The sequence below is a fragment of the Flavobacterium geliluteum genome, assembly GCF_017948595.1.
Classification (GTDB): Bacteria; Bacteroidota; Bacteroidia; order Flavobacteriales; family Flavobacteriaceae; genus Flavobacterium; species Flavobacterium flavipigmentatum.
Map to the genome: position 1 here is coordinate 1 of NZ_JAGFBV010000019.1, position 57,671 is coordinate 57,671.

Genomic DNA, 57,671 nt, shown 5'->3' on the forward strand with positions numbered 1-57,671 from the left:
GATATTAAAAAATTATTCCCCAGAACAATACATGCTGTTACATTGGAAGGATTTCTAATAAAGCTTACATTGTTTGTATTCGGATTACAATTAAATAAAACAATTAACTAGCAACTTGAATTAATTAACAAAATACACGAGATTATCATTTAAATTTTAGCTACAAATTCACGAATTTTCATCCTGTAAAAAGTGCGGAAAATTCGTGAACTTGAAATATTTTTATAATGAATTATTCAAACTATTAATCACTTCTTTGGTCAGTTGAATACTTTTAAGTTTCAAATGATGATCAAAAATCGGACTGGTAACCATAAGTTCATCGATTTTTGCATATTCAATAAATTTTTTGAGATCTTTTGCCAATTGCTCTGGACTTCCGGTAAAAGTGCAAGCGGTCATCTGATCGACGTGAAAACGCTCTTCTTCGCTCATAATATCGTCTAAAGATGGTAAAGGCGGCTGTAAACCTTTGCGATCGTTTCGAATTAAATTCAAAAACATTTGATACAAACTCGTCGATAAAAACTGTGCTTCTTCATTAGTATCTGCTGCAACAATGTTAACGCAAGCCATTATTTTTGGTTTTTCTAAAGTGTCAGAAGCCTGAAAATTTTCACGATAAAACTCAAAAGCCTGAATCATTTGGCGTGGAGCAAAATGCCCTGCAAAAGCATACGGCAATCCATAAGCGGCTGCAAGTGCGGCACTTTCCATACTGGAACCTAAAATCCAAATCGGAACGTTTCTACCTTCAGCAGGAAAAGCGCGCACTTTTGCAGTGGCATTTTCAACAGAAAAATAATCCTGAAGTTTGGTCACATTTTGGGGAAATCGCTGTGCTTGCTCAAAAAAGTCCTTTCGTATCGCTTCTGCTGTGGGCTGATCGGTTCCCGGCGCTCTTCCCAAACCTAAATCAATACGGTCAGGATAGAGCGTTTCTAGTGTTCCGAATTGCTCGGCAACAATCAACGGTGAGTGATTAGGCAACATAATGCCCCCAGAACCCACCCTAATTTTTTGTGTTTGACTAGCAATATAACCAATCAAAACTACTGTCGCCGTACTCGCAACATGCGCCATATTATGATGCTCTGCCAACCAAAAACGCTTGTAACCTAGTTCATCAGCGAGCTGAGCTAATTCTTTTGTTTTTTGAAAAGTTGCTGCTGCATTGCTATCCTGAGCGATAATAGCCAGTTCTAATATAGAGATTGAAATTGGGTCTTTCATGTTCTGTTTTTGCTTTGATACAAAATTAATTCATTTAAATCGAAGCGTTTTCTTTTGGTCTGTTAATAGAATTATAATGTTTTGAAGTCATTTTGTCTGAAAACTATAATAATAGTATTCTAAAAATCAAATTTTCGGAAGAATTTCCAATCAATCAGAAAGTGAAATGATTTTAACCCTAAATTTGTACTTCGAAAGATACATTCGATTTTAGCCTTTCCCTCAAATGATACATAAAATTTTAATAATAGACGACGAAGAAAAACTCAGAAGTCTGCTGGCACGCATTATAAAATCGGAAGGTTTTGAAGTGATAGAAGCCAAAGATTTGAAATCGGGTTTTAAAAAACTTGAACAAACAGATATTGATGTCGTCTTGTGCGATGTAAAATTACCAGACGGAAATGGCGTTGATTTTCTTCAAAATATAAAAAACAGTTTTCCTCTTATCGAAGTTATTTTGCTAACGGCTTTTGGAAATATTGCTGATGGTGTTCAGGCGATGAAAAATGGTGCTTTTGATTATATTGTAAAAGGAGATGACAACGATAAAATCATTCCGCTTTTGTACAAAGCAGTCGAAAAGGCACATTTGCAAAAAAAGGTACAGCAACTCGAAAAACGCATTGGTGATAAATATTCTTTTACGACCATTATCGGAAAATCAAAAGGAATTGAACAAGTGATCGATCTTGCCAAAAAAGTCGCCAAAACCGACTCGACCGTTTTGCTCACTGGCGAAACTGGAACCGGAAAAGAGGTTTTTGCCCAGGCTATTCATGAAAATAGTACGCGTTCCGGTAAATCTTTTGTCGCACTCAATTGCAGTACATTTAGCAAAGAAATTCTGGAAAGCGAGCTTTTCGGACACAAACAAGGCGCTTTTACCGGAGCTTTAAAAGACAAAAAAGGTTTTATTGAAGAAGCAAATGGTGGTACTTTATTTCTGGACGAAATTGGCGAAATGCCGATAGAATTACAAGCCAAATTATTACGTGTTTTAGAAACCAGCGAATACATTCCGATTGGTGATACGACTCCAAAAAAATCAAATTTTAGGTTGATTGCCGCAACAAATCGGGATTTAAAAACAGAAAGTGATGAACATCGTTTTCGTTCAGACTTATATTTCCGATTGAATATTTTCGAAATCAAACTTCCTCCGTTACGCGAAAGAATCAAAGATATTGCTCCTATAACACACTATTTTGTAAAACAATTTTCTGAAAAAACGAATAAAAAAACTTTAACTGTTGAGAGTGATTTTCTTCAAAAACTAGAAAATTATTCGTGGCCGGGTAATATTCGAGAACTCAAAAATGTGATAGAACGCTCGGTTATTCTATGCAATGGCGATGTTTTGACAGCTGATGTTTTGCCCTACGAAATGCAATTTCAGCCTGAAAAAGCAACCAAATCGATGTCTGCATTTTCTATGCAAAGTATCGAAAAGCTCCATATACAGAAGGTTCTCAATTATACCAAAGGTAATAAAGCGGAAACTGCTCGATTACTTGAAATTGGAATTGCTACATTGTATCGAAAGTTAGAAGAGTATAATTTATAATTTCATCAGATCCTGCAAGGTTTTCAAAACCTTGTACGTATTCTAATCCACTCCAATCTTTAAGAATTCAGCTGATTTAAAATTTAAACCTACAAGGTTTTGAAAACCTTGCAGGAATCGGAACTGATCCGGACAAATCCTATCATTTCAATAAAAGCTTATCATTTTGATAGGCTTTTTTTATGCCTGATTTTTGGCACGAAACAGCAACACCTTTATTGGCAACACTTTACCTCTTATTCCCTTTTTTAGGTCTGACTTTTGGCATAAGTGGGAAGAACATAAAAATTCATTCTCATGAAAAATCAAGTTACCTCTATCTACAAACAAGCGGAACGTTTTGCTGACATTACAAAAAAATCTATAATCTCTGGTAATATCGTTCGCGCAAAAAAATGTCTGGCTCTTGCTGAACGTCTATTTATTACAGGAAGTATCGAAACTAAAAATGCCATTTCGAATGTGTATGTTTTTTCAGTTTCTTCTTTTATGGAAATGCGTCACTGCAATATTTCACATCTTTTTCCTCAAACGCTTAAAGCGGAATATATCAAACAAGTTAATACTTCGGGCGTCTAATTAGTAAGATGTTTTCTGTGATATGTTAAATGTTGTTTCCTTTTACAAATTACATTTCGCCTCTCACATGTCACATTTCACATTTTATTAAAATAAAAATCTATGTTAATTACTATTCTTTTACTCGCATTGGCTATAGTGCTTTTTGCCATTTGTTTTAAATCAGTTGAATTTTTTGAAAAAATCTAAACCATGATCGCACTATTTATTGTTTCTATCGCTGTTTTCGCTTATTTGGTTTACGTATTAATCAAACCCGAAAAATTTTAAATCTTGTAAAAAGTTATAAGTGAGATGTTGAATGTTACATATCGGTCTCATTTTACCTCTCACATTTTACAATTAACAAATCTCATAACATGAACACAGAATTATTTGGCATCATTAGTATTTTTATCGTTACGATAGTTTTAGCTATTCCTTTAGGAAAATATATTGCTAAAGTTTATTTGGGTGATAAAACATTTTTTGACCCGATTTTCAATCCAATTGAAAAATTTATTTTTAAAATTAGTGGAATCAATTCTACTGAAGAAATGAACTGGAAACAACACTTAAAAACACTTTTGAGTGTCAATATGGTTTGGTTCTTTCTTTGTTTCTTTATTTTATTGTTTCAGGGCTCTTTGTTTTTAAATCCTGATAACAACCCATCAATGAGTCCAGATTTGGCATTTAATACCGCTATTTCGTTTCTTGTCAATTGCAATTTACAGCACTATTCTGGCGAAACAGGTCTTTCTTATTTATCACAAATATTCTTGATGTTCCTGCAGTTCGTTTCTGCTGGTGTCGGAATGGCTGCCGCTGCAATGGTTTTTACAGCAATGAAAGAAAGAACAACCGACAAATTGGGTAATTTCTACAATTATTTCATCAAAAGTTGTACACGTATTTTATTGCCGCTTTCGGCTGTTGTGGCTGTAGTGCTATTGTTTAGCGGTACACCCATGACTTTTGAAGGAAAAGATGCTATAACAACCTTGCAAGGTGATCAGGTCGAAGTTTCCCGAGGCCCTGCTGCTGCCTTTATTGCTATTAAACATATTGGTACAAACGGTGGAGGTTTTTTTGGAGTTAACTCTGCACATCCATTAGAAAATCCTACTTATTTTACGAATGCTGTCGAATTGTGGGCGCAATTAATTATTCCGTTTGCTATGATTTTTGCTTTAGGTTTTTATCTAAAGAAAACAAAATTTGCTTACGTTGTTTTTGGTGTAATGACGGTTGGCTTTTTACTTCTGGTCATCCCAACGGTGATAAGCGAAATTAACGGTAATCCCGCCATAGAAAAAATGGGAATTGCTCAAACAACTGGATCTATGGAGGGCAAAGAAGTTCGGTTTGGCCCTGCCATTTCAGGCTTTTGGAGTATTGCCACCACGGTAATTTCTACTGGTTCTGTAAACAGTATGCACGACAGTTCGATGCCCGTTTCTGGCACTATGGAATTGCTTGCCATGATGGTCAATGCCTTTTATGGCGGTTGCGGTGTTGGTTTCTTAAACTTTTATATTTTTATTATTCTGGCAGTATTTATTTCTGGATTAATGGTGGGTCGAACACCTGAATTTTTAGGTAAAAAAATCGAAGCTCGAGAAGTAAAAATTGCTGCTTTTATTGCTATTCTTCATCCCTTATTAATATTATCAGGAACAGCTTTGGCTTCTTATTTTGCTGCAAATAACACGGCAATGGGGTATTGGTTTAGCGGAAACGCAACAGGTTGGTTGAATAATCCTGGACATCATGGATTTTCAGAAATGTTATATGAGTTTACTTCTAGTGCTGCCAATAATGGTTCTGGTTTTGAAGGTTTAGGCGATAACAATCCGTTTTGGAATATTACAACAGGAATTGTATTGTTATTGAGCCGTTTCATTCCAATTATTGGACCATTGGCGATAGCTGGATTACTCGCTAATAAAAAATATATCCCAGAAAGCGCAGGAACATTAAAAACAGATACTACCATTTTTGGAGTAATGGTTTTTGCTGTAATCGCCATTATTGCCGCCTTATCATTCTTTCCAGCACTGGCGCTTGGACCATTGGCTGAGTACTTTACTTTAAAATAATATAAAAGAAAATGACTAATAATAAATCTACTTCATTGTTTGAAAGTAAGCAAGTAAAAGAAGCCTTAGTGCAATCTTTTGTAAAGCTTAACCCTAAAATAATGTTCAAAAATCCGGTAATGTTTACCGTAGAAATAGGAACTGCAATTATGTTTGTTGTATGTGCCGCCATTTTATTTGGAGCACAAGATCAAGGTAGTTTTGCCTATAATTTTATTGTTTTTTTGATTTTACTCGCTACGCTTTTGTTTGCCAATTTTGCCGAAGCTATTGCCGAAGCCAGAGGAAAAGCACAAGCTGATAGTTTAAGAAAAACGCGCGAAGAAACGCCAGCCAGACAAATTTTACCTAACGGAGAAATCAAAAATATCAGTTCTTCAGAATTAAAAAAAGGAGATGTTTTTGTTTGCGAAGCCAGTGATTTAATTGCTACTGATGGCGAAATCATCGAAGGTTTAGCCACCATTGACGAAAGTGCCATTACCGGAGAAAGTGCTCCCGTAATTCGCGAAGCAGGTGGTGACAAATCATCTGTCACTGGCGGAACAAAAGTGTTGTCTGACAAAATCAAAGTAATTGTAACTTCAGAACCTGGCGAAAGCTTTTTGGACAAAATGATCGCTTTGGTGGAAGGAGCAAGTCGCCAGAAAACACCAAACGAAATTGCGCTAACTATTTTATTAGCCGCCTTTACATTAATCTTCGTAATTGTGTGCGTTACACTAAAACCATTTGCAGATTATGCCAACGCACCTATAACAATCGCTGCTTTTATTGCGCTGTTTGTGTGTTTGATTCCGACCACAATTGGTGGTTTACTTTCTGCAATTGGAATTGCAGGAATGGACAGAGCGTTGCGCGCCAACGTTATTACAAAATCAGGAAAAGCAGTTGAAACTGCCGGGGATATTGATGTACTGCTTTTGGATAAAACTGGAACCATCACTATTGGAAACAGAAAAGCAACGAATTTCTATCCTGCAAAAGGCGTTTCTGAAGAAGATTTTATTAAGTCTGCAGTGTTAAGTTCATTGGCAGATGACACTCCGGAAGGAAAAAGCATACTTGAATTAAGTGAAATATTAGATGTAAAAGGTACCCTAAAAGAAAGCATTTCACATCTTACAGATCACATTTCACAAACTATAAAATTTACCGCAGAAACCCGAACTTCAGGAGTTGTTTTAAAAGACGGAACCAATATTAGAAAAGGTGCGCAGGACGCAGCCAAAAACATTGCATTGCAGGCAGGAAATAATTTCCCTGAAGATATCGCAGAAAAAGTAATTGCTATTTCATCTAAAGGAGGAACGCCACTGGTTGTGATTAAAAACAATCATGTTCAAGGAGTTATCGAACTACAGGATATTATCAAAACAGGCATGAAAGAACGTTTTGAGCGCTTACGCAAAATGGGGGTAAAAACGGTAATGGTTACCGGAGATAATCCTCTAACAGCAAAGTTTATCGCAGAAGCTGCCGGTGTAGATGACTTTATTGCCGAAGCAAAACCGGAGGATAAAATGAACTACATCAAAAACGAACAAAATCTAGGCAAACTTGTTGCCATGATGGGTGACGGAACCAACGATGCTCCTGCCCTTGCGCAAGCCAATGTGGGTGTTGCCATGAACAGCGGAACTCAAGCAGCAAAAGAAGCCGGAAACATGGTCGATCTTGACAATGACCCAACAAAATTGATCGAGATTATTGAGATCGGAAAACAGTTGTTGATGACTCGAGGAACTTTAACTACTTTCTCGATTGCCAATGACGTTGCCAAATATTTTGCTATTGTTCCTGCGCTTTTCATTACGGCAATTCCTGCGCTTGAAGGCTTGAATATCATGCGTTTGCACAGTCCAGAAAGTGCGATTCTATCTGCTGTGATTTTTAATGCCATTATTATTCCGATATTGATTCCGTTGGCGTTGAGAGGTGTTGATTATAAACCAATTGGTGCAAGTGCCATCCTAAAAAGAAACCTATTGATTTATGGATTAGGTGGTTTGATTGTTCCTTTTATCGGAATTAAATTAATTGATTTACTTGTAACACTATTTATGTAAATAAGTTACTAAGGTGCTGAGGCGCTAAGCTACTAAGTTTTTTCTTAGTCTCTTAGAAAGTTAGTTCCTTAGTAGCTCAGTAACTTAGAAACTTAAAAAAATGAAAAATATATTTTCAATCGTAAAATTCACCCTTTTGATAGTGGTTTTATTTGCCGTAATTTATCCTTTGGCAGTTTATGGAATTGCTCAATTTGCTCCCAATCAAGGAAAAGGAGAAACCATTTCGGTTAACGGAAAAGTGGTGGGATACCAGAAAATTGGCCAAAAATTTGATCAATCGAATTATTTCTGGGGACGACCTTCGGCGGTAGATTATAATGCTGCGGGAAGTGGAGGAAGTAACAAAGGAGCTAGTAATAAAGAGTATCTTGCTTTGGTTCAAAAAAGAATTGATACTTTTTTAATTGTACATCCTTACTTAAAAAAATCGGAGATTCCAGCAGAAATGGTTACCGCTTCGGGAAGCGGATTGGATCCGAATATTTCGCCAGAAGGCGCTTTGATTCAGGTAAAACGTGTGGCCAAAGAAAGAAAATTAGCTGAAGCTAAAGTAAAAGCTTTGGTGGAGTCTAAGATTAATACACCAAAAATTATGGGAACTCCGACGGTGAATGTTCTGGAATTGAATGTGGCTTTGGATCAGTTGAAGTAATTTTTAAGTTACTGAGATTCTAAGTCGGTTAAGATTTTGAGCTTTTCATATATCCATTTTTGTCATCCCTCGTTCCTCGGGATGACAAGCAGACTGAAAAATTGAAATCGAAAAATCAAACTTTAAAATTAATACCTAACAGGTTTTAGAAACCTGTTAGGAAAATAAAAGTACTTTTGCCCCGAGTTTTCTAGCCCCGATAGTAGTGGAAATCCTTTTTCTTTTTTCTTTAAAAAGTAAAAGATTGAAACGAATAGCGGGAAATAGCTTCTAAAAAACATACTGATAAAAACTAATGAGGATGAGATTACTTCGTTCCTCGTAATGACATACAAAATGAAAAAAATAATACTTACAGCTTTAATCGCTTTTGGTTTTAGCAATTTGCAGGCACAAGAAGAATCAAAAAGTGTCCTTACTTTTTCGGGATATGTAGATACTTACTACAGTTATGATTTTGGAAAACCAGACAATCATGCGCGTCCGGGATTTTTTTACAATTATAATAAAAGCAACGAAGTCAACCTAAATTTGGGTCTGGCAAAAGTGAATTACTCAAAAGATAATGTTCGTGGAAATTTTGCTTTGATGGCAGGAACTTATGCCGAATATAACATGGCGGCTGAACAAGGTTTACTGAAAAACGTTTACGAAGCCAATGTAGGCGTGAAGATTTCGCAACGCCATAATTTATGGATTGATGCCGGAATTATGCCTTCGCATATTGGTTTTGAAAGCGCAATTGGCAAAGATTGCCAGACTCTAACCCGAAGTATTCTGGCCGAAAACTCGCCTTATTATGAAGCGGGAGTGAAAATTGGTTACACATCAGCATCCGGAAAATGGTACCTGGCTGGAATGTATTTGAATGGCTGGCAACGAATTCAGAAAGTAGAAAGCAATCATACGCCTGCTTTTGGAACGCAGATTACTTATAAACCATCGGACAGAGTGGCTTTAAACTGGAGCACTTATGTTGGAAATGAGCAGCCCGATATTGATAAAAAATGGCGTTATTTTAATGACTTTTACGGACAATTTAAGGTAACAGATAAAACAAATGTTACAGCTGGTGTTGATGTTGGCTCGCAACAATCGGCTAAAAATAGTAACAAATATGATACTTGGTTTTCGCCAGTTCTGATTCTGCAATACAAACCAACAGATAAAATTCAGTTGGCAGCGCGTGGCGAATATTACAGTGATGAAAAAGGTGTGATTATCCCGACTGAAACACCAAACGGTTTTAAAACTTACGGCTTTTCGGCTAATTTTGATTACTTAATCACTGATAATGTTATGTTTAGAATTGAAGCCAGAAATCTTTCGAGCAAAGATGAAATTTTCACAAAAGACAATCTTCCAACGGATAGTAATACGTTTGTAACGACTTCGTTGGCGATTTCATTTTAATATAGTGAAATGTTTTTTGTAAAATGTAAAATGTCTTCAATACATCTTACATTTTACAAAAAATATCTTACCTCGTAAAATATGGAACAGAAAAATAACGCACAGCACTTTCTCAATTTGATTCAGAAATCAAGAAAAGGAAAGTTTAAAGTTTACATTGGTATGAGTGCTGGTGTGGGCAAGACTTTTCGTATGCTGCAAGAAGCACATTCGTTGCTTAAGAACGGAATTGATGTGAAAATTGGTTACATCGAAACCCATATGCGCAAGGAAACCCACGAGCTCTTGTTTGGTTTGCCTGTGATTCCGCGAAGGACAATTTTTTATAAAGGCAAAGAATTGGAAGAACTCGATGTACAAGCTATTATAAATCTGAGACCTGAAGTGGTAATTGTGGATGAACTGGCGCATACCAATATTGAAGGGAGTAAAAATGAAAAACGCTGGCAGGATGTTTTAGAGATTCTGGAAGCAGGAATCAACGTGATTTCGGCGGTAAATATTCAGCATATTGAGAGTTTAAACCAGGACGTAAAACGCATTACAGGCATTGATGTTCAGGAGCGAATTCCGGATAATGTTTTGCGCTTGGCGGATGAAGTGGTCAATATAGATTTGACCTCTGAAGATTTGATTGCCCGTTTAAAAGAAGGAAAAATTTATACGGCAGACAAAATTCAGACCGCATTGACTAATTTTTTTAAGTCGGAACAAATTTTACAATTACGAGAATTGGCGTTGAAAGAAGTAGCGAGCCAAGTCGTTCGAAAAGTAGAAAATGAAGTTCCTAAGCTCCAAGCCTTAAAGCACGAAAAGCTTCTGGCTTGCATTAGTAGCAATGATAAAACAGCCAAAATAGTCATCAGAAAAGCGGCGCGTCTGGCGAGTTATTACAACGGAATGTGGTATGTTTTGTATGTTGAAACGCCACAGGAAAGCAGTACCAAAATAGCATTAGACAAACAACGTCATTTGATTAATAATTTTAAATTAGCAGTGCAATTAGGTGCAGAAGTCATTAAAATAGAAAACAAAAACATTGCAGATGCTATTTTAATGACCGTAGAAGAAAAACAAATTACAACTGTTTGCATCGGAAAACCGCATTTAAACTTATTTAAAGTAATTTTGTCTACAACAATTTTTAGACGTTTATTAAATCGTCTTTCGTTATCAAATGTTGATCTTGTTATACTTTCGTGAAATGAAAAATGACGTATGTGAGATGTAATATAGATTTTTTAATAGCCATCTCACATTTTACAAATAACATTTTACACTAATAATAATTAAATTTAGAGGATGAGGTTGCTTCGTTCCTCGCAATGATATCATGAGAATTAAGACCAAATTGAATCTGGGCGTTGGATTGTTATTTCTTTTAATAATAATTCTTTCATTAGTGAGTGCTTTTTATATTTTTTCGATAAAAAAAGACACAGAGAATATTCTTAAAGCCAATTACAATACACTGGAATATTCCAGAAATATGCTTTTGTCTTTAGACGAGATTAGAACCAACACAGATAATGATACTGCCATTCGTACTTTTAAAGAAAATCTCCAGAAACAAACGCAAAACATAACCGAAACAGGTGAGCAAAAAGTAACGGATAATGTGAAGGTAAATTTTGCTCTTTTAGAAAAAAACAGGTCGAGCGAAGTTGCTAAAACCCAAATTAGGCAAGATATTTTTGCGATTATGAAACTCAATATGAATGCCATAAAGCAAAAGAGCGATATTGCCAAACATACTGCCGAAACAGCCAATTTATGGATTGCTATTGTAGGTACTTTATGCTTTTTGATCGCCTTTAATTTATTGATTAATTTACCGCATAACATTGCCAATCCGATTAAAGAACTGACTTTAAGCATCAAGGAAATTGCCAATAAAAATTATTCGGAGCGCGTACATTTTACCAATCATAACGAATATGGCGATCTAGCTAAATCGTTTAATACCATGGCACAAAAACTCGAAGAATACAATAGTAGCAATTTGTACAAACTGTTTTTTGAAAAAAAACGCCTCGAAACGCTTATCAATAATATGCACGATCCTATTATTGGACTCGATCAGGAAGGTGTGATTTTATTTGTGAATGATGAAGCGCTAAAAATTATTGGCCTGAAATCGGAAGATGTTATCGGAAAATCGGCTTCTCATCTGGCTTTATCAAATGATTTGATTCGTTCTCTGATTTTGAAAGAACTTGCAAGCGATACTCAGAAAAAACAACCCATGAAGATTTTTGCCAATGAAAAAGAGAGTTATTTTGACAAAGAAACACTCAATATCACGATAACTCCCACGGGCGAAGAAAATGAAATTAACATTGGGGACGTGATTATTTTGCGAAATATTACCTTATTTAAAGAACTTGATTTTGCGAAAACCAATTTTATTGCAACGGTTTCGCACGAATTAAAAACCCCAATCGCTTCTATCAAATTAAGCCTTCAATTGCTTGAAAATGCCAAAACTGGCGACATGAATGATGACCAAAAACAATTAGTAGAAAGCATCAAAGATGACAGCCAAAGATTGCTTAAAATTACTGGCGAATTACTGAATTTATCACAATTAGAGACAGGAAATATCCAGTTGAATATCGAAAAAAGTAATCCGTACGCCATTGTCAATTATGCTACCGAAGCGGTAAAAGTGCAAGCCGATCAAAAGCAAATAAAACTCATCATTGATGCTCCTGAACACCTGTCTCAAGTAAAAGCAGACAGCGAAAAAACAGGCTGGGTTTTGATTAATTATTTGTCGAATGCCATTACTTATTCATCTGAAAAAAGCACAATTATCATCCGATTAAAAGAAGAAAACAATCAGATTGTATTTCAAGTAATTGATACCGGAAAAGGAATTGACGCACGTTATAAAGACAAAGTTTTTGATAAATATTTTCAGATTCCGGGAAGTCAAAAATCAGGAACAGGATTAGGTTTGGCGATCAGCAAAGAATTTATCGAAGCCCAAAACGGAACTATTGGTGTAGAAAGCAATTTAGGATTGGGAAGTACTTTTTGGTTTGCACTGAAAATGTAAATGGTGTATACTTTTCTAAAAATAAATCTTTTTTTGAGTATTAAAAAGATTGAATACCAACATAACAAGACCATAAGAGAAATTTACTCTCCCGAATTGGGGACTCAAAAAAGATAAATTTTTCAAAAGCTTTTCAGACTATTTTTTAATTCCTCTGAACAATTTTTATATGAATTAAATTTTGAACAGCAATCCTATATAGAAACAACTTAAAATAGAATAAAAATTGATGATTTTCATAAATGAAAGACTAAAATAGAACTCAATTCGTCCCCGAAGTATTATTCTTAATCTCCATCACTTCTCTTTTTACTTCCAAAAGCAAATCTTTCATACTTTGCGATTCTGTCAATTCGTGTCGTTTATCGCTACGCCCTATATTGCATTCGTATTCCCAAATTTCTAAAATATCCGAAGCTTTCACTTCATAATTAGGATAAAACCGATTGTCTGATTCTAACACCAAAGCATTTTTTTTGTTTTTATTGAGGCGTTTGTACACCATTCCTTCATTTTTGGTAATCAAGATATATGTTTTACCATCCATGACCTCTCCTAACCTTTCGACATAACGCCCGATAATAATACTTCCATCTTCGTGTGGTGGCATAGAATCGCCTTCTACAGGAAATCCTCGGTGTTTACCAGGCCCTAAAAACGGCAACGAAATTTGCTGTAAACTTTCAATATATTCTGGATCGGCATATCCGTTGAGGTAACCTGCTTTTGCTTTTTGAGATACAATTTCGATATAATTTTCTCCAAATTGATCCACTTGTATTGGCAGAATGAGTCGGTTGCCTTCTAGTTTAATCAAGTTTTCTATATTGATTTTGCGTATATCAACAGACAATAATAAATCGATACTCATGTGAAAATATAAGGCGATTTGCTTTAAAATGTCGTACGGTGCTTCGGAAGTTCCATCTTCGTATTTTACGTATCTTCCTCGGGTAATCTTCAGGTTTCCAGCTAATTTCTCTTGTGATATTTTATGCTTAACCCTCAATGCTCTGATATTGTCTGAAAATAAGGACATAATTAATTTGTTATAATTTGGAACATCAAATATACGAAAAAATGTTACCGTCTGTGTTAATTTTGTAATGTTAAAAAAACATTTTTTTGAAGTGATTATGAAATTGAGAAGAACAAATACCACAGCATCAATAAAATTATACATTCCGGATGTCAGTTCGGAAGTAAAACTGCCTTTTTTTGACGTTGGTATCAGCGCAGGATTTCCTTCGCCTGCAGATGACTTTATCGAATTATCGATTGATCTCAACAAAGAATTCATCAAACACAAATACACTACTTATTTTGCCCGGGTAAAAGGACATTCTATGAAAAATGCTGGTATCAATGATGGTGATTTGTTGATAATTGATAAAAGTCTGGAACCACAAAACAATAAGATTGCCGTCTGTCAAATTGATGGCGAATTTACCGTAAAACGCATCAGAATAGAAAAAGATATCATCTGGCTTATTGCCGAAAATGAAGATTATCAGCCTATAAAAGTGACTCCCGAAAATAATTTTGTGATTTGGGGAATTGTGATTCATAGTATTAAATCTTTTTAAATAGAAATAAAAAATACGTTTAGAAATGTTTGCTTTAGTCGATTGTAACAATTTTTATGCTTCTTGCCAAAGAGTATTTGAGCCGCATTTAAGAGGAAAACCTATCGTTATTCTCTCTAACAATGATGGCTGTGTGATCTCGCGCTCTGATGAAGCCAAGGCTTTGGGCATACCGATGGCAATTCCTGCTTTTAAGTATGAAGCTATTTTTAAAGAAAAAAATATTTTTGTCTTTTCTTCCAATTATCCGCTGTACGGCGACATGAGCAATCGTGTAATGAACCTGCTTCAAACATATACTCCCGAAATCGAAATTTACAGTATTGATGAAGCTTTCTTGAAATTTTCAGGTTACGATTTATTTGATCTGAATACGTTGGGTTTAAAAATGCGAAAAGAAGTAACACAAGGAACAGGCATTCCGGTTAGTATAGGTTTTGCGCCTACTAAAGCTTTGGCCAAAGTAGCGAATAAAATTGCCCGAAAATTTGCAGATCGTACTCAGGGTGTTTATTGTATTGACTCTGAAGAAAAAAGAATTAAAGCATTAAAGTGGACTAAAATTGAAGATGTTTGGGGAATTGGAAGAAAACATGCCAAACGGATGAAATTAAAAAAAATTAATACCGCTTATGAATTTACCCAATTTCCGGATGCCTGGGTAAGGAAAGAAATGTCTGTCGTTGGGCTTCGATTAAAACATGAATTAGAAGGGAAACCGACTTTGGGATTAGAAGATGCCAAAGACCGAAAAATGATTGCCACTACCAGATCTTTCGAAAAAAGGTATACTGGTTATGAAGAAATTTCAGAACGAATCAGCACGTTTACAGCTTCTTGCGCTGAAAAATTAAGGCGCCAGGATTGTCATTGTAATATGGTAACTGTTTTTATCCAGACTAGTTTTTTAAAAAACGAAAACTCACAATATTCAAGAAGTATTACCATTACTACTGATTTTCCAACCAATTCGACAATAGAACTTAATGAGGCCGCACAAAAAGGATTTAAAGCTATTTTTAAAAAAGGCTATCGTTATAAAAAAGCGGGTGTTATTGTAATGGGTTTGACACCAAACAGCGAAACACAGCTTAGTTTATTCGAAGCTTCAAATCCTAAACATCAGCCATTAATGAGGGCGATTGATAAAATGAACCAAAATTATGGTAACAATAAAATTAAATTCGGCGTGCAGTCTTTGGGACGTCAATGGAAAATGAAGCAGGATAGATTGTCTCCCAAGTTTTCTACTTCACTAAAAGATGTTATTACCGTTAAGGCTTAATCAGAAAAATAATGTATTTCACATTCTACAAATAAGATGAAAAAGCAAGAATATGCCATAGTAGATATCGAAACCACCGGTGGTAACGCTAGTGGCAGCCGCATTACAGAAATTGCCATTGTCATTCACGACGGAACAAGTGTCATCGATCGTTTTGAGACACTTGTCAATCCGGAGAAAGAGATTCCGGCGTCTATTTTTGCATTAACAGGCATTAATAACAAAATGGTATCTAATGCCCCCATCTTTGATGCTATTTCAGACAAAGTGTTAGAAATGCTTACCGACCGTATTTTCGTTGCTCATAATGTAAACTTCGATTATTCTTTTGTACGACATCAACTTGAACAAGCCGGATTTAAGTGGACAGCAAAAAAACTTTGCACTGTACGCGCAGCGAGAAAAATCAAACCCGGTTTGGTTTCTTACAGCTTAGGAAACCTTTGTGGAGCATTAGATATTCCTTTAGAAAATCGGCATCGCGCTGGCGGAGATGCAGATGCTACTGCCCTGTTATTTTCCCGATTACTCGAATGGGATAAGGAAGGCGAAATCGAAAAAATGATCAAGAAAACGGCACAAGATCAACGCTTGCCGCCAAATTTACCACCCAGCGATTTTGATCAATTGCCAGAGAAACCAGGAGTGTATTATTTTTATAATGAAGTCAAAAAAGTAATTTATATCGGCAAAGCGATCAACTTAAAAAAACGCGTAGCTTCTCATTTTACCGGCCATAAAATCAATCCGCAAAGGCAAAATTTTTTAAGAGACATTTACGGAATCTCTTTTGAAATTTGTGCTACCGAGTTAATGGCGCTACTACTAGAATGTATAGAAATCAAACAGCTCTGGCCAACATACAACAGAGCATTAAAACGCTTTGAGCCCAAGTACGGACTTTATCAATACGAAGCTCGTAGTGGGTATAAATATTTGGGTATTGGAAAACTGAGTAAATTTCAAACATGTATCGAATCTTTCAATAGTTTGTACGAGGGGATCAATGTACTGCGCAACTTAGCCCAGCAGTTTGAAATTGATCATCGATTCTGCAAATATTGTGTAGCGACAGAAGGGGAAAATATCTTAAACAATACTCTTACCGATTTGCCAGATGCGACACTTCATAACGGAAAAATCGAAAGTGTCATTGATTTTTTAGTAAGCAACAGACCCGATTTTGCTATCATTGACAAAGGCAGATCAGCAGAAGAACGCAGTTGTATTTGGGTAGAAAAAGGGCATTTTTATGGTATGGGCTATTTTACAACCGATGTTGCTCTTACCGATCCATCGGAGGTAAAAAACTACGTTACGCCCTACAGAAGTAACCAATACATCATGCATTTAATCTACACTTATGCGGAGAAATATCCGGGTAAAGTTTTTTTCAACAAACCATTGACAAAAAATAAAGGGAATAATGAAACTATTTAACGACACCGAATTATTTGCGACAGGATTAGGAGGCAAAAAAACATTTGATCTTCCTGATACCGAACTAATTTTGATCGATAATTTCTTTAGCAAAGAAGAGTCTGATCATTATTATGAAATGTTGCTCCATAAAACCAAATGGAGAGAATATGAAATGGAAATCTTTGATAAAACCGTTACTGCGCCAAGAATGATTGCTTGGTATGAGGATAAAGACAATCCGGGAGCAGATCAAAATGGCCCTGATTGGACGTATGAGCTCCTCACGATTAGAAGTCGGGTAGAAAAAGAAACACAAGTTGATTTTAATAGTGTCTTGCTTAATTTGTACCGAAACGGGAAAGATGGTGTGGCCTGGCACAGCGATAAAGAGCACAACACAGGCCCCAACCCTATTATTGCCTCGGTCACTTTTGGAGAAACCAGAATGTTCCGGTTGCGCCACAAGTTTCGCAAAGAAATTCCGCAAGTCGAGATTCCTCTGCACCACGGCTCTTTTTTGCTGATGGCAGGAACTACCAATAGTTTTTGGCAACATCAGGTGCCTAAAACGGCACGAAATGTTTTGCCAAGAATCAATCTAACTTTTAGAAACGTTGACAGAAAAGAATAATTTTACTTGTTTTGGATTTAAAATATTATCTCTGCTGCTGTTTCTTTTTGTCTGAAGATAAAGTAGAATTTTTCTTCTGCAAAAAGTTAAAATACTCACAGTATGAAGCTTTGATTAGGTAGGCCTTATCTTTTTTACTACTTTTGCAACCCTTTTTTAAAAACACAATACCACAATGACGTACTCAAATAATGATTTAATGCGTTTTTTAGATGCACAAAATAAACTTTATCTTACTGCTTTTTCTGAAATTAAAAAAGGTAAAAAAGAAACCCATTGGATGTGGTTTATCTTTCCTCAGATAAAAGGTTTGGGGAGTAGTGACCATGCTAATTATTATGCGATCGCAGATCTGAAAGAAGCCTCGGAGTTTTTAGAACATCCTATATTGGGTAAACACCTAATAGAGATTTCTGAGTTACTTTTGACTTTTAAGAGAAAGTCTGCTGATGGTATTTTGGGCGATTTGGATGCACGAAAGTTACGCTCTTCGATGACGCTCTTTTCGTTGGTTGACAATACGAATCCGGTCTTTAAAGAAATACTGGAAGCGTTTTTTTCTGGTGAAGAAGACCCGCTTACTTTGTCTATTATTAATTCGACTATACCTTCTTCTGCTGAGACTGTGAATATTTAATTTATTCGTTTTTCTCTACATAAGATCTACAAAAAAAGACACTACCTTTTTGCTCTTTGCAAATCTAGTAGTGTCTTTTTTTTGTAAAATATTGTAATGAAAACGAGTATCATAGCCCTGATAGAAGGGAAAATCCTTTTTTATTGCTTTTTCTGCAATAAAAAAGATTGGAATGATAGCAGGAAATAGCTCCTGAACAATCTGCCTAAGAACCCGAACACATTATTTATTGATTTTCTTTGGGTTTTGTGACATAATATACCGGAATCCCGATGAGCATGATTAAAATTCCCCAACCACAGGTCGAGAATTTGGTGATGAGCAACGAAATGCTGATAGCAGTTGCGACGATGATGTACAATAATGGCAAAAAGGGATATCCGAAGGCTTTGTAAGGTCGTTCTGCGTTGGGCATTTTTTTACGTAAAATGAAGATGCCGTAGATGGTGAGGATATAAAAAATAAGTACGATGATGATGACAAAGTCTAATAAATCGCCATATTTACCCGTTAGACACAAAGCTGACGCCCAAATGCATTGAGCCCAAAGTGCCCATTCTGGTACGCTTGCTTTGTTGAGTACTGCTGCTTTTTTGAAAAATAAACCATCGTTTGCCATGGTATAATATACTCTTGCGCCCGCCATGATTAATCCGTTGTTGCAGGCAAAAGTAGAAATCATGATCATTAAGGCAATGATTAGGGTTCCGATATCTCCAAAAATATATTGTGAGGCTACGACAGCTACCCGATCTGATTTTGCAGTAGCGATTTCGTCCAGCGGAATCACGGCCAAATACATTAAATTGGTCAATACATAAATAATGGTCACGATAAAAGTGCCCAGAAACAAACTGAAGCCTACGTTACGTTTTGGATTCTTGATTTCGCCTGCGATAAAAGTCACGCCATTCCAGGCATCGCTTGAAAAGAGAGACCCTACCATTGCGGCAGAAATTCCGGTGATCAGCGCTTTTCCGCTAATGGGCAACCATGAACTGCTGTCGACATTGTATGAGCGCGGTGTCCAGGCATTGGCCCAATTGGCATCCCAAACAGTTGCTTTTGCTGCAAGTGTTAGCCCAAAAACAATAAGACCTAACAATGATAAAATTTTTATGATGGTAAGCACGGTTTGCAAAATTTTTCCGTTTTTGACCCCGCGACTGTTGATGTATGTTAGTAAAATAATCGTAAAAATTGATACAATCTGAGCGGCATTGAGTTTGAAAGATCCTAGCTGAAATAGTACATTCTCGTCACTTAAAGGTTCGTAAATATAGGCCGCAAACTTTGAGAAAGCGACACCCACGGCGGCAATTGTTCCAGTTTGAATAACGGCAAAAAAGCTCCAGCCGTACAAAAAGGCAATTAATTTATTGTACGCTTCTTTAAGGTACACATATTGCCCGCCAGCTTTAGGAAACATAGCGCTTAGCTCGCCATAACTTACGGCAGCAATAATGGTTATAAGGCCTGAGACCAACCAAATAAGGGTTAGCCATCCTGCCGAACCTACTTGTCTGGCAATATCGGCACTCACGATAAAAATCCCTGAGCCAATCATAGAACCAACAACAAGCATGGTTCCGTCTAGTAATCCGAGTTCTCTTTTAAAATTGTCTTGGTCGTTTTCTTGCATTTTTCTGGTTTTGGGTTGGTTAAAGATATACTTTTTTTAGAAATTTTAGAAAATATTGTAGTTTTTGACTCTCACGCATCAGATGCAATTGGATTTGTTTGCCTCTGAAGTTACTTTCTAAAAAATACTGATCCCTTTTTTATCGTCACATCTCACTTCTTTATCTTCATGCGATAACTCTTCATAGAGCAGCAGTACGATTTAGAAGTATTGTTTTACAAATTTGTTGTAATTGCTAAAGAATTGCAACATGATCTAAAATAGAATTAAGGCCATTAAGAGTCCTTTCTTTGCTTAAATATTAAAAAAATAGCTTCTTTTTATAATTGTTGTTGTTTTTATGCTTTCAAATTTTAATTAAAATAAAAGTAAAAAAAATAGTTCACCACTTGTAAATCTCCACCCATAACTCTTTATATTTGATAATCAAAAACTTAAAAACATATTCTTATAAAAAAACATTACCCCAAAAACAAATAACCTCCAAATCCCCCCTCAGTATGGAAACCTACAACACAGAATCACGAGTAATCGTAAACCAGCTTCATCAGTATGCCTCTCAACTTATGGTGCGCGAAAACAAATCGGCTTATCAAGCCAAAGCAGCATTAGTAGACAAAGGGATAAGACCCGAAAATGCAAGAATCCTTGTAGAAAATCTAGAAAACCAACTCAGAGAAGTCAAATACGAAAGAGCAAGAAAGAATATGATTTTTGGCGTTATCTGGTTTGCAAGCGGCACTATTGCAACAGTATCTGGTATTGGTTTAATATTCTGGGGAGCCATTTTGTTTGGTAGCCTTCAGTTCTATAGGGGTGTTATTAACATGAATTCTTAACGAACATAAATAATATAAAAACTTAAAATCAAAAGCTACAAGCCATACTACTTGTGGCTTTTTTGCTTGAAATGTTTGGTGTTTTTCACTTGTTATAATAAAAAAAAGATACTTCGGTTTTTTGAATAGTTATATTATTTACAAAATCTGTGAGCATCTAATTTGAAACAAAATTTTAAAGGTAACTTTGAGAAAGAATTCAAAGCAATTGAAAAAAATAAAGAAAAAGAAATGGTGGGTAGTGCGGCTTTTAAATCGTACTAGACTTAATTTTCTAAAATGATCAACATGAAAAAAACACTCTTTACAGTACTGATTTTGGTAACAAGTGCAGTGGTAACCGCTCAGGAATACAAAAAAGCTATCGAAAAAAGTTTTACCGAATACCTCAACGCGATTGCAAATAAGGAATTTGAAAAATCATTGGACTTTGTGGTACCTGAGTTTTTTGACATTTATCCCAAAGGGCAAATGATAGCGGTTATGGAGCAAACCTTTAATAATCCTGCCATTAAATTCGAACTTAGAGATCCTAAAATACTAAAGATTAACGATGCTAAGAAAATCGAAAATAAGTATTATTCGCTGCTGTCATATTCGCATCAAATGAATATGAAAGTAAATGAGGGCGCAGAACAGTCGGAAGAAGAAAAAAAAGCACAAAACAGCTTAATTGCCACTTCGCTAAAAGAAGAATTTGGTGAAGGAAATGTAAAATACAATGATACAACTGGTTTTTTTGAGATTCAGATCGAAAAACAAGTCTATACTATCTCGAAAAATGGCCAAACCGACTGGAAATTTCTGGTTATTGAGAAAAAACAAAAAGCCTTTTTAGAAAAATTATTACCTAAAGAATTGCTTGACACGATTTAAATTTTAAAAACAATCTAATAGTTTTTCACACAACATTCCATTAGAAATTAAAGAAAAATAATGCTTAATATCTTAAGCTATTGCAATACGCGGTTTACCTGCGAAAAGTTTCTTTGGTAATACCCTTCTTTAGTCGACGAAATCATGACGCCACCGTGAGTGGATGCGTGTACAAATTTTATTTCGTCTTCCAGAACTTCGATCACCATACCTACGTGGTTAATTTGGCGTCTTCCGTTGGTTTTAAAGAATATTAGATCGCCTTTTTGAGCTTGCTCCGGTTCTATTTTTAAACCTATTCGCGACTGCTCTATAGAAGTTCGTGGTAATTTGATATCAAAATTGCCAAACGTACTGCACATTAATCCAGAGCAATCAAAACCCGCTTTTGAGGTGCCACCTGAACGATAACGAACGCCAATATTATCGGTTGCCTGACCTACCAATTGCTCTATTAATTCGGAGCTGTTTGAAAATTTATAAACGGTTGTAGAATCTGAATTTATTTCTGCAGTCTGAGCGATTTCAACTGGTTTGTTTAGAGTGTTTTTTATTTCTTCAGCAGGTTTTGAAGCATTGAAAACATCTGCTTTTTCTTTTGAAGTTTTAATTTTTAAGATGTAACCTACCGGCAATTTCGCCTTTATTTCAGGGTTTTGCTTTTCTAATTCGGCAACTGTAATACCAAATTCTTTGGCAATTTTGTATTTTGTTTCTTTTGGCAACACTTCTCTGGAAACCTCAACATCTTCTGTCTGAGGCTGTATTTTTGTTTTTAAATCGTCTGCATACGTTGTTGGTTTGTCTGAAATTACAACCGCATTTGATGGAATGTTGATTTGCTGTCCCGGTTTTAGACCTTCTGTTTCTATGATTGGATTTGCCTTTTTTAAATCATCAACTGCTACTTTGTATTTTTTGGATATTCCCCAGAGTGTTTCTTTTGCTAAAACCTCATGTGTAGATGGGTTGACTACGGGAATAACGTTTTCTCTTGTGGGAGTCAAAACAGTTTGTTGCGTAGTAGGAATTAGTAAAACCGAATGTAATTTCAGAATTTTTGGGCTATTGGGATTTGCCTCAATAATTGCTTTTGGTTTTACACCATATTTTTTTGCAATTATTGTGATATTTTCACCTTTTGAAACAGTATGCTTTGTAAAATTTTCTTGTGAAAACATACTAAAGCTGATAAGAAACAACGTGACGACTAACCTAAAAATCATTATTTGGGGACTTTTTATTCTACTTTTAATTTTTGTTACACCTTTTTAAAACTCCAAAAAGAGTAACTATATTACTTGTAAAGCGAATTTAACTTTTTAAACTAAAAAAACCGATTTTTTTAACAACTTTTTGTTCCAAAATTGCTGTAATCGGAATTATCGGACTTAAATTTAGAGGGGTATTTTTACAAATAACAAGATTTCTTGCTCTACTCAACCTAAAAAAAGGGTACAGTTCGTTTTTTGTAAATCTTATAGCCTCGGATGTCTGCTGAAAAACAAAAGCCTAGCCCAGATAGAAGGGAAAATCCTTTTTTATTGTTTTTTCTACAATAAAAAAGATTGGAATGATAGCTGGAAATAGCTTCTAATACAAAACGCCCTGTTTTCACAGAGCGTTTTGAGTATCATTGGATCTTAAAAATTAAGCTTTTCCAGCAGCTATTAGGTTTAATGCTGAACCTGCAACGAACCAGCCAATTTGACCTGCGTTGTAAGTATGGTTGGCCAAAATAATGTCTTTAGTACCATTTGCATGAACAAATTCTAACGACAACGGTTTTCCGGGAGCAAAATCTACTAAATCGATGAAGTTGATCGTGTCATCTTCCTGAATTTTATCGTAATCTGTTTCGTTAGCGAAAGTCAGTCCTAAAAGGCCTTGTTTTTTAAGGTTGGTTTCGTGTATACGAGCAAAAGATTTTACCAATACCGCTTTTACGCCCAAGAAACGAGGCTCCATTGCAGCGTGCTCACGAGAAGAACCTTCACCATAGTTATGATCTCCCACAACAATAGATGGCACTCCAGCCGCTTTGTACGCGCGAGCTACCGCAGGAACGGCATCGTAAGAACCTGTTAATTGATTTTTTACCGCATTTGTTTTTTGGTTGAATGCGTTTACAGCACCAATCAGCATATTATTTGAAATATTATCTAAATGCCCGCGGAAACGCAACCATGGTCCAGCCATAGAAATGTGATCTGTGGTACATTTTCCGAAAGCTTTGATTAATAATTTGGCACCTGTAATGTTTTTGCCATCCCAAGCATCAAACGGAGCCAATAATTGCAAACGCTCAGATGTTGGACTTACTGCAACCTGAACTCCTGAACCATCTTCGGCCGGGGCTTGAAAACCAGGGTCTTCTGCGTAAAAACCTTTTGATGGTAATTCGTCACCTGTTGGAGCATCAAGCATTACTTCTTCTCCATCTTCGTTGATTAAGGTATCTGTCAACGGATTGAAACCTAAATCTCCTGCGATTGCCATAGCGGTAACCAATTCTGGAGAACCTACAAACGCCAAAGTATTTGGGTTACCGTCTGCACGTTTTGAGAAGTTACGGTTGAAAGAGTGCACAATTGTATTTCTTTCTTCTTTTTCTGCACCTTCTCTATCCCACATACCAATACATGGTCCGCAGGCATTTGCAAAAACGGTTGCACCAATTTTATCAAAAGTATCAATAAAACCATCTCTCTCGATAGTAGAACGTACTACTTCTGAGCCCGGAGTAATCGTAAACTCCGATTTTATTTTTAAGTTTTTAGCCGTCACTTGTTTTGCTAATGAAGCTGCACGAGCAATATCTTCGTAAGAAGAGTTGGTACATGAACCTATTAGACCAACCTGAATTTGTAATGGCCAGTTATTTTTGATCGCTTCTTCTTTCATTTTAGAAATTGGAGTAGCCAAATCTGGTGTGAAAGGACCATTTAAGTGTGGCTCTAATTCGGATAAATTAATTTCGATAACCTGATCAAAATAGTGTTCCGGATTCGCATATACTTCAGGGTCACCTGTTAAATAAGAGGCTACTTTGTCTGCAGCGTCGGCAACATCTGCTCTATTGGTAGAACGTAGGTAACGACTCATAGAATCATCGTAACCAAAAGTTGAAGTTGTAGCTCCAATTTCGGCACCCATATTACAAATAGTTCCTTTACCCGTACAAGACATCGCAGTTGCGCCTTCGCCAAAATATTCGACAATCGCGCCAGTACCGCCTTTTACAGTTAAGATACCAGCTACTTTAAGGATAACATCTTTAGGAGCAGTCCAACCTGATAATTTACCCGTTAATTTTACTCCAATTAATTTAGGGAATTTCAATTCCCAAGCCATACCAGACATAACATCTACTGCATCAGCTCCACCAACACCAATAGCAACCATTCCTAAACCACCTGCATTTACAGTGTGAGAATCGGTACCAATCATCATTCCGCCTGGGAAAGCATAATTTTCAAGTACTACTTGGTGAATAATTCCAGCTCCTGGTTTCCAGAAACCAATTCCGTATTTATTAGAAACTGAAGAAAGAAAATCAAATACCTCGTTGCTTTGTGTTTTTGCTCTGGCCAAATCGGTTGCAGCATCAACTTTTGCCTGAATCAGGTGATCACAGTGGACTGTTGTTGGAACTGCAACTGTTTTCTTTCCGGCGTGCATAAATTGAAGTAATGCCATTTGAGCCGTTGCATCCTGACAGGCTACACGATCCGGTGCAAAATCAACATAATCAATACCTCGGCCAAACGCCTGTGTTGGGTTTCCATCCCAAAGGTGATTGTACAAAATTTTCTCTGTTAAAGTAAGTGGACGACCAACTATCTCTCGTGCTTTATCAACACGACCAGGCATGTTGGCATACACTTTTTTAATCATTTCTATATCAAAAGCCATAAGATTTATGTAATTGTTTTTTATTATTTTTTTTAATCACCACAAGATACAAAAAAATAGAGAAGCTATTAAAAAAAAGCCCAAGTTTATCACTTGGGCTTTTGAATTATAATTTGACTAATGCTGTACTTATTTTACAAGTAACTTGTGAGAAGGTGCAAACTTAGTTAAGTTAATACCTTCTACCGCAGCCACATATTCGTTAATTGTAGGTGTTCTGCCCAATATTGTAGAAAGTACAACAACCGGTGTAGACGAAAGCAATGATTCTCCTTTTTTACTTGCAGAATCTTCTACAACTCTTCCTTGGAAAAGACGTGTTGAAGTTGCCATTACTGTATCCCCTTTTGCTGCTTTTTCCTGATTACCCATACAAAGGTTACATCCCGGACGCTCTAAGTATAACATGTTTTCGTATTCTGTACGTGCTGCACCTTTAGGCAAGCTATCATCAAACTCGAAACCAGAATATTTTTGTAAAACTTCCCAATCACCTTCAGCTTTGAGCTCATCTACAATATTATAAGTAGGAGGTGCCACAACAAGAGGTGCTTTAAACGCTACTTTACCTTGTTGCGCTTCTATATTTTTAAGCATTTGAGCCAAAATTTTCATATCGCCTTTGTGAACCATACAAGAACCAATAAATCCAAGATCTACTTTTTTGTCTCCTCCATAAAAGGATAACGGTCTAATGGTATCGTGTGTGTATCGTTTAGAAACATCATTGTTATTTACGTCTGGATCTGCAATCATCGGCTCTGCAATTAGATCAAGATCTACCACAACTTCGGCAAAATATTTAGCATTTGCATCTGGAGTTAAGGCTGGTTTCTCACCTGATTTAATCTCTGCAATTCTCTTATCTGCTTTGTTAATCAATCCTTGTAGAACATGTTTATCATTGTCCATACCTTTATCAATCATGATCTTGATTCGACCTTTTGCAATCTCTAACGATTCCACTAAAGTATCATCTTCAGAAATACAGATAGAAGCTTTTGCTTTCATTTCTGCCGTCCAGTCGGTAAATGTGAAGGCTTGGTCGGCGGTAAGAGTTCCTAAGTGAACCTCAATAATGCGGCCTTGGAATACATTCTCCCCTCCAAATTGATGAAGCATCTGAGCTTGTGTAGCATGAACCACATCACGGAAGTCCATGTAACTTTTCATTTCTCCTTTGAATGTTACCTTAACAGATTCAGGAATCGGCATAGAAGCTTCTCCAGTAGCAAGAGCAAGAGCCACTGTTCCTGAGTCAGCACCAAAAGCAACACCTTTAGACATTCTGGTATGAGAGTCACCACCAATGATGATGGCCCACTCGTCTATTGTAATATCGTTAAGTACCTTGTGAATTACATCGGTCATAGCGTGATAAACACCTTTTGGGTCACGAGCGGTAATTAAACCGAAGTCGTTCATAAATTTCATCAATTTTGGAATATTTGCTTGCGCTTTTTTATCCCAAACCGAAGCAGTGTGACAACCTGATTGGTAGGCACCATCAACTATTGGCGAAATTACTGTAGCAGCCATAGACTCTAACTCCTGAGCAGTCATAAGGCCTGTAGTATCTTGTGAACCTACAATATTAACTTCTACACGAACATCAGATCCAGCGTGTAACACTTTACCTTGCGTAATACCCACAGCATTTTTGTTGAAGATTTTTTCTACTGCTGTCAGACCTTGTCCTTCGATAGAAACCTCTTTTGATGGAGCAAATACGGTAGGAGTATCGATACCTAGAAGTTTACATGCAAATGTTTGTATTTTTTTACCAAAAACAATCGCATAAGAACCACCAGCCTTGATAAATTCCATTTTCTGAGGCGTGAATGCCTTAGAAATATCTATTAGCTCCTGATCGCCATTATAAAGTTTTTTCTTTTTGGTATTGATTATAAGAACAGTTCCTGTTGTAACAGAATAGGTTTCTTCTAGAATAGGATCACCACTTTCATTACGAATAGGATTTCCTTCTGCATCTAATTTTTTAACCCAATTTTTAAGGTCAATACCTATTCCACCCGTAACATCAACAGTGGTAAGGAAGATTGGAGAAATACCGTTTGTGCCCCCAACAATTGGCGCAATATTTACAAACGGAATATAAGGACTTGCTTTTTTACCTGTCCAAAGCGCCACGTTGTTTACTCCTGACATTCTTGATGATCCAACACCCATGGTGCCTCTCTCTGCAATTAACATCACACTTTTATCAGGATGTTGTGCTTGAAGTGCTTTAATTTCGTCTTGAGCTTCAGGTGTAATCATACATTTGCCATGCAGTTCACGATCTGATCTTGAGTGAGCCTGATTACCCGGAGACAGTAAATCTGTAGAAATATCTCCCACACCTGCAATAAATGTAACTACCTTAATTTCTTCTGCTACATCCGGTAATTTGGTAAAGAACTCAGCTTGTGCATAACTTTCAATAATTTCTCTGGCGATTGCATTACCACTTTCAAATGCTTCTTTAAGGCGATCTGTATCTGCATCATAAAGATAAACTTGTGTTTTTAGCACTTTTGCCGCTTCTTTCGCAATAGCGATATCATTGCCTAAAGCTAGATCAAGCAATACCTCTATAGAAGGACCACCTTTCATGTGCGATAATAATTCAAACGCAAAAGCAGGAGTAATTTCTTTTACTACCGATTCGCCAAGAATAATTTCCTTTAAAAATTTAGCTTTTTCACCAGCAGCACTTGTCGTTCCTGGTATCGTGTTATAAATAAAAAACTGAAGAGAATCTTCTCTGTATTCATTATTCACATCTTTAATTTGAGCAATAATTACACTTAACAATTCGGCACCATCAATTGGTTTCGGGTTAAGTCCTTGTTCTTTTCGCTCTTCAATTTCTTTAATATAATCTTTGTAAATAGTATCAAAAGCCATAGTAAATAGGTGTTTTTATTTTTTTGTTCGCAAATTTAGGAATTAAACCCGACAATTAAAAAGAATATAACAGAACCGAGCTTTTCAAAAATTATTATTATAAAAAAATGAATTTGACTGCGCAATATTACCAAAACCTCAAATTTGTATTAAAAAAATGAATTATTACTAATTTAAAATCTTTTAATTAATAAAGTCGGAATTACAAGTTTCTACTGAAGTAAGAATTTACCCCTATTTACACAAAGAACCTTTCTAAATAATAATTTACAACGTTATAGTTACTCCAAAATCGACTCTTTTTTGCTTTTTACTTAAAATAAACAAAACTGTTTGTACATAAAAAAAACCTAACAAAAATTTAAAATCTGTTAGGTTCTTTTACAATTATTGATAAGTTATTTTACAGCAACTTCTGAATAATAATTTCTTCCGTAATTCCTTCGGCATCTGCTTTGTAGTTCTTAATAATTCTGTGACGCAAAATTCCGGTTGCTACTGCTTTTACATCTTCAATATCCGGCGAGAACTTACCATTAAACGCTGCATGTGCTTTTGCTGCTAAAATCAAGTTTTGAGAAGCTCTTGGCCCTGCTCCCCAATCAAGGTAGTTTTTTACAAATTCATTTGATAATGCATTATCAGGACGTGTTTTGCTAACTAAAGTCACCGCATATTCAATAACATTATCTGCCACAGGAATTCTGCGGATTAAGTGTTGAAAATCGATAATTTCCTGCGCTGTAAACAACGGATTGATCGTCATTTTTATATCCGAAGTAGTTTGTTTTACGACCTGAACTTCTTCCTGAAAAGTAGGATATTCTAATTTTACAGCAAACATAAAACGGTCTAATTGAGCTTCCGGCAAAGGATAAGTTCCTTCTTGCTCAATTGGGTTTTGAGTTGCCAAAACAAAATACGGCAAATCAAGTTTATGATTTTCTCCCGCAATTGTCACCGAACGTTCCTGCATCGCTTCAAGTAAAGCTGCCTGCGTTTTAGGAGGCGTTCTATTGATTTCATCGGCTAGGATGATATTCGAAAAAATAGGTCCTTTTATGAATTTAAACTGGCGATTTTCATCTAAAATTTCACTTCCTAAAATATCCGAAGGCATTAAATCCGGCGTAAACTGAATTCTTTTAAAATCTAATCCCAAAGCCTGAGACAAGGTGTTTATCATTAAAGTTTTGGCCAAGCCCGGCACTCCTATCAAAAGAGCGTGTCCTCCGGAAAAGATACATAGTAGAATTTGATCTACCACTGCGTCCTGGCCTACAATAATTTTAGCTATTTCAGTTTTTAATTCGTTTCGCTTTTGTACTAAATTATGAATTGCTGCTACGTCAGACATTTAAGTATGTTTTAAAATTAAAAAAGAGTTAGCGCTATGAAATCATAAAACTAACTCTTTTTATTTATTTTATAAAAATTATTTTTTCAACCAATTGTTTGTAAAATTACAGGTTTTATATTCGGCGATGATTTTGATATAAGTATCTTTAATTTTATCATCAAACCATTTTCCAATGGCTTTAATTTGCTTTTCTTTTAAGGCCAACTCTTTAATTTTAGTATAATCTTTAGCATAATCAGCTGTATGTTGATCTATTCTATTAGTAACGGTAATCAGTTTATATGTTTTTTTTTCTTTTTCATCTGTATCTAAAATTGGTTGAGAAATCTCATCATCTTTTAAATTTGAAATTTGATTGTACAATGTAGGATCCATTTTGGTCAACTCAAAACGTGTATCTTGTGTATTTGGGTTGATTAATGTTCCTCCGTTGGCTCTTGTTTCTTTTTCGTCAGATTCTGTTCTGGCAGCGTCAGCAAAAGTAATTTGTTTGCTTTCTATTTTTGATCTGATGTTGGTAATTCTTTCTTTTGCTTCTTTCAACGCTTCCTCATTTACTTTGGGAGAAATTAAAATGTGGCGCAATTCTACCTCTTGTCCTTTTATCTTTTCTACTACAATAATATGATATCCGAAAATGGTTTCAAATGGTTCCGAAATCTCACCTTCCGCCAGACTAAAAGCAACATCTTTAAATTCTTTTACAAAAGGAGTTTTACGGTTCATTTTATAAAAACCTCCATTTGGGAGAGAAGCTTTATCTTGTGAATACAAAACCGCTTTGGTAGCAAAACTCGCTCCATCTAAAACATCCTTTCGCATAGCATTCAGTTTGTCAATAACTTTCTGCTTATCCTCTTTAGATACTTTTGGCTCAACCACAATCTGAGCTACTTCCATTTCGGCACCAAATGTTGGCAATTCTTCTTTTGGAATACTTTTAAAGAAATTACGAACTTCCTCAGGTGTAATTTCTACTGCACCAATGATTTTGTCCCTCATTTCTGAAGCTAATTTTTGTTCTTTTAAAATATCTGAAAAATACGTTTTAAATTCTTCTACCGAATTTTTTTTGTAAAATGCTACAATTTTATTGATGTCTCCACCCGCTTGCTGCATCATATAATTCAGCCTTTCGTCCATCATACCTCTAATCTCGGCATCACTCACTACGATACTATCCTGAATAGCCTGATGCGCATACAATTTATCTTCCAATAACTTGCCTAGCATCTGGCATCTTGTAATATCTTTTACAGAACCTCCCTGAGAACTGATTTCTAAAAATCCTTTGTCAATATCAGAATCCAAAACAATATAATCTCCAACTGTAGCAATAATACCGTCAATTTTTTGCCTTTGCCCTGAAGGAATTTCAACAGGTACTTGAGCCACAACAGAATCTTTGATGATCTCCTGAGCAGAAATAATTGAGTTGAAAAAAAGTAAAAAACATATTGTTAGTACAAACTTGTAATCAATAGTTTTTAGCTGTAGTTTTTTTGATAACATTATTTTAAATTTAATTTGAATGTAAAGTCCTTATGATGAGCCAAATTGATTTTTATTTTATGAATGTAAACAAACTTCTTTTTTTTGACTTATTGCGAACAAAAATAACAATTCAAACACATAATACAACAATCCAGAATAGTATTAACAAAAAATTATATAGAAGTAAGCAAATTCAACAATCTGCAAAGGCTTTAATTGTAAAAACTTCGGGAATTTATCTAAAATCTATCTTATTTTCTGCAAAATAAATTATCATTTATCTCTTTCATAAAATCAAATAATCTCTATTTGATAATCTATTGGCTTTTCATTAAAAATAAAAAACTTTTCAACACTACAACGTTTTCGTAACGAAAATATTTTCTTACAATTAATACAAATTAAAAAATTAACTACTTTAGTTTTTGATTTGTGATTTATATATCAAAATAATGATTATTCATCATTTTTAAGAAACGATAATTATCAAAATCATAATTCAGCCATTAATACCTTTACTAACTTAACCAAACATTATTATGAAAAAACCAAATTTTAGATTTTTTGTATTCGGCGCAGCTCTTGCATTTTTCTATTCGTGCGAAACCAATGAAAGTACAGATATTGACACCAAAGCTCAAAGCGAACAATTTGAAGTTATCAATGTTACCACACATGATGGTCAACCATTTAGCACCGGAAAAAAATCGTCATCAACAGGCAAATATGTAGCCAATCCTGGTGGCGGCGTTATGATGCAGGCCTTTTATTGGGATGTTCCCGCAGGAGGAAATTGGTGGAATACCGTAAATACCAAACTAACAGACTGGTCAAATGCCGGAATCGGATCTGTATGGTTGCCGCCTGTCTCTAAAGCGCAAAACGGTCCCTTTTCTATGGGTTACGATCCTACCGATTATTTTGATTTTGGAGATTATAATCAAAACGGAACAACAGAAACCCGTTTTGGTTCTAAAACAGAGTTGGTGAGCTTAATTACAAAAGCACACGCTGAAAACATGCAGGTTTATGCAGATATTGTAATCAACCACAACAGTGGCGGACAATCTGAAGCGAATCCTTTTACAGGAACCAATACCTGGACAAATTTTACGGGTATCTCTTCAGGCAAATTCAAACGTTCTGCTGCTAATTTTTATAAAAACAGTTTCGGAAACAATGATGAAGGCTCTTTTGGGGGATTCCCAGATTTATGTCACGCCGATCCTTATGTAAAGGACTGGTTATGGTTAAGAGCGGACGGAGTGGGGAAATATTATAAAAATACCATGAAATTTGATGGCTGGAGATTTGATTACGTAAAAGGTTTTGGGCCGTGGGTTGTAAATGCCTGGAACGCAAATGTAGGCGGATTTTCTGTGGGAGAATATTGGGATGCCAATGTAAACACACTTGAATGGTGGGCTAATAACGCCAATAGTTCGGTATTTGATTTTGCCTGTTACTATAAAATGAATGATGCCTTTGATGGTAACAATTTAAATGTATTGAATGATGACATGATGTGGAAAAGAAATCCTTACAAAGCTGTAACTTTTGTTTCGAACCACGATACTGATGAAATCTCAGGTAAGATGTTGGCCTATGCCTATATTTTGACTCATGAAGGTTATCCGACTATTTTCTACAGAGATTATGAAGAATGGCTGAATAAATCAAAACTAAATAACTTAATCTGGATTCACAACAACAAAGCAACAGGAAATACCTCTATTTTGTATACGGATAATGATGAGTATATCGCAAGAAGAAATGGTTATAACGGAAATCCGGGACTGGTAGTGTACCTAAATAATTCTGACACTTGGCAAGAAAGATGGATTCAGACTAACTGGGCCAATACTCAAATTAAAGATTTTACAGGAAATTCAACTTGGTACCCTACAACTCAGGGAGACAAATGGGTCAAAATTCAATGTCCACCGAGAGGATATTCGGTTTGGTCAATCAATCAATAATTTAAAAAAAACATAATCTAAGGCTGTCCTCAAAAGACAGCCTTATTTTTTTAGCATAAAGGATCATTTGTATAAAACAGGGACCTTTAAATTTAAGAAGTGAATATTTTTATTAGCCCGTAATTAATAGTACTTTTGCAACCTATTGATACAAAATATGAGCTTTTTAAAAGAAATACAACGCAGAAGAACCTTCGGAATTATATCGCATCCAGATGCAGGTAAAACAACATTAACTGAAAAATTGTTGCTTTTTGGAGGAGCGATTCAGGAAGCAGGTGCCGTAAAAAACAATAAAATTAAAAAAGGAGCAACAAGTGACTTTATGGAAATCGAACGCCAAAGAGGTATTTCTGTTTCTACTTCTGTACTTGCTTTTAATTATAAAGAAAAAAAAATCAACATTCTTGATACACCAGGACACAAGGATTTTGCCGAAGATACTTTTAGAACTTTAACCGCTGTAGACAGTGTTATTGTAGTGATTGACGTTGCAAAAGGGGTAGAGGAACAAACTGAAAAATTGGTTGCAGTTTGCAGAATGCGTAATATTCCTATTATCGTTTTCATCAATAAATTGGACCGTGAAGGAAAAGATGCTTTTGACCTTATGGACGAGGTTGAACAAAAACTGGGTCTTACGGTAACTCCTTTGAGTTTCCCAATCGGAATGGGGTATGATTTTCAGGGAATTTACAATTTGTGGGAACAAAACATCAATCTTTTTAGTGGTGACAGCCGCAAAAACATTGAGGAAACAATTGCTTTTTCTGATGTTCAAAGTCCTGAACTGGAAAAAATTATTGGTCAAAAACCAGCGGACAAATTACGAGAAGAATTAGAATTAATTGATGAAGTTTATCCAAAATTTGATCGTCAGGATTATTTAGACGGGAAACTTCAACCTGTGTTTTTTGGTTCTGCTTTGAATAATTTTGGGGTTAGAGAATTATTAGACTGCTTTGTAACGATTGCTCCGTCTCCGAGACCGAAAGATTCTGAAACTCGTCTTGTAGATCCTGCTGAAGAAAAAATGTCTGGATTTGTTTTTAAAATTCATGCTAACATGGATCCAAAACACCGAGACCGTTTGGCTTTTATCAAGATCGTCTCTGGTACTTTTGAAAGAAATAAGCCTTATTATCATGTACGCCAGAAGAAAAACTTAAAATTCTCAAGTCCAAATGCTTTTTTTGCTGAGAAAAAAGAAATAGTTGACATTTCATATCCCGGCGACATTGTTGGGTTACACGATACTGGAAACTTTAAAATTGGTGATACCTTAACTGAAGGAGAAATTATGAGTTTTAAAGGAATTCCGAGTTTCTCACCAGAACATTTTAGATACATTAACAATGCAGACCCTATGAAAGCCAAACAATTGGACAAAGGTGTCGATCAGTTAATGGATGAAGGTGTTGCACAGTTGTTTACCTTAGAAATGAATAATCGTAAAATTATTGGTACAGTTGGTGCTCTACAATACGAGGTGATTCAATATCGATTAGAACATGAATATGGTGCCAAATGTACCTATGAAAACTTCCCTGTTCATAAAGCATGCTGGGTAAAGCCAGACGATGCCAAAAATAATGAGTTTAAAGAGTTTAAACGTATCAAACAAAAATTCTTGGCGCATGATAAATACGGTCAGTTAGTCTTTCTTGCTGATTCTGATTTTACTATTCAAATGACGCAAAGTAAATATCCAACGGTTAAGTTATTTTTTACTTCAGAATTTGAATAAATCTATTTTAAAAGCAAATAAAAAAAGCGCTAATTTTAAAAATTAGCGCTTTTTTTTAATTTGAATCAATAAACCTTACTAAGTCATCATATTTCAAAAATCAATCTTTTTTAGGTTTGTCTAAAGTAGCTCCAAATGCTTGTCTATTAAAATTTATTCGATAAAATGAATTAAAATCGGACTAAGTACATAATATCTCTATTAATTCTCCTTTGGATGCTTTATAAAGCTATTATCAATTAAAAAGAATAGTACCCGCATTTAATTAGAAAGTAAAAACTCATCATTTTATAGACATAAAAAAAGCCCCATTTCTGGAGCTTTTATATTTTATGCTTGTCCTGCCGGACCAAAATTAAGCGGTATTGGCGCCTGTTCCGTTTCTTTGATTTCACCATGGGTGGCTTCAAATCTATGAATATTTTCACCAATTGCTCTTAATAATCTTTTAGCATGTTGTGGCGTCAAGACAATTCTCGATTTCACTTTGGCTTTAGGAGTTCCGGGCATTATATTCACAAAATCTAAAACAAATTCAGAAGATGAATGATTTATAATTGCAAGGTTAGAATAAATTCCTTCTGCAATAGTCTCGTCTAACTCGATATTTATTTGCTCTTGTTGTTGTTTCGGATTACTCATAATTTTATTTTTATTCTAAATTCCCTCTTCTCTTAAAGAAAAGAGGGATTTAGATAAGAATTAATAGATATATTCTTCTTTATTAGCCATCATTTCGTTGTAATCGTCTTTAGATCCTACAATAGTATTATCGTATTCTCTCATACCAGTTCCCGCAGGAATTCTATGTCCAACAATTACATTTTCCTTCAATCCTTCTAGATCATCAACTTTTCCAGCTACTGCAGCTTCGTTAAGTACTTTTGTTGTTTCTTGGAAAGAAGCAGCAGAAATAAATGATTTAGTTTGTAGCGAAGCTCTTGTGATACCTTGTAAAACTGGCGTTGCCGTTGCAGTAATTACATCTCTTGCTACTACCAGATTTTTATCGTTACGTTTTAGTAATGAATTTTCATCACGTAAGTCACGAGGTGTAATAATCTGACCTGGTTTTAATACAGCAGAATCTCCAGCATCTTCAACTACTTTCATACCATATAATTTATCGTTTTGAACAATAAAGTCTTTAGTATGAATTAATTGATCTTCTAAGAATAATGTATCTCCTGGATCTTGAACTCTAACCTTACGCATCATTTGACGAATAACTACCTCAAAGTGCTTGTCATTAATTTTTACCCCTTGTAGACGGTATACCTCTTGAATTTCGTTTACCAAATACTGTTGAACAGCAGCCGGACCTTGAATTCTTAAAATATCATCTGGTGTAATTGCACCGTCAGACAATGGTACTCCCGCTCTTACGAAGTCATTTTCTTGTACTAGAATTTGGCTTGAAAGTTTAACTAAATACTTTTTAATCTCACCAAATTTAGATTCGATAACAATTTCACGGTTACCTCTTTTGATTTTTCCAAAAGATACAACACCGTCAATTTCAGAAACGACAGCTGGGTTTGAAGGGTTACGAGCCTCAAGCAACTCCGTAATTCTTGGTAAACCTCCTGTAATATCTCCTGCTTTAGAAGAACGACGTGGGATTTTTACTAATACTTTACCTGCTTTAATTTTCTCACCATTCTCAACCATAAGGTGTGCCCCTACCGGTAAGTTATACGAACGAATCAATTCGCCTTCTTTACCATAAACCAATAAAGTTGGAATTAATTTTTTGTTTCTAGCTTCAGAAATTACTTTTTCCTGGAAACCTGTTTGCTCATCAATTTCGACCATGAATGATTGTCCTTGCTCTAAATCCTCGTAAGCAATCTTACCAGTAAACTCAGAAACAATTACACCATTATATGGATCCCATTTACAGATCACAGATCCTTTAGTAACTACTTCACCATCCTTAACAAAGATACTAGATCCGTAAGGAATATTGTGTGTATTTAAGACGATTCCAGTTTTCTCGTCAACCAATTTTAATTCAGTTGAACGCGATACTACGATATCTACCGCATTACCTTCGCTGTCTTCACCCTTAACGGTTTTTAAATCTTCAATCTCAAGTCTACCGTTAAATCTTGTAACAATACTAGATTCTTCAGAGATACCTCCAGCAACCCCTCCAACGTGGAACGTACGAAGTGTTAACTGTGTACCTGGCTCTCCAATAGACTGAGCTGCAATAACTCCTACTGCTTCACCTCTTTGTGTCATTTTTCCGGTAGCTAAATTTCTACCATAACATTTAGCACAAATACCTTTTAAAGCCTCACAAGTTAATGGCGATCTTACTTCTACTTTTTCAATAGGTGAAGCTTCGATAACTCTCATTATTGCTTCAGTAATTTGGTGACCAGACTGAACTAATACTTCATTCGTAAGAGGATTTATAACATCTTGCAATGCAACACGTCCTAAAATTCTTTCTCCTAAAGATTCAACAATTTCCTCATTTTTCTTCAAAGCAGAAACTTCAACACCTCTTAAAGTTCCACAATCTTCGATGTTTACAATAACATCTTGTGAAACGTCATGAAGTCTTCTTGTTAAGTACCCAGCATCGGCAGTTTTAAGAGCCGTATCCGCAAGTCCTTTACGAGCACCGTGAGTAGAAATGAAATACTCAAGAATCGAAAGACCTTCCTTAAAGTTAGAAAGAATCGGGTTTTCAATAATTTCTCCACCACCAGCAGTAGATTTTTTAGGCTTAGCCATCAAACCACGCATACCGGTTAACTGACGAATTTGTTCTTTAGAACCCCTCGCCCCAGAGTCAAGCATCATATATACTGAGTTGAAACCTTGTTGGTCTTCTCTAATATTTTTCATTGCTAATTCTGTCAACTGAGCATTTGCAGAAGTCCAAACATCAATAACTTGGTTGTAACGTTCGTTATTGGTAATAAGACCCATGTTATAATTTACAGAAATACCGTCAACTTGCTCTCTAGCATCTGCAATTAATTTAGTTTTTTGTTCTGGAATTCTAATATCACCAAGAGAGAATGACAAACCTCCTCTAAAGGCAAATTTATAACCCATATCTTTCATATTATCCAAGAAAGCTGCAGTAGTAGGTACGTTTGTCACACTTAAAATGTGTCCAATAATATCTCTAAGGTTTTTCTTAGTCAATACATCATTGATGTATCCAGCTGCTTCAGGTACTACTTCGTTAAATAATACACGTCCTGCAGTAGTTTGGATAATTTTATACACCAATTCTCCAGCTTCATTAAAATCTTTTGCTCTAATTTTTACACGAGCATTCAATTCTAATTTTCCTTCGTTTAATGCAATATTAACTTCTTCAGCAGAATAGAAAGTTAAGTCTTGACCTAAAATTACATGTTCTGGTGTCGAGATACGTTCTTTGGTCATATAATATAGACCCAAAACCATATCCTGAGAAGGTACTGTAATTGGAGCACCATTTGCAGGATTCAGAATGTTATGAGAAGCCAACATTAATAATTGTGCCTCTAAAATAGCCTCTGGTCCTAACGGCAAGTGAACTGCCATCTGATCCCCATCAAAATCGGCGTTGAAAGCCGTACATACTAATGGGTGCAATTGGATCGCTTTTCCTTCAATTAATTTTGGCTGGAAAGCCTGAATACCCAATCTGTGTAACGTAGGAGCACGGTTAAGTAATACTGGGTGTCCTTTAATTACGTTTTCAAGAATATCCCAAACTACGGGCTCTTTTTTGTCTATAATTTTCTTAGCAGATTTTACTGTTTTTACAATACCTCTTTCAATCAATTTACGGATAACGAAAGGTTTGTATAACTCAGATGCCATATCTTTTGGCAATCCGCATTCGAATAATTTCAATTCAGGACCAACAACAATTACCGAACGAGCAGAATAATCCACACGTTTTCCAAGTAAGTTTTGACGGAAACGTCCTTGCTTACCTTTTAAGGAATCAGATAATGATTTTAATGGTCTGTTAGATTCTGTTTTAACAGCAGAAGCTTTACGTGTGTTATCAAACAATGAATCTACAGATTCCTGCAACATACGTTTTTCGTTTCTCAAGATTACTTCAGGAGCTTTAATCTCCATTAATCTTTTCAAACGGTTATTACGGATGATCACACGACGGTATAAGTCATTTAAATCTGAAGTTGCAAAACGACCTCCATCAAGCGGTACAAGTGGACGTAATTCTGGTGGAATAACAGGAACCACTTTCATAATCATCCATTCAGGACGATTTTCGCGGTTTAAATTAGACTCACGGAAAGACTCTACAACTTGTAATCTTTTTAAAGCCTCAGTTTTACGTTGTTTAGATGTTTCATTGTTAGCACTGTGTCTTAGTTGGTAAGATAACTCATCTAAGTCAATACGCGCCAATAAATCCATAATACACTCTGCTCCCATTTTGGCAACAAATTTATTAGGATCAAAATCATCTAAATATTGGTTTTCCTGTGGAAGAGTATCTAAAATATTCAAATATTCTTCTTCAGTTAAGAAATCTAGTCTTTGTAATGATTCTCCATCTGCATTTTTAGCTATACCAGCCTGAATTACTACATATCTTTCGTAGTAAATAATCATATCTAATTTCTTAGACGGAAGACCAAGGATATAACCAATTTTGTTTGGAAGAGAACGGAAATACCAGATATGAGCAATTGGCACAACCAGATTGATGTGTCCTACTCTATCACGACGTACTTTTTTCTCTGTAACTTCAACACCACAACGGTCACAAATGATTCCCTTGTAACGAATTCTTTTATATTTACCACAAGCACACTCAAAATCTTTAACAGGTCCGAAGATTCTTTCGCAGAAAAGTCCATCACGCTCAGGTTTGTGCGTTCTGTAGTTGATTGTTTCTGGTTTTAAAACCTCTCCTCTTGATTCTTTTAAAATAGACTCAGGCGAAGCTAATCCAATAGAGATTTTGTTAAATCTTTTTACCGGATTTTTATCCTTATTATTATTTCTATTATTCATCATAGTTTTTACTATTGATTTATTTGCAATTAAAAAATTGATTCTTTTTGAAGCTTTACGCATTACGCTATATGCTTTAGGCACGTGCCTGCGGCTTAAAGCTTAAGACATACAGCTTTCAAAACACAACCTCGGGTTACTTCTCTAAACTTCAAACCTTTATTATTTTGAAGTGCTAATTATAAAACATGTAGTTTTTATAAAAAATCGGAACGGTTTACGGGTATAAATCCTAAAAACTCTTTTAAAAAAGTGTTCAGTATTCAGAATTTAGTGTTCAGTTTATCACTGATTACTAAATACTGAACACTGAATACTAAAATACTATTCTTCTAAACGAATGTCAAGTCCAAGACCTTTCAATTCATGCATCAATACATTGAATGATTCAGGTAATCCCGGTTCTGGCATAGACTCACCCTTAACGATAGCTTCGTAAGTTTTTGCTCTACCAATAACGTCATCCGACTTAACTGTTAAGATTTCACGTAGCGTACTTGATGCTCCATAAGCCTCAAGTGCCCAAACCTCCATCTCTCCAAAACGCTGACCTCCAAATTGAGCTTTACCTCCAAGTGGCTGTTGTGTAATCAACGAGTATGGTCCGATAGAACGTGCGTGCATCTTATCATCAACCATGTGTCCTAATTTAAGCATGTAAATTACACCCACGGTTGCTGCTTGATGGAAACGCTCTCCAGTACCACCATCATAAAGGTATGTATGTCCAAAACGTGGCACTCCAGCTTCATCAGTTAATTCATTAATTTGGTCTAAAGAAGCACCATCAAAAATTGGAGTAGCAAATTTTCTACCTAAATTTTGTCCAGCCCATCCAAGTACCGTTTCATAAATCTGACCAATGTTCATACGTGAAGGTACCCCAAGTGGATTCAATACGATATCTACCGGTGTTCCGTCTTCAAGGAAAGGCATATCTTCATGACGAACGATTCTTGCAACAATACCTTTGTTACCGTGACGTCCTGCCATTTTATCCCCTACTTTCAGTTTACGTTTTTTAGCGATGTAAATTTTCGCTAATTTCAAGATTCCAGATGGTAATTCATCTCCAACTGTAATAGTGAATTTCTCTCTTCTTAAAGATCCTTGTAAGTCGTTCAGCTTAATTTTATAGTTATGAATTAAATCATTCACCATTTTATTTGTAGCGTCATCAGCAACCCATTGACCTTTGCTTAAGTGAGCAAAATCTTCTACTGCGTAAAGCATTTTCTGAGTATATTTTTTACCTTTTGGTAAAACTTCTTCACCCAAATCATTCATTACACCTTGAGATGTTTTTCCGTTAACAATCAGGAATAATTTTTCAACCAATCTGTCTTTTAATTCAACAAATTTAGTTTCAAACTCCATTTCTAAAGCGCCTAAAGCATCTTTATCCTGAGTACGTTTACGTTTATCTTTTACGGCTCTTGCAAATAATTTTTTGTCAAGAACTACACCGTGTAAAGATGGAGAAGCTTTTAATGAAGCATCTTTTACATCACCTGCTTTATCCCCAAAGATTGCACGAAGCAATTTCTCTTCAGGAGTAGGATCTGATTCTCCTTTTGGTGTAATTTTTCCGATCAAAATGTCGCCAGGTTTAACCTCTGCTCCAATTCTGATCATACCGTTTTCATCTAAATCTTTGGTAGCTTCTTCAGAAACGTTAGGAATATCGTTTGTTAACTCTTCATTTCCTAACTTAGTATCTCTAACCTCTAATGAATAATCATCAACGTGGATAGAAGTAAAAATATCATCACGAACTACTTTCTCAGAAATTACAATCGCATCCTCAAAGTTATACCCTTTCCATGGCATGAACGCAACTTTTAGGTTTCTACCTAAAGCCAATTCACCATTTTGAGTCGCATATCCTTCTGATAATACTTGACCAAGAACTACTCTGTCTCCCTTTCTTACGATTGGTTTTAAGTTGATACTTGTACCTTGATTGGTTTTTCTAAATTTAATTAAGTTATATGTTTTCTCATCAGCATCAAAACTTACCATTCTTTCTTCCTCAGTACGGTCGTATTTGATAGTGATAATATTGGCATCCACATATTCTACAGTTCCATCTCCTTCAGCATTAATCAATACTCTGGAATCTGAAGCCACCTGACGCTCTAAACCTGTACCAACAATTGGTGCTTCCGGACGGATCAAAGGAACCGCCTGACGCATCATGTTAGATCCCATCAACGCACGGTTCGCATCATCATGCTCCAAGAAAGGAATCAATGAAGCCGAAATCGAAGCGATCTGGTTCGGTGCAACGTCTGTATAATGTACTGCAGAAGGCTCAACAACTGGGAAGTCACCTTCCTCACGAGCAATAACATTGCTTGCTGTAATTTTACCTGTTGCATCCATTTCAATGTTTGCCTGAGCAATCATTTTTCCTTCTTCTTCCTCTGCACTTAAATATATAGGAGTACTTTCTAAATCAACTACACCATTTGTAACTTTACGGTAAGGTGTTTCGATGAAACCCATTCCGTTCACTTTAGCATAAACACCAAGAGAAGAAATCAAACCAATGTTTGGTCCCTCTGGAGTTTCAATCGGACATAAACGACCATAGTGTGTATAGTGAACGTCACGAACCTCAAATCCAGCTCTCTCTCTCGAAAGTCCACCAGGTCCAAGTGCAGATAATCTTCTTTTGTGTGTAATTTCAGCTAATGGATTCGTTTGATCCATAAATTGAGACAACTGGTTTGTACCAAAGAAAGAGTTGATAACCGATGATAATGTTTTAGCATTAATCAAATCGATTGGTGTAAACACCTCGTTATCTCTAACGTTCATTCTCTCACGAATAGTTCTCGCCATACGTGCCAAACCAACACCGAATTGTTGAGACAATTGTTCTCCAACTGTTCTAACACGACGGTTTGATAAGTGATCGATATCATCAATCTCTGCTTTAGAGTTGATCAACTCGATCAAATATTTTACAATGGTAATAATATCTTCTTTGGTAAGCACTTGCTTCTCCATTGGGATATCCAAACCAAGTTTTTTGTTCATTCTGTAACGACCAACTTCACCTAAATTATAACGTTGATCAGAGAAGAACAATTTATCTATAATACCACGAGCAGTTTCCTCATCAGGCGGTTCAGCGTTACGCAACTGACGGTAAATGTGCTCTACAGCTTCTTTTTCAGAGTTTGTTGGATCCTTTTGTAATGTGTTGTGGATAATAGCATAATCTGCTTGATTATTATCCTCTTTGTGCAACAAAATAGATTTTACGTTAGAATCAATGATTTCTTCAACATTATCTTTGTCGATAATAGTATCTCTATCAAGGATAATTTCGTTACGTTCGATAGAAACTACCTCTCCGGTATCTTCATCTACGAAATCCTCGTGCCAAGTGTTTAATACACGTGCAGCAAGTCTTCTTCCAATATATTTTTTAATTCCCGTTTTAGAAACTTTAATTTCTTCAGCAAGGTCAAAAATTTCAAGGATATCCTTGTCTCTCTCAAACCCGATTGCACGGAATAAAGTAGTAACAGGTAATTTTTTCTTTCTATCGATATAAGCATACATTACGCTATTGATATCCGTAGAAAATTCTATCCAAGAACCTTTAAAAGGAATTACTCTGGCAGAATAAAGTTTTGTTCCATTTGCATGGAATGATTGTCCAAAGAAAACTCCAGGAGAACGGTGTAGTTGAGATACTACTACACGCTCAGCACCGTTGATAACAAAAGTACCGCTTGGCGTCATATAAGGTATTGTTCCAAGATAAACATCTTGTACAATAGTTTCAAAATCTTCGTGTTCTGGGTCAGTACAATATAGTTTCAACCTGGCTTTTAAAGGCACACTATAGGTAAGACCTCTCTCTATACATTCTTGAATTGTATAACGTGGTGGATCAACAAAATAATCTAGGAACTCCAATACAAAGTTATTTCTTGTATCTGTAATTGGAAAGTTTTCCATGAAGGTATTGTATAACCCTTCGTTGCCTCTTTCGTCAGATTTCGTTTCTAATTGAAAGAAATCTTTAAAAGATTTAACCTGAACATCTAGAAAATCTGGATAGTCAGGAATATTTTTTGTAGAGGCAAAATTCAATCTTTCAGTCTGATTTGTTATCATCAATGGACAAAATTTTGATTAAAAAAAAGTAATTTTTTGTGTAAAAACACAATGTTTAATAGATACCTTCTTTTTAAAATCAACACATCTTTAAAAATGAATCTGTAAAAACCGGTTCAATTTTTTTCTTCGTATTGATCAAAAACTTTTTCGTATTTTAAACTATGTGATAATAAAACTTGTAATATTTTATTATACGAAAAATGGTTTAGGTCATTGAGCGTTCACTCAAGACCTAAACCTAGTTCTTAAAACCGAGTAAACTTATTTAAGTTCAACTACAGCTCCAGCTTCTTCTAATGATTTTTTAAGACCTTCAGCCTCTTCTTTAGAAACACCTTCTTTAACGTTACTTGGAGCACCGTCAACTACATCTTTAGCTTCTTTAAGACCTAAACCTGTAAGTTCTTTAACTAATTTTACAACAGCTAATTTAGAAGCTCCAGCTTCTTTCAATACTACTGTAAATTCAGTTTGTGCTTCTTCAGCAGCACCTTCTCCACCACCAGCAGCAACTACTACAGCTGCAGCAGCAGGCTCGATACCATACTCATCTTTTAATATTGTTGCTAATTCGTTAACTTCTTTAACTGTTAAGTTAACTAATTGTTCTGCGAATTGTTTCAAATCTGCCATTTTTTCTATCGTTTAAAATGATTTGTAAAATTATATTTTGTTTATTGTGCGCTATTTAAGCTGCAAGGAAAATAAATTCCTTACAATAATTATTATGCTTCAGTTTCTTCTTCGCTACCTGCGAATTTATTTTGTAAAGCAGAGATAATTCTTTGAGCTGGTGATTGTAACAATCCAATAAGTTCTCCAAGAAGTTCTTCTTTAGATTTAATAGTTGCTAACGCATCTAATTGATCATCACCAATATAAATTTCAGAATTAATATAAGCTCCTTTTAATAAAGGTTTAGCTGATTTTTTTCTGAAATCTTTAATTATTTTTCCAGGTGCATTTGCCACATCTGAAATAAATATAGCACTATTACCAGTCAATACTGAAGGTAAATCACCATAGTCATTAGCAGAAGCTTCCATTGCTTTTGCAAGCAAAGTATTTTTTACAACCTCTAATTTAATACCTGCTTTAAAGCAAGCTCTTCTTAAGCTTGAAGTTGTTTCTGCGTTTAATCCAGAAATATCAGATACATAAATAATATTTGTACCAGCTAACTGTGCAGTTAAATCTTCAATCGCGATTGATTTTTCTTCTCTAGTCATACTAAAAATTATTAACTACCAATTATACTGCTTTAGGGTCCAATGCGATTGCAGGACTCATAGTGCTTGTAAGGTGAATACCTTTAATATAGGTACCTTTAGCAGCAGTTGGTTTAAGTTTGATTAATGTTTGAATAATTTCGTGTGCATTGTCATAAATTTGCTCCGCTCCAAAAGAAACTTTACCAATTCCTGCATGTACGATACCAGTTTTATCAACTTTAAAGTCAATTTTACCAGCTTTAACCTCTGCAACAGCTTTTGCAACATCCATAGTTACAGTACCTGTTTTAGGGTTTGGCATTAAACCTCTAGGTCCTAAAATACGACCTAATGGACCTAATTTACCCATAACAGCTGGCATCGTGATAATTACATCAACATCTGTCCAACCATCTTTAATTTTTTGTAAATAATCGTCAAGACCTACATAATCAGCTCCAGCTTCTTTAGCTTCCGCTTCTTTATCTGGAGTAACCAATGCTAATACTTTAACGTCTTTACCTGTTCCGTGAGGTAATGTAACCACACCTCTAACCATTTGATTCGCTTTTCTTGGATCTACACCCAAACGAACTGCGATATCAACTGACTCATCAAATTTTGCAGAAGCTATAACTTTAATTAATGCAGCTGCATCTTTTAAAGAGTATAGTTTGTTCTTTTCAATTTTTGAAGCAGCCTCTTTTTGCTTTTTTGTTAATTTTGCCATTTCTTTCTCTTAATTAAAAAGGAGCATCTCCTGATACAGTTATACCCATAGATCTAGCAGTTCCAGCGATCATGCTCATAGCAGATTCGATTGTAAATGCATTTAAATCTACCATTTTATCTTCAGCAATTGCTTTGATAACGTCCCAAGTAACACTAGCTACTTTTTTACGATTTGGTTCACCTGATCCAGACTTTAGCTTTGCAGCTTCCAATAATTGGACAGCGGCTGGAGGAGTTTTTACAACAAAATCAAATGATTTGTCTTTATACACAGTAATTTGTACTGGGCATATTTTGCCGGGTTTATCTTGTGTTCTAGCATTAAACTGCTTACAGAACTCCATGATATTAACTCCAGCAGCTCCTAAAGCAGGTCCAACCGGTGGCGATGGATTCGCAGCACCTCCCTTAACTTGTAGTTTAACTACCTTACTAATTTCTTTAGCCATTTTTTAAAAAATTTAACACTATAATTATTGGAAGCAATTATAGTGGTTATTATAGATGTAACAAAAATTATACTTTTTCAACCTGCATAAAACTCAATTCTAATGGCGTTTTTCTTCCGAAAATCTTCACCATTACTTCAAGTTTACGCTTTTCTTCATTGATTTTTTCAACCGTTCCGTTAAATCCATTAAAAGGACCATCGATCACTTTTACAGTTTCACCTAAGTTGAAAGGAATAGCGCGAGTATCTGTATTTACAGCCAACTCATCCACTTTACCTAACATTCTATTTACTTCAGAAAGTCTCAAAGGAACAGGTTCTCCACCTTTGATCTCACCTAAAAAACCAATTACACTAGTAATAGACTTGATAATATGAGGTATCTCACCAACTAAGTTAGCTTCGATCATAACATATCCAGGAAAATAAACTTTATCCTTAGACATTTTCTTTCCCTCTTTTACAGTAACTACTTTTTCTGTAGGCACTAAAACTTGGGAAACATAATCGCCCATACCTAATCTGGCAATCTCAGTTTCGATGTAAGCTTTGACTTTGTTTTCCTGTCCGCTTACAGCTCTAACTACGTACCATTTTTTTACATTATTATCTGCCATCACAAAAAAATTATCCTTTTAACCAGTTAAAAAATCCAGCCAAAGCTTTTGCAAAAAATTCGTCTACTCCCCAAGTCGCCAAAGCGAATAAGATTGAAAACACAGCCACAACAATTGTCAATTTTTGAACCTCAGCCCATTCAGGCCAAGTAACATTTGACTTTAACTCTTCGAAAGCCTCTGATAAATAATTAGTAACTTTTGTCATTTGATATATTTTTTATTGCACGGGCGGAGGGATTCGAACCCCCATCAACGGTTTTGGAGACCGCTATTCTACCCTTGAACTACGCCCGTAATTAAAAGCCAGTGATTTCAGTTAAGAAAATCAACTGGCTTTTTATAATTTTATAGGATTAACCTACGATTTCAGTCACCTGACCAGCTCCTACTGTTCTACCACCTTCACGGATAGCAAAACGTAAACCTACGCTCATTGCGATTGGGCTTAATAAAGAAACATTGATAGTCAAGTTATCTCCTGGCATTACCATCTCTACACCTTCTGGTAAAGTAATAACTCCTGTCACGTCAGTTGTACGAACGTAGAACTGTGGACGGTAGTTATTATGGAATGGAGTATGACGTCCACCTTCTTCTTTTTTCAAGATATAAACTTCAGCTTTGAAAGTAGCGTGTGGTTTTACTGATCCTGGCTTAATGATAACCATTCCTCTTTTGATAGATTCTTTATCAACACCTCTTAACAATAAACCTACGTTATCTCCAGCTTCTCCTCTGTCAAGGATTTTACGGAACATCTCAACTCCTGTAATAGTAGAAGTTAATTTATCAGCTCCCATACCAATGATTTCAACAGCATCTCCTGTATTAGCAATACCAGTTTCGATACGACCTGTAGCAACAGTTCCACGACCAGTAATTGTAAATACATCCTCAACTGGCATCAAGAATGGTTTTGCAGTATCACGGATTGGCTCTTCGATCCAAGAATCTACAGCTTCCATTAATTCAATGATTTTAGGAACCCAAGCAGGATCATTATTCAATCCTCCTAAAGCAGAACCTTGAACAACAGGACCATTATCTCCATCATATTCATAGAAAGACAATAAATCTCTAATTTCCATTTCAACAAGCTCTAACAACTCAGCGTCGTCAACCATATCTACTTTGTTCATGAAAACAACCATTCTAGGAATACCAACCTGGCGACCTAAAAGGATGTGCTCACGAGTTTGTGGCATTGGACCATCTGTAGCAGCAACTACCAAGATAGCACCATCCATTTGAGCAGCACCAGTAACCATGTTTTTTACGTAATCCGCGTGACCTGGACAGTCAACGTGAGCGTAGTGACGGTTAGCTGTTTCATACTCTACGTGCGATGTATTAATAGTAATACCTCTTTCTTTCTCCTCTGGAGCGTTATCGATTTGATCAAACGATTTTGCTTGACAGTAACCAGCATCAGACAATACTTTTGTAATTGCTGCAGTTAATGTAGTTTTTCCGTGATCCACGTGTCCAATTGTACCTATGTTTAAGTGCGGTTTGGAACGATTAAAATTCTCCTTTGCCATTTTACTTAATTTTTAATCTTAGTTATATATTAATTCAATTTCCTACTTACTTGAGCCAATGTCGGGAATTGAACCCGAGACCTCTTCCTTACCAAGGAAGCACTCTACCCCTGAGCTACACCGGCAGAGAGTTCTGATTTTAGATTTTTTGAATTTAGATTTCAGATTTTTTTTTAAAACCCAAAACCTACAATCCGAAATCTCAACTTCTTCTTTTTGTGGGGAGAGCAGGATTCGAACCTGCGAAGTTCACACAGCAGATTTACAGTCTGCCCTCGTTGGCCGCTTGAGTATCTCCCCTACTTTTTTTATTAAAACTCTATGCCTCTTGAGCCGGCGGAGGGACTCGAACCCACGACCTGCTGATTACAAATCAGCTGCTCTAGCCAACTGAGCTACGCTGGCATTATTTGATAAAAAAAGTCCGCTATTTCTAACGGACTGCAAATGTAGTTATTTTATCCTTGAATCAAAACATTTTTTAAAAAAAATTTCAATTATATATGCGCTCTTATTTTTTCTTTCCTTTTTACTAGTAAACGTTCTAACGATTCCGCCGAAAGCTCTACAGCTTCTTCAAATGTTTTACATTGTTTTTTAACTAAAAAATCATCCCCAGGAACATTAATCTTTATCTCTACAAATTTATTCTCCTTGTCACTCGTCTTCTCAACCTTTAAATACACATCTGACGAAACAACTCGGTCATAATATTTTTCTAATTTATCCATTCTTTCCTGAACGAAATCGACTAACTTTCTGTCAACATTAAAGTTAACTGCATGAACATTTACCTTCATAATACTAATTTTAGGGTTAAACATTTCAGAATTACTATTTATTTCGAGGATGAGCATTCGCATACACTTTTTTAAGCTCTGCTAAACTATTATGAGTATAAACCTGTGTCGAAGCCAAACTCGAATGTCCTAATAATTCTTTCACTGAATTTAAATCTGCTCCGTTATTTAATAGATGAGTCGCAAAAGTATGCCGAAGCACATGCGGACTCTTCTTTACTTTTTCAGAGACCCTACTAAAGTAAGAATTTATTAATCGATACACAAAAGATTCACTCAATTTTAACCCTTTTTGAGAAATAAAAAAATATTCGTCGTCGATTATATTTTCCATGTTCAACCGTTCTCCTAAATACACATTAATCTGCTGCACTATAATTGGCAAAATAGGAATAATTCGCTCTTTACTTCTTTTTCCTAAAACTTTAATTACACTTGAAGACAAATCAACATTCTGCACCTGAAGCTGAATGAGTTCTGCTCGTCTTATTCCTGTTGTGTACAACAAATCTATTATTAGTTTATCACGCACTTCTTCAAAACCAGAAGGATTATTTATCGTTTGCATTAAATCCGCAAGCTCCTTTTCTGAAAACGGAATTTGAATTGTCTTGGGAGTTTTTAGCGATTTATGTTTCAGCATCGGACTCACTTCTATTTGTTTTGTTTTCAAAAGAAATTTATAAAAAGACTTTAAAGAAGCCATTTTTCTATTTACCGAAACATTCGAAATTTCAGCATCAACAAGCGAAACAATCCAGCTTCTTATTTGGCTATAATTTACTTTTTCGATGTTTTCCTGCTCAAAACAAACCTTATTAAACTCCTCAAAAGCCAGAACATCCGCCAAATAACCATTTACGGTATGGTCGGAATATTTTTTTTCTAATTGAAGATAATCACGAAAAGCTTCTTTATTTGTTTTCATCAAAAGACAGGATTTTTTTAACAAAGCATCTCTTTACATCTAAATTATCATTCATTAAATTAAAAAAAAAGACATAAAAAAACCGTTAGCATCAAAGTTATAACTTTATGATGACTAACGGTAATTATTTTGAAAAGCTAGTATTAACTTTCTAAACCATCTCTCATGTTTTGAATGTAAGCCGCTTTTTGAATTTGAGCTCTTTTGATTACAGAAGGCTTAATAAAAGCAGTACGTGCTCTTAATTGACGAACAGTTCCTGTTTTATCAAATTTTCTTTTATAGCGCTTTAATGCTCTATCGATATTTTCTCCGTCTTTAATTGGTATAATTAACATAATATTGACACCTCCTCTCGTTAAGGGTGCAAAAGTAACTATTAATTATGAATCATGAGACGTTTTTTTTGTTTTTTTTAAAAAAATCAAAACCTCTGAATAAAAAAAATACAAAAGCAACAACTAAAAAGACAAAAATACAAACCATTCCAAAGTTTTTCTTCTCAGTCAAAATATTCCAATCATAAAATTTATACTCTTTAAAAATTGATAAAAAAGTCATAAAAATTGCTAAAATTGGGATAGTTATTTCCCATAAAAAAACATACAGAATAGAGCTATTATTAAACCCTTTCATGGATTTAATCAAAAATTTATTCAAAAAAAAATTAAAAAAAACAGACAATAATAAAGCCATATACATTCTAAAATTCCATGTTAAAGCTACTCTATCCCATAAAACAATCCAAAAGAAAATGACTATCACAAAAAAAGGAAAAATCATATCCCAAAAAACATCAAAAATATTTTTTTTATTTTTAATATCCATTTTTTTATTCAGTTAATATTAATTCACTTTCTTGTGGTACATTCAACATTTGATTAAAAAGCTCTATATCTTCCTTTGATAATTTTAACCCAGGCATTTCATCTACAAAAAAATCTTCTTTTACGTATAACACTTCTTCAAATTTAGTTATTGTAAGATGATGCATACAATCAACTGCAGCCCAAATAATAGTTGTCGCAGCTCCTCCAACAGCTCCCGACGCTGCACCGAAAACAGCTCCTCCAACTCCTCCTGTTATAGTTCCAACGCCAGGTAAAGCGACAGTTCCTCCTGCAAGACCAACTTTAACCCCAGCGATTCCACCAACAACAACACCTGTCACTATAGCCCTACCAATATCTTTTCCATATCTACCAATACATTTTAAGTAATCTGTATAATCACCAGTCTTTAATGTTTTATTACTATAGCTGTTTTCAATACTATAAAAGGAAAATAACTTATTTACAGTTTTTTCAACTGAAGATAAAACAAAATTAGTTTGATATTTAAAACCACTAGAAAAATTACTCAAATCAAGTTCTTGTTTTTTATTTTTTATTAATTCTAAAATCATATAATTATCAGAATTTGCTAATTCATTATAAAAGGTTAATAAAAAAGCATTTTCAATATTATTATAAAAAGGATTATTTGGAATCTTTATTTCAGGATTGCTTTCAAAATTCTTATTATAAAGTTTGCTACTCCCTACCACAACAACATACTTATCAACGAAACTTTTCACCTCTTCTTCATTACTAAATTTTCCATCAAACTCATCTACTCTTTGTTTGATGTTTTTATCCATCAATGAAAAGTCTAGATTTCCATCAACATTCTTATTTTCATTAATTTCCTTACTACAGGACAAGAAAATTGATAACACAAAAAGACATAGGCTTTTTTTCATAATTCAAATTTTAAAGATTTATAATTTTTCAAATATAAACCATAAAAAATAATTACAAAGTAAAAACTTACAAAAAAAATTATTTTAACAAATTTCTAGAAATTACTAATTTTTGAATTTCAGTAGTTCCTTCGCCTATCGTACACAATTTTGCATCTCTGTAAAACTTCTCAACCGGAAAGTCTTTGGTATAACCATAACCTCCATGTATCTGAACAGCTTCGTTAGCCACCTTTACACATACTTCTGACGCATACATTTTGGCCATTGCACCCAATGTTGTAACTGGTTTATGTTGCTGCTTTAAAAACGCTGCTTTGTGCAACAACAACTCCGAAGCTTCAATTTCAGTGGCCATGTCTGCCAATTTAAAAGAAATCCCCTGAAAATTACTGATTGGTTGCCCGAATTGGTATCTTTCTTTAGAATATTTCAACGCCGCTTCATACGCTCCTTTTGCAATTCCTAATGATAATGCACCGATAGAAATTCTGCCTCCATCTAATATTTTCATGGCCTGAATAAAACCTTGTCCCACTTCGCCCAACCTGTTGGCATCTGGCACGCGACAACCATCAAAAACCAATTCGGCTGTTTCACTGGCACGCATTCCTAATTTATTTTCTTTTTTTCCTGATGAAAATCCCGGCATCCCTTTTTCGAAAACAAAAGCCGTCATACCTTTTGAATCTCCTTTTTCGCCAGTTCGCACAATTACCACTGCAATATCACCCGAAATAGCATGTGTAATAAAATTTTTAGCTCCGTTTACAATCCACGAATCGCCATCTCGTACCGCAGTCGTATTCATTCCGCCTGCATCAGAACCCGTATTATGTTCGGTTAAACCCCAAGCACCAATATGCTCAGCTGTTGCTAATTTCGGAATCCATTTTTTCTTTTGATCTTCATTTCCAAAAGTCAAAATATGATTGGTGCATAAAGAATTATGGGCCGCTACAGACAATCCGATAGACGGATCTACCTTAGAAATCTCTTCAATAATTGTTATATATTCGTGATATCCCAACCCAGAACCTCCATATTCCTCAGGAACAAGAACTCCCATAAATCCCATCTCTCCTAATTTTTTAAATAAAGGAATCGGGAAAATTTGAGCTTCATCCCACTCCATTATATTAGGTCTTATATTTTTCTCAGCAAAATCTTTTATTGATTCAGCAATCATTGATTGCGTTTCGTTGTAGTCAAAATTCATTTTTCAGATGTTTTTTTTTAGAACTCCAAATATAAACTAATTATTTTTGCTTTTTCAACAGGAAAAGCTTTAATTTTTACCAAATCCTCAATATTTATGATTTTTCCGTTCATACTTCGATACGTTACTATTTGTTTTGCCAAAGCATATCTAAAATAAGGAAACTGAGACAATTCCTTTAAAGAAGCATCATTTATAGCTATTTTTTTAAATTTTGGAATAGCTGAAACTTTAAAATGTAGATTTAATTCAACTAGTACTTCTGGAGAAAGCCCCCAAATGTCATTCATCTGTTCCATCGAAACAAAACCTCCAAAGCTTTCTTTTTGTTTTAAAATACGAATAGATAATGCTTCTCCTATTCCATAAATTTTCATCAAATCTTCCTGTGTCGCCTGATTAATATCTAAAGTTACTATTTTTTCTTTTTTGAAAAAAATCTTCTGATTTGAATCCTTTTTAAACTTTTTTGCTGCATTTCCTTTAGTTACCCAATCAGGAAATTTAAAATAAGGAGAAATTGCAAGAAGTAAAGAATCTGAAACTTTGGTCACTTCTTGAAACTCTTTGGCAGAATTAACATATTTATTTTCTTTTCTAAAGGATAATAGTCTGTCAATTTCCTGAACTGACATTCCGAGTTTGTATCCTTTATAATCAGAGATAAAATTAGGATTAAAAGGAAATACTTTTGGCTTTTGATTGTATTTCAAGCTCTTTAAAACATCAATCTGGGGTTGCAAAGTCATCCATTTTTGCTCTTCTGGTGTGATTTTTTCTTTCTCATTAAAATCAACAAAAAAATAAACCAACTGTAGAGAAACGATAACTACCAAAAATAAAAATACTCCTGTACGTTGCTGATTTGTAAACCTAAAATACTGTACTAACGATCTGAAATTCATCTTAAACTACTCTATTATAATTTATTTAAAAATATAAATTAAGAGAAAAAATATTGATTTATTAAGAAAATTAGTAAAAAAATTCACTTTATCATAATTATTTATTCTACCTTTAAAGTGAAATTAATTTAATGAATTACAGTACTTAAAGAATATTCTCTATCCTTATTCATTAAAATTTGAACTTTTTATCACTTAAAACGAAATAATTGTTTTTATTTTTTACAAAAAACGATACATTTGGAGCTTAATAACAATAAACCACTATAATAGTATGTCAATAATGCGAGTTAAACCAATATCTGCTTTTGAAGCCGATATGAAGAAAAGTGATTTAAAAAGGGTTTTAGGAAAATGGAGCCTTACTGCCATTGGAGTTGGCGCAATTATTGGTGGAGGAATTTTTGTTCTTACTGGTACAGGTGCATATTATCATGCAGGTCCGGCATTAGCACTTTCTTTCATTATTGCAGGTATTGCCTGTGTATTTGCAGCTCTTTGTTATTCTGAGTTTGCATCGATTTTACCTGTTGAAGGTTCTGCTTATGCATACGCCTATGGTACAATTGGTGAAATTTTTGCTTGGATTATCGGATGGGGCCTTATCCTAGAATATGCGATGGGATCGATGACCGTAGCAGTATCCTGGTCCGGATATTTTAATAAATTGCTTAAAATGTTTCACATTCACCTCCCAGAATATCTTACCACTGATCCTGCTAGTTATACAGGAGAAGGTTTTTCTATGAATCTACCTGCTTTTTGTATCGTTCTTTTAGTTATTTCATTACTTATAAAAGGAACAAAAAGCGCTGCGAAAGCTAATAATATGATCGTGATTCTTAAAGTTTCTGCCGTTATATTTGTAATTATTGCAGGTCTTTTCTTCATTAATACAGCAAACTGGCATCCATTTATTCCAGAAGCTACTCAAATTGTCGAAAAAGAAACTACACACAATGCATACGGGATAGCCGGAATTGTATCAGGAGCAGCAGCTATTTTCTTTGCTTACGTAGGGTTTGATGCCGTTTCTACGCAAGCTGGAGAAGCTATTAATCCTAAAAAAGACGTTCCGTTTGCAATCATTGCTTCTTTACTAATCTGTACTGTACTGTATATCCTTGTTTCTTTAGTACTAACGGGAATGATGAATTACAAAGATTTTAACCCACTAGGAAAATATCCTGAAGCTATAAAAGCTCCGGTTGCATACGCCTTTGATATTGCTGGACAAAACTGGGCTGGTTTTATAATCACTATTGCTGCAACTATTGGTTTGGTTTCGGTATTAATGGTAATGATTATGGGACAGTCAAGAATTTTCCTTGGTATGTCTAAAGACGGTTTAATTCCTGCTGTTTTTTCTAAAGTAAATCCAATTTCAGGAACACCAAAAACCAATTTAATGATCTTGGGCTTTATTATTGCCGTAGTGGCAGCCTTTACGCCGATCAACAAATTAGCAGATATGACAAGTTTTGGAACCCTGTTTGCTTTTACAATGGTTTGTATTGCCGTGTGGATTTTAAGAGTAAAACAACCTCAATTAACTCGTACATTTAAAGTGCCTGCACTACCAATAATTGCAGTTTGTGGTATTTCTATCAATACTTATCTGATGATCAATTTGAGTAAAGATGCCCAATTACTATCACTTGGTTGGTTGCTAATTGGTGTAATTGTATATTTTGGATATAGCAAAAAGAGATCAAGACTTAATAAAACCGAAACTGAAGAATAGTTTCTAAAGATATCATAAAAAACTCCAAATACACATTTGGAGTTTTTTTATAGATCAAAAACTGAAGTTCGTTTTGCCCGAATTAAATCCTTTAGGCGAATCCAAAAGGCTAATGTCAGGTAGACACCAAAACCTAGACCTACCGTTACAAACGAAATATAAATAAAAAACAGTCGTACGCTGGTAACCCTCATACCCAACTTGTCTGCCAAACGAGACGATACGTGAAAACCATATTTTTCGAAAAAAAATTTAAGCCGAAGAATTGCAGACATTTTTATAATTTGTAATAAATACAAAAATACAAAATTATCTGATACTTTATTTACTTATTATTTTTTAAAAGCTCCATTCCTACCACACACTTTAAGCACGCACTTTTATTACAATATTCGTTTTTGAGCTGTAATAATGACTGCGTTTCAAAAGCATTTTTAGACTTTATTCCAAATGAATTAAATTTTTCTATAATTGAATTTTTTTCGGGTGCCACTTCATCCAAAAGCATGATCAAATCCTCAGAAATTGAGTCGCCCATTACTTTTGCAAAAGTAAATTGAACAGGAATAATAGTATTGATAACCAATAAATCTATAAATGACTTTGAAAGAAATTTAGCTTTTTTAGGACTTTGTTTATCAAACTGAAAATGATTTTGCCAGTACGATCCGGCCGAAACTTCAAAGACATTATAAATTTCTTTTAAAGACTTTAAAGCTGTAATTTTCGAAAATAAATTTTGCTGTTTATGATACAAATTTACTAATTGCGAAAGGCGAATGGTTGGAAAATTGTCTGGACGATGCTTAAAAAACTGGACTGGTTCTACATATACTTTTTCTAATTGGTATTTGTGAATTAGATAAAAATAGCTAAATTTTAAATCTTTAAAATAGACATCTTCTTTCTCTGAATCTAACAAACCTGAGACTCCAAAGAGCAATGATTCGAGATTAACCAGTTCGAAACTTTCTTTTCGGATGATAGAAAACGGAAGGGCTTTTGCAATCTGAAAAAAAGAATTTCCATTGGTATTCAAACCAAAATTCTTCGCCAGCAAGCTAAACAAAACAGCTTCCCAATCCTGATTTGTTTCATTCAACAAATCATAAATAGGTTTTGATTTTCGCTCTAATCGCTCAAAAAACAAACGTTCCAACCAACTTTTAAACACAAATTCATCAATTTGACTAATTTGTTTTTCGCAAAATATCCAAGACTTTGGAGCCATTAAAGCCTGATAATTTGAAATAATTTCTGGAGCAACATAATTTTTTAAAACCAAAACTGGAATTTCAGTATTATTTTGCCTAAAAATTTCAGTATCGTGCTCCCAAACAACATGTAAAATTACGCTTTCATAAGCGGTGTCTCGTTCATGATGATGCAAATACCAATCGGAAGATTTTATATGAATTTCAATATTTCCAGCCCATTTCTGATTACCAATTTTTATTTGAGCATTAAAAAAGTCTGGTCCGGCGAGTTCTAAGTAGTCCCCTGTTTTAATAATAGTTACCTGCTCATCTTGAGTAGTTCTTAAATTTAAAGTATCAAACTTCTTGAATCTCCAGAGATAATGAAGAAAATCTTCTTTCATATTATGTTTTATATCCGTTTATAAAACATAAATATAGTAAATTTAATC

The 57,671-nt window shown here is 35.1% G+C and carries 46 protein-coding genes, 4 tRNA genes and 1 pseudogene; 20 read left to right on the plus strand and 31 right to left on the minus strand.

Annotated features, from left to right (window positions below):
* A pseudogene (locus tag J3495_RS19450) lies at positions 1-111 on the plus strand (IS982 family transposase); the annotation flags it as partial.
* A gap of 111 nt (positions 112-222) precedes the next feature.
* Here J3495_RS19450 and J3495_RS12300 read toward each other — a convergent pair.
* The gene (locus J3495_RS12300; RefSeq protein ID WP_210666851.1) at positions 223-1,233 is read right to left on the minus strand and encodes an LLM class flavin-dependent oxidoreductase; all 1,011 of its coding nucleotides are present in this window, start codon (positions 1,231-1,233) and stop codon (positions 223-225) included.
* Between the two features lie 226 nt (positions 1,234-1,459).
* Here J3495_RS12300 and J3495_RS12305 point away from each other — a divergent pair, with 226 nt between their 5' ends.
* From J3495_RS12305 to J3495_RS12345, 9 genes are all read left to right on the plus strand, one after another.
* Positions 1,460-2,800, plus strand: coding sequence for a sigma-54-dependent transcriptional regulator (locus tag J3495_RS12305; protein ID WP_210666852.1), 1,341 nt, complete (start codon positions 1,460-1,462; stop codon positions 2,798-2,800).
* A gap of 297 nt (positions 2,801-3,097) precedes the next feature.
* Positions 3,098-3,379 (plus strand): DUF7674 family protein, encoded by a 282-nt coding sequence (locus tag J3495_RS12310; RefSeq protein WP_210666853.1) that lies wholly within the window; start codon positions 3,098-3,100, stop codon positions 3,377-3,379.
* Positions 3,380-3,571: 192 nt separating this feature from the next.
* A complete protein-coding gene (gene kdpF / locus J3495_RS12315; protein WP_210666910.1) occupies positions 3,572-3,649 on the plus strand; it encodes a K(+)-transporting ATPase subunit F in 78 nt (25 codons plus the stop codon).
* A gap of 89 nt (positions 3,650-3,738) precedes the next feature.
* Positions 3,739-5,460 carry a potassium-transporting ATPase subunit KdpA gene (gene kdpA, locus J3495_RS12320; protein WP_210666854.1) on the plus strand — a complete coding sequence of 574 codons (1,722 nt, stop codon included), beginning with the start codon at positions 3,739-3,741 and terminating at the stop codon, positions 5,458-5,460.
* Between the two features lie 11 nt (positions 5,461-5,471).
* The gene (gene kdpB / locus J3495_RS12325) at positions 5,472-7,529 is read left to right on the plus strand and encodes a potassium-transporting ATPase subunit KdpB (protein ID WP_210666855.1); all 2,058 of its coding nucleotides are present in this window, start codon (positions 5,472-5,474) and stop codon (positions 7,527-7,529) included.
* Positions 7,530-7,629: 100 nt separating this feature from the next.
* Positions 7,630-8,184, plus strand: coding sequence for a K(+)-transporting ATPase subunit C (locus tag J3495_RS12330; protein ID WP_210666856.1), 555 nt, complete (start codon positions 7,630-7,632; stop codon positions 8,182-8,184).
* Between the two features lie 336 nt (positions 8,185-8,520).
* Positions 8,521-9,597 carry a porin gene (locus J3495_RS12335; RefSeq protein WP_210666857.1) on the plus strand — a complete coding sequence of 359 codons (1,077 nt, stop codon included), beginning with the start codon at positions 8,521-8,523 and terminating at the stop codon, positions 9,595-9,597.
* Positions 9,598-9,678: 81 nt separating this feature from the next.
* Positions 9,679-10,800, plus strand: coding sequence for a sensor protein KdpD (locus tag J3495_RS12340; protein WP_210666858.1), 1,122 nt, complete (start codon positions 9,679-9,681; stop codon positions 10,798-10,800).
* Positions 10,801-10,930: 130 nt separating this feature from the next.
* On the plus strand, positions 10,931-12,658 hold the full coding sequence (locus tag J3495_RS12345; RefSeq protein ID WP_210666859.1) for a HAMP domain-containing sensor histidine kinase: 1,728 nt from the start codon (positions 10,931-10,933) through the stop codon (positions 12,656-12,658).
* 262 nt (positions 12,659-12,920) lie between these two features.
* On the opposite strand, the gene J3495_RS12350 is transcribed toward J3495_RS12345, so the two are convergent.
* Positions 12,921-13,697, minus strand: a complete 777-nt coding sequence (locus J3495_RS12350) for an XRE family transcriptional regulator (RefSeq protein WP_210666860.1) — start codon at positions 13,695-13,697, stop codon at positions 12,921-12,923.
* A 97-nt stretch (positions 13,698-13,794) separates the two neighbouring features.
* Between J3495_RS12350 and J3495_RS12355 the strand changes: the two genes are divergently transcribed.
* The 5 genes from J3495_RS12355 to J3495_RS12375 all read left to right on the plus strand — a co-directional run bounded on the left by J3495_RS12355 (position 13,795) and on the right by J3495_RS12375 (position 18,219).
* Positions 13,795-14,244: a LexA family protein gene (locus J3495_RS12355; protein ID WP_210666911.1), complete on the plus strand. Its 450-nt coding sequence runs from the start codon at positions 13,795-13,797 to the stop codon at positions 14,242-14,244.
* A 25-nt stretch (positions 14,245-14,269) separates the two neighbouring features.
* Complete coding sequence (locus tag J3495_RS12360) at positions 14,270-15,529, plus strand: Y-family DNA polymerase (protein ID WP_210666861.1); 1,260 nt, start codon at positions 14,270-14,272, stop codon at positions 15,527-15,529.
* A 36-nt stretch (positions 15,530-15,565) separates the two neighbouring features.
* Complete coding sequence (locus tag J3495_RS12365) at positions 15,566-16,969, plus strand: exonuclease domain-containing protein (RefSeq protein ID WP_210666862.1); 1,404 nt, start codon at positions 15,566-15,568, stop codon at positions 16,967-16,969.
* Complete coding sequence (locus J3495_RS12370) at positions 16,956-17,582, plus strand: alpha-ketoglutarate-dependent dioxygenase AlkB family protein (RefSeq protein WP_210666863.1); 627 nt, start codon at positions 16,956-16,958, stop codon at positions 17,580-17,582. Before J3495_RS12365 ends, J3495_RS12370 begins: the two co-directional genes overlap by 14 nt.
* A gap of 175 nt (positions 17,583-17,757) precedes the next feature.
* Entirely contained in the window at positions 17,758-18,219 is a 462-nt protein-coding gene (locus J3495_RS12375; RefSeq protein ID WP_210666864.1) for a DUF1810 domain-containing protein, read from the plus strand.
* 226 nt (positions 18,220-18,445) lie between these two features.
* Here the strand turns inward: J3495_RS12375 and J3495_RS12380 are convergent, their stop codons facing one another.
* Positions 18,446-19,861 carry an APC family permease gene (locus J3495_RS12380; protein ID WP_210666865.1) on the minus strand — a complete coding sequence of 472 codons (1,416 nt, stop codon included), beginning with the start codon at positions 19,859-19,861 and terminating at the stop codon, positions 18,446-18,448.
* Positions 19,862-20,361: 500 nt separating this feature from the next.
* On the opposite strand from J3495_RS12380, the gene J3495_RS12385 reads away from it, so the two are divergent.
* Complete coding sequence (locus J3495_RS12385) at positions 20,362-20,700, plus strand: hypothetical protein (RefSeq protein WP_210666866.1); 339 nt, start codon at positions 20,362-20,364, stop codon at positions 20,698-20,700.
* A 288-nt stretch (positions 20,701-20,988) separates the two neighbouring features.
* Positions 20,989-21,576 (plus strand): hypothetical protein, encoded by a 588-nt coding sequence (locus tag J3495_RS12390; RefSeq protein ID WP_210666867.1) that lies wholly within the window; start codon positions 20,989-20,991, stop codon positions 21,574-21,576.
* Between the two features lie 77 nt (positions 21,577-21,653).
* Here the strand turns inward: J3495_RS12390 and J3495_RS12395 are convergent, their stop codons facing one another.
* The 5 genes from J3495_RS12395 to J3495_RS12415 all read right to left on the minus strand — a co-directional run bounded on the left by J3495_RS12395 (position 21,654) and on the right by J3495_RS12415 (position 31,273).
* A complete protein-coding gene (locus J3495_RS12395; RefSeq protein ID WP_236025460.1) occupies positions 21,654-22,757 on the minus strand; it encodes a C40 family peptidase in 1,104 nt (367 codons plus the stop codon).
* Positions 22,758-23,226: 469 nt separating this feature from the next.
* Positions 23,227-25,491 carry an aconitate hydratase gene (locus J3495_RS12400; RefSeq protein ID WP_210666869.1) on the minus strand — a complete coding sequence of 755 codons (2,265 nt, stop codon included), beginning with the start codon at positions 25,489-25,491 and terminating at the stop codon, positions 23,227-23,229.
* A 129-nt stretch (positions 25,492-25,620) separates the two neighbouring features.
* Positions 25,621-28,401, minus strand: coding sequence for a bifunctional aconitate hydratase 2/2-methylisocitrate dehydratase (locus tag J3495_RS12405; RefSeq protein ID WP_210666870.1), 2,781 nt, complete (start codon positions 28,399-28,401; stop codon positions 25,621-25,623).
* A gap of 403 nt (positions 28,402-28,804) precedes the next feature.
* Positions 28,805-29,758 carry an AAA family ATPase gene (locus J3495_RS12410; RefSeq protein ID WP_210666871.1) on the minus strand — a complete coding sequence of 318 codons (954 nt, stop codon included), beginning with the start codon at positions 29,756-29,758 and terminating at the stop codon, positions 28,805-28,807.
* 78 nt (positions 29,759-29,836) lie between these two features.
* Positions 29,837-31,273 (minus strand): peptidylprolyl isomerase, encoded by a 1,437-nt coding sequence (locus tag J3495_RS12415; protein ID WP_210666872.1) that lies wholly within the window; start codon positions 31,271-31,273, stop codon positions 29,837-29,839.
* A 521-nt stretch (positions 31,274-31,794) separates the two neighbouring features.
* Between J3495_RS12415 and J3495_RS12420 the strand changes: the two genes are divergently transcribed.
* Both J3495_RS12420 and J3495_RS12425 read left to right on the plus strand, forming a co-directional pair.
* Positions 31,795-33,234, plus strand: coding sequence for an alpha-amylase (locus J3495_RS12420; RefSeq protein WP_210666873.1), 1,440 nt, complete (start codon positions 31,795-31,797; stop codon positions 33,232-33,234).
* 157 nt (positions 33,235-33,391) lie between these two features.
* Entirely contained in the window at positions 33,392-34,981 is a 1,590-nt protein-coding gene (locus tag J3495_RS12425) for a peptide chain release factor 3 (RefSeq protein WP_210666874.1), read from the plus strand.
* A gap of 330 nt (positions 34,982-35,311) precedes the next feature.
* Here the strand turns inward: J3495_RS12425 and J3495_RS12430 are convergent, their stop codons facing one another.
* The 21 genes from J3495_RS12430 to J3495_RS12530 all read right to left on the minus strand — a co-directional run bounded on the left by J3495_RS12430 (position 35,312) and on the right by J3495_RS12530 (position 54,279).
* Positions 35,312-35,623, minus strand: coding sequence for a DUF3467 domain-containing protein (locus J3495_RS12430; protein ID WP_210666875.1), 312 nt, complete (start codon positions 35,621-35,623; stop codon positions 35,312-35,314).
* Positions 35,624-35,683: 60 nt separating this feature from the next.
* Entirely contained in the window at positions 35,684-39,994 is a 4,311-nt protein-coding gene (gene rpoC, locus J3495_RS12435; protein ID WP_210666912.1) for a DNA-directed RNA polymerase subunit beta', read from the minus strand.
* A 321-nt stretch (positions 39,995-40,315) separates the two neighbouring features.
* Positions 40,316-44,128 (minus strand): DNA-directed RNA polymerase subunit beta, encoded by a 3,813-nt coding sequence (gene rpoB, locus J3495_RS12440; protein WP_210666876.1) that lies wholly within the window; start codon positions 44,126-44,128, stop codon positions 40,316-40,318.
* A 264-nt stretch (positions 44,129-44,392) separates the two neighbouring features.
* The gene (gene rplL, locus J3495_RS12445) at positions 44,393-44,764 is read right to left on the minus strand and encodes a 50S ribosomal protein L7/L12 (protein ID WP_007807437.1); all 372 of its coding nucleotides are present in this window, start codon (positions 44,762-44,764) and stop codon (positions 44,393-44,395) included.
* A 92-nt stretch (positions 44,765-44,856) separates the two neighbouring features.
* Entirely contained in the window at positions 44,857-45,360 is a 504-nt protein-coding gene (gene rplJ / locus J3495_RS12450) for a 50S ribosomal protein L10 (protein WP_210666877.1), read from the minus strand.
* A 22-nt stretch (positions 45,361-45,382) separates the two neighbouring features.
* Positions 45,383-46,072 carry a 50S ribosomal protein L1 gene (gene rplA / locus J3495_RS12455; RefSeq protein WP_007807440.1) on the minus strand — a complete coding sequence of 230 codons (690 nt, stop codon included), beginning with the start codon at positions 46,070-46,072 and terminating at the stop codon, positions 45,383-45,385.
* Between the two features lie 13 nt (positions 46,073-46,085).
* On the minus strand, positions 46,086-46,523 hold the full coding sequence (gene rplK, locus J3495_RS12460) for a 50S ribosomal protein L11 (protein ID WP_007807442.1): 438 nt from the start codon (positions 46,521-46,523) through the stop codon (positions 46,086-46,088).
* Positions 46,524-46,590: 67 nt separating this feature from the next.
* Positions 46,591-47,142: a transcription termination/antitermination protein NusG gene (nusG, locus tag J3495_RS12465; RefSeq protein ID WP_029273444.1), complete on the minus strand. Its 552-nt coding sequence runs from the start codon at positions 47,140-47,142 to the stop codon at positions 46,591-46,593.
* 10 nt (positions 47,143-47,152) lie between these two features.
* Positions 47,153-47,350 carry a preprotein translocase subunit SecE gene (secE, locus tag J3495_RS12470; RefSeq protein ID WP_210666878.1) on the minus strand — a complete coding sequence of 66 codons (198 nt, stop codon included), beginning with the start codon at positions 47,348-47,350 and terminating at the stop codon, positions 47,153-47,155.
* An 18-nt stretch (positions 47,351-47,368) separates the two neighbouring features.
* A tRNA-Trp gene (locus J3495_RS12475) sits at positions 47,369-47,439 on the minus strand.
* Between the two features lie 59 nt (positions 47,440-47,498).
* Positions 47,499-48,686 (minus strand): elongation factor Tu, encoded by a 1,188-nt coding sequence (gene tuf, locus J3495_RS12480; protein ID WP_056195151.1) that lies wholly within the window; start codon positions 48,684-48,686, stop codon positions 47,499-47,501.
* 53 nt (positions 48,687-48,739) lie between these two features.
* Positions 48,740-48,811 (minus strand) — tRNA-Thr (locus J3495_RS12485).
* A gap of 94 nt (positions 48,812-48,905) precedes the next feature.
* Positions 48,906-48,986: transfer RNA gene (locus tag J3495_RS12490), tRNA-Tyr, on the minus strand.
* 31 nt (positions 48,987-49,017) lie between these two features.
* A tRNA-Thr gene (locus J3495_RS12495) sits at positions 49,018-49,091 on the minus strand.
* Between the two features lie 92 nt (positions 49,092-49,183).
* Entirely contained in the window at positions 49,184-49,486 is a 303-nt protein-coding gene (gene hpf / locus J3495_RS12500) for a ribosome hibernation-promoting factor, HPF/YfiA family (RefSeq protein ID WP_210666879.1), read from the minus strand.
* Between the two features lie 34 nt (positions 49,487-49,520).
* Positions 49,521-50,414 (minus strand): tyrosine-type recombinase/integrase, encoded by an 894-nt coding sequence (locus J3495_RS12505; RefSeq protein WP_210666880.1) that lies wholly within the window; start codon positions 50,412-50,414, stop codon positions 49,521-49,523.
* A 143-nt stretch (positions 50,415-50,557) separates the two neighbouring features.
* A complete protein-coding gene (gene rpsU, locus J3495_RS12510) occupies positions 50,558-50,752 on the minus strand; it encodes a 30S ribosomal protein S21 (RefSeq protein ID WP_026985791.1) in 195 nt (64 codons plus the stop codon).
* 52 nt (positions 50,753-50,804) lie between these two features.
* Positions 50,805-51,242, minus strand: coding sequence for a hypothetical protein (locus tag J3495_RS12515; RefSeq protein ID WP_210666881.1), 438 nt, complete (start codon positions 51,240-51,242; stop codon positions 50,805-50,807).
* A gap of 4 nt (positions 51,243-51,246) precedes the next feature.
* Positions 51,247-52,155: a hypothetical protein gene (locus J3495_RS12520; protein WP_210666882.1), complete on the minus strand. Its 909-nt coding sequence runs from the start codon at positions 52,153-52,155 to the stop codon at positions 51,247-51,249.
* Positions 52,156-52,234: 79 nt separating this feature from the next.
* Positions 52,235-53,374: an acyl-CoA dehydrogenase family protein gene (locus J3495_RS12525; protein ID WP_210666883.1), complete on the minus strand. Its 1,140-nt coding sequence runs from the start codon at positions 53,372-53,374 to the stop codon at positions 52,235-52,237.
* 17 nt (positions 53,375-53,391) lie between these two features.
* On the minus strand, positions 53,392-54,279 hold the full coding sequence (locus J3495_RS12530) for a ComEA family DNA-binding protein (protein WP_210666884.1): 888 nt from the start codon (positions 54,277-54,279) through the stop codon (positions 53,392-53,394).
* A gap of 274 nt (positions 54,280-54,553) precedes the next feature.
* Here J3495_RS12530 and J3495_RS12535 point away from each other — a divergent pair, with 274 nt between their 5' ends.
* Positions 54,554-56,023, plus strand: coding sequence for an APC family permease (locus J3495_RS12535; protein ID WP_210666885.1), 1,470 nt, complete (start codon positions 54,554-54,556; stop codon positions 56,021-56,023).
* Positions 56,024-56,070: 47 nt separating this feature from the next.
* Here J3495_RS12535 and J3495_RS12540 read toward each other — a convergent pair whose 3' ends face one another.
* Both J3495_RS12540 and J3495_RS12545 read right to left on the minus strand, forming a co-directional pair.
* Positions 56,071-56,298: a PspC domain-containing protein gene (locus tag J3495_RS12540; protein ID WP_210666886.1), complete on the minus strand. Its 228-nt coding sequence runs from the start codon at positions 56,296-56,298 to the stop codon at positions 56,071-56,073.
* Between the two features lie 50 nt (positions 56,299-56,348).
* Positions 56,349-57,623: a DUF2851 family protein gene (locus J3495_RS12545; protein ID WP_210666887.1), complete on the minus strand. Its 1,275-nt coding sequence runs from the start codon at positions 57,621-57,623 to the stop codon at positions 56,349-56,351.
* Positions 57,624-57,671: the final 48 nt, after the last annotated feature.

Bases quoted from the DNA above. Each gene is read 5' to 3' on its own strand.
- kdpF (WP_210666910.1), top strand. From the start codon at position 3,572: ATGATCGCACTATTTATTGTTTCTATCGCTGTTTTCGCTTATTTGGTT.
- J3495_RS12415 (WP_210666872.1), bottom strand. From the start codon at position 31,273: ATGTTATCAAAAAAACTACAGCTAAAAACTATTGATTACAAGTTTGTA.
- rpoB (WP_210666876.1), bottom strand. From the start codon at position 44,128: ATGATAACAAATCAGACTGAAAGATTGAATTTTGCCTCTACAAAAAAT.
- J3495_RS12335 (WP_210666857.1), top strand. From the start codon at position 8,521: ATGAAAAAAATAATACTTACAGCTTTAATCGCTTTTGGTTTTAGCAAT.
- rplJ (WP_210666877.1), bottom strand. From the start codon at position 45,360: ATGACTAGAGAAGAAAAATCAATCGCGATTGAAGATTTAACTGCACAG.
- J3495_RS12430 (WP_210666875.1), bottom strand. From the start codon at position 35,623: ATGAGTAATCCGAAACAACAACAAGAGCAAATAAATATCGAGTTAGAC.
- rpsU (WP_026985791.1), bottom strand. From the start codon at position 50,752: ATGTTAATTATACCAATTAAAGACGGAGAAAATATCGATAGAGCATTA.
- J3495_RS12505 (WP_210666880.1), bottom strand. From the start codon at position 50,414: ATGAAAACAAATAAAGAAGCTTTTCGTGATTATCTTCAATTAGAAAAA.
- secE (WP_210666878.1), bottom strand. From the start codon at position 47,350: ATGACAAAAGTTACTAATTATTTATCAGAGGCTTTCGAAGAGTTAAAG.
- kdpB (WP_210666855.1), top strand. From the start codon at position 5,472: ATGACTAATAATAAATCTACTTCATTGTTTGAAAGTAAGCAAGTAAAA.
- hpf (WP_210666879.1), bottom strand. From the start codon at position 49,486: ATGAAGGTAAATGTTCATGCAGTTAACTTTAATGTTGACAGAAAGTTA.
- J3495_RS12385 (WP_210666866.1), top strand. From the start codon at position 20,362: ATGGAAACCTACAACACAGAATCACGAGTAATCGTAAACCAGCTTCAT.
- J3495_RS12365 (WP_210666862.1), top strand. From the start codon at position 15,566: ATGAAAAAGCAAGAATATGCCATAGTAGATATCGAAACCACCGGTGGT.
- J3495_RS12360 (WP_210666861.1), top strand. From the start codon at position 14,270: ATGTTTGCTTTAGTCGATTGTAACAATTTTTATGCTTCTTGCCAAAGA.
- J3495_RS12405 (WP_210666870.1), bottom strand. From the start codon at position 28,401: ATGGCTTTTGATACTATTTACAAAGATTATATTAAAGAAATTGAAGAG.
- J3495_RS12355 (WP_210666911.1), top strand. From the start codon at position 13,795: ATGAAATTGAGAAGAACAAATACCACAGCATCAATAAAATTATACATT.
- J3495_RS12535 (WP_210666885.1), top strand. From the start codon at position 54,554: ATGTCAATAATGCGAGTTAAACCAATATCTGCTTTTGAAGCCGATATG.
- J3495_RS12310 (WP_210666853.1), top strand. From the start codon at position 3,098: ATGAAAAATCAAGTTACCTCTATCTACAAACAAGCGGAACGTTTTGCT.
- rplA (WP_007807440.1), bottom strand. From the start codon at position 46,072: ATGGCAAAATTAACAAAAAAGCAAAAAGAGGCTGCTTCAAAAATTGAA.
- J3495_RS12345 (WP_210666859.1), top strand. From the start codon at position 10,931: ATGAGAATTAAGACCAAATTGAATCTGGGCGTTGGATTGTTATTTCTT.
- J3495_RS12525 (WP_210666883.1), bottom strand. From the start codon at position 53,374: ATGAATTTTGACTACAACGAAACGCAATCAATGATTGCTGAATCAATA.
- J3495_RS12515 (WP_210666881.1), bottom strand. From the start codon at position 51,242: ATGGATATTAAAAATAAAAAAAATATTTTTGATGTTTTTTGGGATATG.
- J3495_RS12300 (WP_210666851.1), bottom strand. From the start codon at position 1,233: ATGAAAGACCCAATTTCAATCTCTATATTAGAACTGGCTATTATCGCT.
- rpoC (WP_210666912.1), bottom strand. From the start codon at position 39,994: ATGATGAATAATAGAAATAATAATAAGGATAAAAATCCGGTAAAAAGA.
- rplK (WP_007807442.1), bottom strand. From the start codon at position 46,523: ATGGCTAAAGAAATTAGTAAGGTAGTTAAACTACAAGTTAAGGGAGGT.
- J3495_RS12305 (WP_210666852.1), top strand. From the start codon at position 1,460: ATGATACATAAAATTTTAATAATAGACGACGAAGAAAAACTCAGAAGT.
- J3495_RS12375 (WP_210666864.1), top strand. From the start codon at position 17,758: ATGACGTACTCAAATAATGATTTAATGCGTTTTTTAGATGCACAAAAT.
- J3495_RS12520 (WP_210666882.1), bottom strand. From the start codon at position 52,155: ATGAAAAAAAGCCTATGTCTTTTTGTGTTATCAATTTTCTTGTCCTGT.
- J3495_RS12340 (WP_210666858.1), top strand. From the start codon at position 9,679: ATGGAACAGAAAAATAACGCACAGCACTTTCTCAATTTGATTCAGAAA.
- J3495_RS12330 (WP_210666856.1), top strand. From the start codon at position 7,630: ATGAAAAATATATTTTCAATCGTAAAATTCACCCTTTTGATAGTGGTT.
- J3495_RS12530 (WP_210666884.1), bottom strand. From the start codon at position 54,279: ATGAATTTCAGATCGTTAGTACAGTATTTTAGGTTTACAAATCAGCAA.
- J3495_RS12425 (WP_210666874.1), top strand. From the start codon at position 33,392: ATGAGCTTTTTAAAAGAAATACAACGCAGAAGAACCTTCGGAATTATA.
- J3495_RS12410 (WP_210666871.1), bottom strand. From the start codon at position 29,758: ATGTCTGACGTAGCAGCAATTCATAATTTAGTACAAAAGCGAAACGAA.
- J3495_RS12545 (WP_210666887.1), bottom strand. From the start codon at position 57,623: ATGAAAGAAGATTTTCTTCATTATCTCTGGAGATTCAAGAAGTTTGAT.
- J3495_RS12350 (WP_210666860.1), bottom strand. From the start codon at position 13,697: ATGTCCTTATTTTCAGACAATATCAGAGCATTGAGGGTTAAGCATAAA.
- nusG (WP_029273444.1), bottom strand. From the start codon at position 47,142: ATGGCAGATAATAATGTAAAAAAATGGTACGTAGTTAGAGCTGTAAGC.
- J3495_RS12380 (WP_210666865.1), bottom strand. From the start codon at position 19,861: ATGCAAGAAAACGACCAAGACAATTTTAAAAGAGAACTCGGATTACTA.
- J3495_RS12420 (WP_210666873.1), top strand. From the start codon at position 31,795: ATGAAAAAACCAAATTTTAGATTTTTTGTATTCGGCGCAGCTCTTGCA.
- rplL (WP_007807437.1), bottom strand. From the start codon at position 44,764: ATGGCAGATTTGAAACAATTCGCAGAACAATTAGTTAACTTAACAGTT.
- J3495_RS12540 (WP_210666886.1), bottom strand. From the start codon at position 56,298: ATGTCTGCAATTCTTCGGCTTAAATTTTTTTTCGAAAAATATGGTTTT.
- tuf (WP_056195151.1), bottom strand. From the start codon at position 48,686: ATGGCAAAGGAGAATTTTAATCGTTCCAAACCGCACTTAAACATAGGT.
- J3495_RS12400 (WP_210666869.1), bottom strand. From the start codon at position 25,491: ATGGCTTTTGATATAGAAATGATTAAAAAAGTGTATGCCAACATGCCT.
- J3495_RS12395 (WP_236025460.1), bottom strand. From the start codon at position 22,757: ATGTTTTCACAAGAAAATTTTACAAAGCATACTGTTTCAAAAGGTGAA.
- kdpA (WP_210666854.1), top strand. From the start codon at position 3,739: ATGAACACAGAATTATTTGGCATCATTAGTATTTTTATCGTTACGATA.
- J3495_RS12390 (WP_210666867.1), top strand. From the start codon at position 20,989: ATGAAAAAAACACTCTTTACAGTACTGATTTTGGTAACAAGTGCAGTG.
- J3495_RS12370 (WP_210666863.1), top strand. From the start codon at position 16,956: ATGAAACTATTTAACGACACCGAATTATTTGCGACAGGATTAGGAGGC.